53 protein-coding genes (2 of these 53 only partly in view) are annotated in these 57,379 nt (G+C 68.8%); 33 read left to right on the forward strand and 20 right to left on the reverse strand.

Annotation, left to right across the window (positions count from 1 at the left end):
- From uvrC to whiA, 4 genes are all read left to right on the forward strand, one after another.
- Positions 1-983 carry the end of an excinuclease ABC subunit UvrC gene (uvrC, locus tag AB0H42_RS21850; RefSeq protein ID WP_357058433.1) on the forward strand. It extends 1,075 nt beyond the left edge of the window, so the window shows 983 of its 2,058 coding nt (coding positions 1,076-2,058); the start codon falls outside the window, past its left edge; its stop codon occupies positions 981-983.
- A gap of 225 nt (positions 984-1,208) precedes the next feature.
- Positions 1,209-2,084, forward strand: coding sequence for an RNase adapter RapZ (rapZ, locus tag AB0H42_RS21855; RefSeq protein WP_051714600.1), 876 nt, complete (start codon positions 1,209-1,211; stop codon positions 2,082-2,084).
- The gene (gene yvcK / locus AB0H42_RS21860) at positions 2,081-3,145 is read left to right on the forward strand and encodes a uridine diphosphate-N-acetylglucosamine-binding protein YvcK (protein WP_357058434.1); all 1,065 of its coding nucleotides are present in this window, start codon (positions 2,081-2,083) and stop codon (positions 3,143-3,145) included. The genes rapZ and yvcK overlap by 4 nt, the downstream gene beginning before the upstream one ends.
- Positions 3,142-4,119, forward strand: a complete 978-nt coding sequence (whiA, locus tag AB0H42_RS21865; protein WP_174372421.1) for a DNA-binding protein WhiA — start codon at positions 3,142-3,144, stop codon at positions 4,117-4,119. The genes yvcK and whiA overlap by 4 nt, the downstream gene beginning before the upstream one ends.
- Before the next feature lie 80 nt (positions 4,120-4,199).
- Here the strand turns inward: whiA and AB0H42_RS21870 are convergent, their stop codons facing one another.
- Positions 4,200-4,364, reverse strand: coding sequence for a hypothetical protein (locus tag AB0H42_RS21870; protein WP_357058436.1), 165 nt, complete (start codon positions 4,362-4,364; stop codon positions 4,200-4,202).
- Positions 4,361-4,693: a hypothetical protein gene (locus AB0H42_RS21875; RefSeq protein ID WP_357058438.1), complete on the reverse strand. Its 333-nt coding sequence runs from the start codon at positions 4,691-4,693 to the stop codon at positions 4,361-4,363. Before AB0H42_RS21875 ends, AB0H42_RS21870 begins: the two co-directional genes overlap by 4 nt.
- 269 nt (positions 4,694-4,962) lie before the next feature.
- Between AB0H42_RS21875 and gap the strand changes: the two genes are divergently transcribed.
- From gap to tpiA, 3 genes are read left to right on the forward strand one after another with little or no spacing between them, the layout of a single operon-like run.
- Positions 4,963-5,982: a type I glyceraldehyde-3-phosphate dehydrogenase gene (gene gap, locus AB0H42_RS21880; protein WP_063038914.1), complete on the forward strand. Its 1,020-nt coding sequence runs from the start codon at positions 4,963-4,965 to the stop codon at positions 5,980-5,982.
- Positions 5,983-5,990: 8 nt separating this feature from the next.
- Positions 5,991-7,214: a phosphoglycerate kinase gene (locus AB0H42_RS21885; protein WP_357058440.1), complete on the forward strand. Its 1,224-nt coding sequence runs from the start codon at positions 5,991-5,993 to the stop codon at positions 7,212-7,214.
- Complete coding sequence (gene tpiA / locus AB0H42_RS21890; protein WP_357058442.1) at positions 7,215-8,000, forward strand: triose-phosphate isomerase; 786 nt, start codon at positions 7,215-7,217, stop codon at positions 7,998-8,000.
- A 152-nt stretch (positions 8,001-8,152) separates the two neighbouring features.
- On the opposite strand, the gene AB0H42_RS21895 is transcribed toward tpiA, so the two are convergent.
- Complete coding sequence (locus AB0H42_RS21895) at positions 8,153-8,947, reverse strand: META domain-containing protein (protein ID WP_357058444.1); 795 nt, start codon at positions 8,945-8,947, stop codon at positions 8,153-8,155.
- Between the two features lie 145 nt (positions 8,948-9,092).
- On the opposite strand from AB0H42_RS21895, the gene AB0H42_RS21900 reads away from it, so the two are divergent.
- From AB0H42_RS21900 to secG, 3 genes are all read left to right on the forward strand, one after another.
- Positions 9,093-10,442, forward strand: coding sequence for an MFS transporter (locus tag AB0H42_RS21900; protein ID WP_357058446.1), 1,350 nt, complete (start codon positions 9,093-9,095; stop codon positions 10,440-10,442).
- Between the two features lie 149 nt (positions 10,443-10,591).
- Entirely contained in the window at positions 10,592-12,199 is a 1,608-nt protein-coding gene (locus AB0H42_RS21905; RefSeq protein WP_357058448.1) for an MFS transporter, read from the forward strand.
- A gap of 253 nt (positions 12,200-12,452) precedes the next feature.
- Positions 12,453-12,686: a preprotein translocase subunit SecG gene (gene secG / locus AB0H42_RS21910; protein WP_030521441.1), complete on the forward strand. Its 234-nt coding sequence runs from the start codon at positions 12,453-12,455 to the stop codon at positions 12,684-12,686.
- A gap of 8 nt (positions 12,687-12,694) precedes the next feature.
- On the opposite strand, the gene AB0H42_RS21915 is transcribed toward secG, so the two are convergent.
- Positions 12,695-13,543, reverse strand: coding sequence for an SDR family NAD(P)-dependent oxidoreductase (locus tag AB0H42_RS21915; RefSeq protein ID WP_357058450.1), 849 nt, complete (start codon positions 13,541-13,543; stop codon positions 12,695-12,697).
- Positions 13,544-13,597: 54 nt separating this feature from the next.
- On the opposite strand from AB0H42_RS21915, the gene AB0H42_RS21920 reads away from it, so the two are divergent.
- On the forward strand, positions 13,598-14,569 hold the full coding sequence (locus AB0H42_RS21920; protein ID WP_357058452.1) for an alpha/beta hydrolase: 972 nt from the start codon (positions 13,598-13,600) through the stop codon (positions 14,567-14,569).
- A 679-nt stretch (positions 14,570-15,248) separates the two neighbouring features.
- Positions 15,249-15,875: a hypothetical protein gene (locus AB0H42_RS21925; protein WP_357058454.1), complete on the forward strand. Its 627-nt coding sequence runs from the start codon at positions 15,249-15,251 to the stop codon at positions 15,873-15,875.
- A gap of 30 nt (positions 15,876-15,905) precedes the next feature.
- On the opposite strand, the gene AB0H42_RS21930 is transcribed toward AB0H42_RS21925, so the two are convergent.
- The gene (locus tag AB0H42_RS21930) at positions 15,906-16,775 is read right to left on the reverse strand and encodes an alpha/beta fold hydrolase (protein ID WP_357058456.1); all 870 of its coding nucleotides are present in this window, start codon (positions 16,773-16,775) and stop codon (positions 15,906-15,908) included.
- Between the two features lie 161 nt (positions 16,776-16,936).
- On the opposite strand from AB0H42_RS21930, the gene AB0H42_RS21935 reads away from it, so the two are divergent.
- Complete coding sequence (locus AB0H42_RS21935) at positions 16,937-17,773, forward strand: SMP-30/gluconolactonase/LRE family protein (RefSeq protein ID WP_357058458.1); 837 nt, start codon at positions 16,937-16,939, stop codon at positions 17,771-17,773.
- Positions 17,774-17,838: 65 nt separating this feature from the next.
- Here the strand turns inward: AB0H42_RS21935 and AB0H42_RS21940 are convergent, their stop codons facing one another.
- Both AB0H42_RS21940 and AB0H42_RS21945 read right to left on the reverse strand, forming a co-directional pair.
- Positions 17,839-18,228: a hypothetical protein gene (locus tag AB0H42_RS21940; protein WP_357058460.1), complete on the reverse strand. Its 390-nt coding sequence runs from the start codon at positions 18,226-18,228 to the stop codon at positions 17,839-17,841.
- Positions 18,229-18,430: 202 nt separating this feature from the next.
- Positions 18,431-18,670 (reverse strand): hypothetical protein, encoded by a 240-nt coding sequence (locus AB0H42_RS21945; RefSeq protein ID WP_357058462.1) that lies wholly within the window; start codon positions 18,668-18,670, stop codon positions 18,431-18,433.
- A 324-nt stretch (positions 18,671-18,994) separates the two neighbouring features.
- On the opposite strand from AB0H42_RS21945, the gene AB0H42_RS21950 reads away from it, so the two are divergent.
- Positions 18,995-21,073 carry a glycosyltransferase family 39 protein gene (locus tag AB0H42_RS21950; protein WP_357058543.1) on the forward strand — a complete coding sequence of 693 codons (2,079 nt, stop codon included), beginning with the start codon at positions 18,995-18,997 and terminating at the stop codon, positions 21,071-21,073.
- A 110-nt stretch (positions 21,074-21,183) separates the two neighbouring features.
- Here the strand turns inward: AB0H42_RS21950 and AB0H42_RS21955 are convergent, their stop codons facing one another.
- A complete protein-coding gene (locus AB0H42_RS21955; RefSeq protein ID WP_357058463.1) occupies positions 21,184-23,439 on the reverse strand; it encodes a thiamine pyrophosphate-dependent enzyme in 2,256 nt (751 codons plus the stop codon).
- Between the two features lie 294 nt (positions 23,440-23,733).
- Positions 23,734-24,048, reverse strand: coding sequence for a DUF1330 domain-containing protein (locus tag AB0H42_RS21960; RefSeq protein ID WP_357058465.1), 315 nt, complete (start codon positions 24,046-24,048; stop codon positions 23,734-23,736).
- A gap of 75 nt (positions 24,049-24,123) precedes the next feature.
- Between AB0H42_RS21960 and AB0H42_RS21965 the strand changes: the two genes are divergently transcribed.
- Positions 24,124-24,846 (forward strand): TetR/AcrR family transcriptional regulator, encoded by a 723-nt coding sequence (locus tag AB0H42_RS21965; protein ID WP_357058467.1) that lies wholly within the window; start codon positions 24,124-24,126, stop codon positions 24,844-24,846.
- 236 nt (positions 24,847-25,082) lie between these two features.
- Here the strand turns inward: AB0H42_RS21965 and pgl are convergent, their stop codons facing one another.
- The 5 genes from pgl to tkt are packed head-to-tail and all read right to left on the reverse strand — an operon-like array spanning position 25,083 to position 31,660.
- Positions 25,083-25,826: a 6-phosphogluconolactonase gene (pgl, locus tag AB0H42_RS21970; protein ID WP_357058469.1), complete on the reverse strand. Its 744-nt coding sequence runs from the start codon at positions 25,824-25,826 to the stop codon at positions 25,083-25,085.
- Positions 25,816-26,727, reverse strand: a complete 912-nt coding sequence (opcA, locus tag AB0H42_RS21975) for a glucose-6-phosphate dehydrogenase assembly protein OpcA (protein WP_174561181.1) — start codon at positions 26,725-26,727, stop codon at positions 25,816-25,818. The genes pgl and opcA overlap by 11 nt, the downstream gene beginning before the upstream one ends.
- Complete coding sequence (zwf, locus tag AB0H42_RS21980; RefSeq protein WP_357058471.1) at positions 26,724-28,298, reverse strand: glucose-6-phosphate dehydrogenase; 1,575 nt, start codon at positions 28,296-28,298, stop codon at positions 26,724-26,726. The genes opcA and zwf overlap by 4 nt, the downstream gene beginning before the upstream one ends.
- A 5-nt stretch (positions 28,299-28,303) precedes the next feature.
- The gene (gene tal, locus AB0H42_RS21985; protein WP_357058472.1) at positions 28,304-29,512 is read right to left on the reverse strand and encodes a transaldolase; all 1,209 of its coding nucleotides are present in this window, start codon (positions 29,510-29,512) and stop codon (positions 28,304-28,306) included.
- Between the two features lie 6 nt (positions 29,513-29,518).
- Positions 29,519-31,660, reverse strand: a complete 2,142-nt coding sequence (gene tkt / locus AB0H42_RS21990; protein WP_357058474.1) for a transketolase — start codon at positions 31,658-31,660, stop codon at positions 29,519-29,521.
- Positions 31,661-32,008: 348 nt separating this feature from the next.
- On the opposite strand from tkt, the gene AB0H42_RS21995 reads away from it, so the two are divergent.
- Positions 32,009-32,998, forward strand: coding sequence for a heme o synthase (locus AB0H42_RS21995; RefSeq protein WP_357058476.1), 990 nt, complete (start codon positions 32,009-32,011; stop codon positions 32,996-32,998).
- An 11-nt stretch (positions 32,999-33,009) separates the two neighbouring features.
- On the opposite strand, the gene AB0H42_RS22000 is transcribed toward AB0H42_RS21995, so the two are convergent.
- Positions 33,010-34,437 (reverse strand): FAD-dependent monooxygenase, encoded by a 1,428-nt coding sequence (locus AB0H42_RS22000; RefSeq protein ID WP_357058478.1) that lies wholly within the window; start codon positions 34,435-34,437, stop codon positions 33,010-33,012.
- Positions 34,438-34,533: 96 nt separating this feature from the next.
- Between AB0H42_RS22000 and AB0H42_RS22005 the strand changes: the two genes are divergently transcribed.
- Positions 34,534-35,136 carry a TetR/AcrR family transcriptional regulator gene (locus tag AB0H42_RS22005; protein WP_357058480.1) on the forward strand — a complete coding sequence of 201 codons (603 nt, stop codon included), beginning with the start codon at positions 34,534-34,536 and terminating at the stop codon, positions 35,134-35,136.
- 21 nt (positions 35,137-35,157) lie between these two features.
- On the opposite strand, the gene AB0H42_RS22010 is transcribed toward AB0H42_RS22005, so the two are convergent.
- A complete protein-coding gene (locus AB0H42_RS22010; protein ID WP_357058482.1) occupies positions 35,158-36,123 on the reverse strand; it encodes a quinone oxidoreductase in 966 nt (321 codons plus the stop codon).
- Positions 36,124-36,259: 136 nt separating this feature from the next.
- Here AB0H42_RS22010 and AB0H42_RS22015 point away from each other — a divergent pair, with 136 nt between their 5' ends.
- Together AB0H42_RS22015 and AB0H42_RS22020 are read left to right on the forward strand one after the other, a co-directional pair.
- Positions 36,260-36,604, forward strand: coding sequence for a hypothetical protein (locus tag AB0H42_RS22015; protein ID WP_357058484.1), 345 nt, complete (start codon positions 36,260-36,262; stop codon positions 36,602-36,604).
- Positions 36,605-36,742: 138 nt separating this feature from the next.
- Positions 36,743-37,975, forward strand: a complete 1,233-nt coding sequence (locus tag AB0H42_RS22020) for a helix-turn-helix domain-containing protein (protein ID WP_357058486.1) — start codon at positions 36,743-36,745, stop codon at positions 37,973-37,975.
- Positions 37,976-38,156: 181 nt separating this feature from the next.
- On the opposite strand, the gene AB0H42_RS22025 is transcribed toward AB0H42_RS22020, so the two are convergent.
- The 4 genes from AB0H42_RS22025 to mptB form a co-directional block, all read right to left on the reverse strand.
- Positions 38,157-39,131: a heme A synthase gene (locus AB0H42_RS22025; protein WP_357058488.1), complete on the reverse strand. Its 975-nt coding sequence runs from the start codon at positions 39,129-39,131 to the stop codon at positions 38,157-38,159.
- A 65-nt stretch (positions 39,132-39,196) separates the two neighbouring features.
- Positions 39,197-39,988 (reverse strand): ABC transporter permease, encoded by a 792-nt coding sequence (locus AB0H42_RS22030; protein ID WP_357058490.1) that lies wholly within the window; start codon positions 39,986-39,988, stop codon positions 39,197-39,199.
- 256 nt (positions 39,989-40,244) lie between these two features.
- The gene (locus AB0H42_RS22035) at positions 40,245-41,177 is read right to left on the reverse strand and encodes an ABC transporter ATP-binding protein (protein ID WP_357058492.1); all 933 of its coding nucleotides are present in this window, start codon (positions 41,175-41,177) and stop codon (positions 40,245-40,247) included.
- The gene (gene mptB / locus AB0H42_RS22040; protein WP_357058545.1) at positions 41,174-42,865 is read right to left on the reverse strand and encodes a polyprenol phosphomannose-dependent alpha 1,6 mannosyltransferase MptB; all 1,692 of its coding nucleotides are present in this window, start codon (positions 42,863-42,865) and stop codon (positions 41,174-41,176) included. Before mptB ends, AB0H42_RS22035 begins: the two co-directional genes overlap by 4 nt.
- Before the next feature lie 506 nt (positions 42,866-43,371).
- Between mptB and AB0H42_RS22045 the strand changes: the two genes are divergently transcribed.
- From AB0H42_RS22045 to AB0H42_RS22110, 14 genes are all read left to right on the forward strand, one after another.
- The gene (locus AB0H42_RS22045; RefSeq protein ID WP_357058547.1) at positions 43,372-44,226 is read left to right on the forward strand and encodes a metalloregulator ArsR/SmtB family transcription factor; all 855 of its coding nucleotides are present in this window, start codon (positions 43,372-43,374) and stop codon (positions 44,224-44,226) included.
- Positions 44,223-45,659, forward strand: a complete 1,437-nt coding sequence (sufB, locus tag AB0H42_RS22050; RefSeq protein ID WP_265804785.1) for a Fe-S cluster assembly protein SufB — start codon at positions 44,223-44,225, stop codon at positions 45,657-45,659. The genes AB0H42_RS22045 and sufB overlap by 4 nt, the downstream gene beginning before the upstream one ends.
- The gene (gene sufD / locus AB0H42_RS22055; RefSeq protein ID WP_357058494.1) at positions 45,659-46,837 is read left to right on the forward strand and encodes a Fe-S cluster assembly protein SufD; all 1,179 of its coding nucleotides are present in this window, start codon (positions 45,659-45,661) and stop codon (positions 46,835-46,837) included. The genes sufB and sufD overlap by 1 nt, the downstream gene beginning before the upstream one ends.
- A gap of 43 nt (positions 46,838-46,880) precedes the next feature.
- Positions 46,881-47,693: a Fe-S cluster assembly ATPase SufC gene (sufC, locus tag AB0H42_RS22060; RefSeq protein ID WP_357058496.1), complete on the forward strand. Its 813-nt coding sequence runs from the start codon at positions 46,881-46,883 to the stop codon at positions 47,691-47,693.
- Position 47,694: 1 nt separating this feature from the next.
- A complete protein-coding gene (locus AB0H42_RS22065; protein WP_357058498.1) occupies positions 47,695-48,948 on the forward strand; it encodes a cysteine desulfurase in 1,254 nt (417 codons plus the stop codon).
- A gap of 3 nt (positions 48,949-48,951) precedes the next feature.
- Positions 48,952-49,455, forward strand: coding sequence for a Fe-S cluster assembly sulfur transfer protein SufU (gene sufU / locus AB0H42_RS22070; RefSeq protein WP_357058500.1), 504 nt, complete (start codon positions 48,952-48,954; stop codon positions 49,453-49,455).
- Positions 49,452-49,841: a metal-sulfur cluster assembly factor gene (locus AB0H42_RS22075; protein WP_357058502.1), complete on the forward strand. Its 390-nt coding sequence runs from the start codon at positions 49,452-49,454 to the stop codon at positions 49,839-49,841. The genes sufU and AB0H42_RS22075 overlap by 4 nt, the downstream gene beginning before the upstream one ends.
- Before the next feature lie 824 nt (positions 49,842-50,665).
- Positions 50,666-52,246 (forward strand): sensor histidine kinase, encoded by a 1,581-nt coding sequence (locus AB0H42_RS22080; RefSeq protein ID WP_357058504.1) that lies wholly within the window; start codon positions 50,666-50,668, stop codon positions 52,244-52,246.
- Positions 52,246-52,680, forward strand: coding sequence for a roadblock/LC7 domain-containing protein (locus AB0H42_RS22085; RefSeq protein ID WP_030521402.1), 435 nt, complete (start codon positions 52,246-52,248; stop codon positions 52,678-52,680). Before AB0H42_RS22080 ends, AB0H42_RS22085 begins: the two co-directional genes overlap by 1 nt.
- The gene (locus tag AB0H42_RS22090; RefSeq protein ID WP_030521401.1) at positions 52,677-53,024 is read left to right on the forward strand and encodes a DUF742 domain-containing protein; all 348 of its coding nucleotides are present in this window, start codon (positions 52,677-52,679) and stop codon (positions 53,022-53,024) included. The genes AB0H42_RS22085 and AB0H42_RS22090 overlap by 4 nt, the downstream gene beginning before the upstream one ends.
- The gene (locus tag AB0H42_RS22095; RefSeq protein ID WP_357058506.1) at positions 52,999-53,622 is read left to right on the forward strand and encodes an ATP/GTP-binding protein; all 624 of its coding nucleotides are present in this window, start codon (positions 52,999-53,001) and stop codon (positions 53,620-53,622) included. Before AB0H42_RS22090 ends, AB0H42_RS22095 begins: the two co-directional genes overlap by 26 nt.
- Positions 53,619-54,890 (forward strand): cytochrome P450, encoded by a 1,272-nt coding sequence (locus AB0H42_RS22100; protein ID WP_357058508.1) that lies wholly within the window; start codon positions 53,619-53,621, stop codon positions 54,888-54,890. The genes AB0H42_RS22095 and AB0H42_RS22100 overlap by 4 nt, the downstream gene beginning before the upstream one ends.
- 11 nt (positions 54,891-54,901) lie before the next feature.
- Positions 54,902-56,119: a cytochrome P450 gene (locus tag AB0H42_RS22105; protein WP_357058510.1), complete on the forward strand. Its 1,218-nt coding sequence runs from the start codon at positions 54,902-54,904 to the stop codon at positions 56,117-56,119.
- A gap of 145 nt (positions 56,120-56,264) precedes the next feature.
- On the forward strand, positions 56,265-57,379 hold the 5' portion of the coding sequence (locus AB0H42_RS22110; protein ID WP_357058512.1) for a cytochrome P450. The gene runs 154 nt beyond the window's last position; only the first 1,115 of its 1,269 coding nucleotides appear in the window; it begins with the start codon at positions 56,265-56,267; the stop codon falls past the right edge of the window.

Consider the following 57,379-nt stretch of genomic DNA (forward strand, 5'->3'; position numbering starts at 1 on the left):
TGCGCGGCGCATCGGTGCGGTTGCGGGTACCGCAGCGCGGCGACAAGAAGGCCCTGGCCGAGACGGTGGCGCGTAACGCGAAGGAGGCGCTGGCCCAGCACAAACTCCGCCGCGCCGGCGACCTGACCTCGCGCTCGGTGGCGTTACAGGACATCCAGGACGCCCTCGACCTCGATACCGCGCCGCTGCGTATCGAATGTGTGGACATCAGCCATGTGCAGGGCACCGATGTGGTGGCCTCGCTGGTGGTTTTCGAGGACGGGCTGCCCAAGAAGTCCGACTATCGCCATTACGCGATCCGGGAGGCCGCCGGCGAGGGGCGCTCGGATGATGTGGCCAGTATCGCCGAGGTGACCCGGCGCCGGTTCGCCCGGCTGCGCCGGGAGCGCGATGCCACCGAACAGGCCGATCTCGCGGGGTCGGCGCAGGTGCCCGAATTCGGTACGCCGGCGGACGACGGCTCCGGCCCGGTCGGTGCGGAAGCCGACGCGGAGATCGTGACCCGGCCCGGTATCGACCCGCAGACCGGACGGCCGCGCAAGTTCGCCTATCCGCCCAACCTCTACGTCGTCGACGGCGGCGCGCCGCAGGTGGCGGCCGCGGCGGAGGTGCTCGAGGAGTTCGGCATCACCGATATCGCGGTGGTGGGCCTGGCCAAACGGCTGGAAGAGGTCTGGGTTCCCGGCGAACTCGACCCGGTGGTGTTGCCGCGTACCAGCGAGGCCCTCTACCTGCTGCAGCGGGTGCGTGACGAAGCCCACCGGTTCGCCATCACCTTCCATCGCAGCAAACGGTCACGGCGGATGACGGCATCGGCACTGGACACGGTCCGCGGGCTCGGGGAGACCCGGCGGACCGCGCTGGTGACCCATTTCGGTTCGGTCGCGCGACTCAAAGAGGCCACCGTCGAGGAGATCATCGAGGTACCGGGTATCGGCCGCGCCACCGCGGAGGCGGTACTGGCGGCCCTGCACGAGCGATAGCCTCCGGCGCGGCGGCCGCGGCAACTGCACGGCGACCGGCGCCGGTCACGTACGTTTGTTCCTGCGTCCCGCGACAGTTTCCGGGGGCGCCGACCTACAGCTGGGTGACCGAAACGCAATTCCCGAACAAGATCCGGGTGGTACATGACTCGCGTCGAATCGAACAACAGTACGACAGTGGTGCCGGGTACCGATTCCGGCTCGGGCACCCCGGTCGAAGTCGTGATGGTGACCGGCCTGTCCGGTGCGGGGCGGGGCACGGCCGCGCGGGTACTCGAGGACCTGGGCTGGTATGTCACCGACAATCTGCCGCCGGAGCTGATCGGCCGCATGGTGGAACTGGGTTCCTCGGCCGATCCGCCCATCCTGCGGCTGGCGATCGTCATGGACGTGCGCAGCCGGTTCTTCACCGGGGACCTGTCCGCCGTCACCGAACAACTCCGCGCCCGCGGCGTCCCCACGCGCATCCTGTTCCTGGAGGCCTCCGACGATGTGCTGATCCGCCGGTTCGGTTTCGCCCGGCGCCGCCATCCACTGCAGAACGACAGCGCCGAGGGGACCCTGTCGGCCGGCATCGCCGCCGAACGGGTCCGGCTCGCGGGAGTGAAGGCCGCCGCCGATGTGGTCATCGACACCACCGAACTGTCCATCCATCAGTTGCACCGGAAACTGGAGGAGGTCTACGGCGGCGGCACGCCCGCTGCGCTGCAGTTGACCGTTCAATCCTTCGGATTCAAGTACGGTGTCCCGCTGGACGCGGACATGGTGCTGGATGTGCGTTTCCTGCCGAACCCGCACTGGGTACCAGAACTTCGGCAGCACAGTGGTCAGGAAACGGTGGTCAGCGACTATGTGCTGTCGCGTCCGGGCGCCGACGACTACCTGCGGACCTGTGATCACCTGATCGAGCTGACCACCCAGGGTTATCGCCAAGAGGGGAAGCGTTACATGACGGTCGCAGTGGGCTGCACCGGCGGTAGACATCGCAGCGTCGCGATCGCCGAGGCCCTCGGCAAGATCACCGGGAGCCGGATCGACGCGGGCGCGGACGGGCCGGTGGACGCGGTACGGGTACTGCACCGGGATCTGGGGCGCGAATGAGTCGCGCGGACAACGGAGCCGCCGATCCGTCCGGCCCCGCGGTCGCCGCGCTCGGCGGTGGCCACGGGCTGTACGCGACACTCACGGCGGTCCGGCGCATCACGCGCCGGATCAGTGCGGTGGTGACGGTTGCCGACGACGGCGGTTCCTCCGGCCGGCTGCGCGCCGAACTCGGGGTGCCGCCGCCCGGTGACCTGCGGATGGCGCTGGCCGCGCTGGCCGCCGACGCCGACGGGGTACTCACCCGGACCGTGCAGCACCGGTTCGGCGGCACCGGCGCCCTGGCCGGGCATTCGGTGGGCAACCTGCTGCTGGCCGGGCTCACCGAGGTGCTCGGGGACCCGGTGGCCGCCCTCGACCAGGTGGGTGAGCTGCTCGGTATCAGCGGGCGGGTCCTGCCCATGTCGAATATTCCACTGGATATCGAGGCCGACGTATCCGGGCTGGAAGCCGATCCGCGGGTGAGCCGCTGCATCCGCGGCCAGGTCGCGGTCGCCACGACGCCGGGCAAGGTGCGGCGGGTACGGCTGCTGCCCGCCGATCCACCGTCCTGTGCGGAGGCCACCGCCGCCATCGAAGGCGCGGACGCGGTGATCCTGGGGCCGGGCTCCTGGTTCACCAGTGTCATACCGCATCTGCTCGTACCCGGGCTCCGTGACGCACTGGTCCACACCCGGGCGCGTAAAGTGCTGATTCTGAACCTCGCCGCGCAGCCCGGTGAGACCGCGGGGTTCTCCGCCGAACGACATCTGCATGTATTGTCCCAGCACGCACCGGATTTCGCGGTCGACGAGGTTCTGGTCGACTCCGGGTGCGTGCCGGAAGGGCGGGAGCGTGAGCATGTGGCCAGGGCTGCCGGTCAATTACGGGCGCGAGTAATCTTTTCCGATGTCGCCGACGCGGGAACCGACCGGCACGACCCCGGAAAGCTCGCCGCCGCACTGGATCAACTGATCCACGGGCCTCGGCCACAGTTGCCGGGGCTTCGAGTCGAGGGACGGCACATGGGTCAGGATGTGCGGTCCGGGTTGGGTGGAAAGGAGCACGTCTCGTGGCGATGACAGCCGAAGTGAAAGACGAGCTGAGCCGGCTCGCCGTAACACAGGTGAGTGCGCGCAAAGCCGAACTGTCCGCCCTGCTGCGTTTCGCCGGCGGCCTCCATATCGTCGGCGGGCGGGTGATAGTCGAAGCCGAAGTCGATATGGGCTCCATCGCCCGGCGGCTCCGGCGGGAGATCTTCGAACTCTACGGATACGGGTCGGATGTGCATGTGCTCAGCGCCGGCGGCCTGCGCAAATCCTCCCGCTATGTGGTCCGGGTCGCGAAAGAGGGCGAGGCCCTGGCCCGGCAGACCGGCCTGCTCGACGTCCGTGGCCGGCCCGTGCGCGGACTACCCGCCCAGGTCGTCGGCGGTAGCGTCGCGGATGCGGAAGCCGCGTGGCGCGGCGCCTTCCTGGCGCACGGCTCGCTCACCGAGCCCGGCCGTTCCTCGGCTCTCGAAGTGAGCTGCCCCGGACCCGAAGCCGCGCTGGCACTGGTCGGTGCTGCCCGGCGGCTCGGGATCTCCGCCAAGGCCCGCGAAGTGCGCGGCACCGATCGGGTCGTGGTCCGCGACGGTGAGGCCATCGGCGCCCTGCTCACCCGGATGGGTGCCCAGGACACCCGGCTCACCTGGGAAGAGCGGCGGATGCGCCGTGAGGTCCGGGCCACCGCCAATCGGCTCGCCAACTTCGACGACGCGAACCTGCGCCGTTCCGCCCGGGCCGCGGTGGCCGCGGCCGCCCGGGTGGAACGTGCCCTGGAACTGCTCGGCGAGGATGTGCCGGACCATTTGGCCGCGGCGGGGAAGCTGCGGGTGGAACACCGGCAGGCTTCGCTCGAGGAGCTCGGTCAGCTCGCCGACCCTCCCATGACCAAGGACGCGGTGGCGGGCCGTATTCGACGATTGCTGTCGATGGCCGACCGGCGGGCGAAGGAGCTCGGGGTGCCGGATACGGAATCGGCGGTCACCGCGGAGCTTCTCGACGACGCCTGAGGCGTGCGGCCGGACGGCCTGCGCCGGGTCCGGCCGGCCGGCGGCCGGCGGCCGGCGGCCGGCGGTGCACAGCCGGGGGCTCAGCGCAGCATGCACCAGATGCGGGGACCGCTGTCCGGGATCTCCACCTCCGCGCTGACCCGGAATCCGAGATGTTCGTAGAACCGGACATCGGCCGCCGTCGACGTCTTCAGGAAGGCGGAGACTCTGTCGCTTTCCGCTGCGGCCGGGCCCGGTTCGATCACCGCGCGGCCCAGGCCGTACCCCGGCGTGCGGGGCCGACGCCGACGGTACCCAGGAACCGGACGGGCCCGGCCGGGCGGTGCGGCGCCAGGGCCGCTTCCGCCGCGCTGTGCGCCGCCGCGCGATCCCCGGCCAGTTCGGTGAAGCGTGGCGCGAGTTCGGTGAACACCGCCTCGGTGGCGGTGACCGGGGTGGTCCGGACGGCTACCGCATCCCCGTCGTCGGCGACCCACACCCTGCCGTGCGGTAGGCCGATCCGGATGAGGAAGAGCTCCTGAAAGGTGGCCGGACGCCGCTCGTGATCGTCGGCGGCGAGGTGTGCCGGGTCCATGGATAGTCGGCGAAGGCCCGGGTGAGGGTCCTGATGGCGCGGGACGTGCCGGCGGCGGTGGCGGGGCGGATGTGCGGAGTCGCGGGAGCGGGTTCGTTCGGCATCTCCGCCATCATCCCGGACAGCCGGTGGAACTGCCGGAGTGTTCCGGCCGGGTGCCCGGATACCCGGTGCTCACGAACACCAGGTGCCTGTCGGGGAGGTTGCCGCGAGGCATTAGGGTTGACAGGGCATCGGAACGATCCGCTTGACAGCTGAGGAGCGATAACGTGACTGTCCGGGTAGGTATCAACGGCTTCGGTCGTATCGGACGCAACTTCTTCCGGGCGGTGGAGGCGCAGAAGGCGCTCGGCACCACCGATATCGAGATCGTCGCGGTCAACGACCTCACCGACAACGCGACCCTCGCCACGCTGCTGAAGTACGACTCGATCCTGGGCCGGCTGCCCCAGGACGTGTCGCTCGACGGTGAGGACACCATCGTGGTGGGCGATCAGCGCATCAAGGCGCTGGCCATCAAGGAGGGCCCGGCGGCGCTGCCGTGGGGTGATCTGGGCGTGGACGTCGTGGTCGAGTCCACCGGTATCTTCACCGACGCCACCAAGGCCAAGGGGCATCTGGCCGCGGGCGCGAAGAAGGTCATCATCTCCGCCCCGGCCAAGGGTGAGGACATCACCATCGTGATGGGCGTCAACGACGACAAATACGACGGCAGCCAGAACATCATCTCCAACGCCTCCTGCACCACCAACTGCCTGGGCCCGCTGGCCAAGGTGCTGAACGACGAGTTCGGCATCGTCAAGGGCCTGATGACCACCATCCACGCCTACACCCAGGACCAGAACCTGCAGGACGGCCCGCACAAGGATCTGCGCCGGGCCCGTGCCGCCGCGGTGAATATCGTGCCGACGAGCACCGGTGCGGCCAAGGCCATCGGCCTGGTGCTGCCCGAACTCAACGGCAAGCTCGACGGTTACTCGCTGCGGGTGCCGATCCCCACCGGCTCGATCACCGACCTGACGGCCGATCTCGCCAAGAAGGCCACAGTCGACGAGATCAACGCGGCGTTCAAGGCGGCCGCCGAGGGGCCGCTGAAGGGCATCCTGAAGTACAGCGTCGACCCGATCGTGTCCAGCGATATCGTCACCGACCCGCACTCGTCGATCTACGACGCGCCGCTCACCAAGGTGATCGACGACCAGGTGAAGGTCTACTCCTGGTACGACAACGAGTGGGGCTACTCCAACCGCCTCGCCGACCTCATCGGCCTCGTCGGCAAATCCCTCTGAGGAACGGCGTGACTGTCAAAACTTTGGAAGACCTCCTCGCCGAGGGCGTCGAGGGGCGCGGGGTGCTCGTGCGCTCCGACCTCAATGTTCCGCTGGACAACGGGCAGATCACCGATCCGGGCCGCATCGTGGCCTCGGTGCCGACCATCCGCGCGCTGGTGGAAGCCGGTGCGAAAGTGGTCGTCACCGCGCACCTCGGTCGTCCGAAGGGCGCCCCCGACCCGGCCCTGTCGCTGGCTCCGGTGGCGACCCGGCTCGCCGCCGAACTGGGCCGCAATGTGCAGCTCGCCGGTGATGTGGTGGGTCAGGACGCGCTGGCGCGGTCCGAGGGCCTGACCGACGGCGATGTGCTGCTGCTGGAGAACATTCGCTTCGATCCGCGCGAGACCAGCAAGGACGATGCCGAGCGCGCGAAACTGGCTGCCGCGCTGGTGGAGCTGGTCGGTGACGACGGTGCGTTCGTCTCCGACGGGTTCGGTGTGGTGCACCGCAAACAGGCGTCGGTATACGACGTGGCGAAACTGTTGCCGCACTACGCGGGCACGCTCGTCGCGGCCGAAGCCGAAGTGCTCGCCAAGCTCACCGAATCCACCGATCGCCCGTACGCGGTGGTGCTCGGCGGGTCCAAGGTGTCGGACAAGCTCGCGGTGATCGAGGCGTTGGCCCCCAAGGTCGACACCCTGGTCATCGGTGGCGGTATGTGCTTCACCTTCCTTGCCGCCCAGGGTCTCTCGGTCGGTTCCTCGCTCTTGCAGGAGGAGATGATCGAGACCTGCAAGGGCCTGCTGGATCGCTACGCCGATGTCATCCATCTGCCCCGCGATATCGTTGTCGCCGATTCCTTCTCCGCCGACGCGGAGTCGAAGGTCGTACCGGCGCACGAGATCCCGGACGGCCGGCTCGGCCTGGACATCGGGCCCGAGTCGGTGCAGCGTTTCGCGGCGCTGCTCACCGAGGCGCGCACCGTGTTCTGGAACGGCCCGATGGGTGTGTTCGAGTTCGAGAAGTTCGCGGCCGGGACCCGCGGGGTCGCCGAGGCCATCGCCACGGCCACCGGTAAGGGCGCGTTCACCGTGGTCGGTGGTGGTGATTCCGCCGCGGCCGTGCGGGCGCTGGGTATCCCGGAGGGCGATTTCTCGCATATCTCGACCGGTGGCGGGGCGTCGCTGGAGTACCTGGAAGGTAAGACGCTGCCCGGTATCAGCGTGCTAGAGGAAGCGGAGGGTGCGTAGATGGCCCGGAAACCGCTGATCGCGGGCAACTGGAAGATGAACCTCAATCACCTCGAGGCCATCGCTCTGGTACAGAAGATCGCGTTCGCGCTGCCCGACAAGTACTTCGACAAGGTCGATGTCACGGTGATTCCGCCGTTCGTCGATCTCCGCAGCGTGCAGACGCTGGTCGAGGGCGACAAACTCCGTATCACCTATGGTGCGCAGGATGTGTCGGTGCACGATGCGGGCGCCTACACCGGCGAGATCAGCGCGGCGATGCTGGCGAAGCTGGGCTGCGCCTTCGCGGTGGTCGGGCATTCCGAGCGCCGCCAGTACCACAACGAGGACGACGCCACGGTGCTGGCGAAGGCCAAGCAGGCGCTGAAGCACGGCATCACGCCGATCGTCTGCATCGGTGAGGGGCTGAATGTGCGCGACGCGGGCACCCATGTCGAGTACAACCTCGAACAGTTGCGGGGTTCGCTGAAGGGCCTGTCGGCCGAGGAGATCGCGAAGGTGGTGATCGCCTACGAACCCGTGTGGGCGATCGGTACCGGCAAGGTCGCGACACCCGCCGACGCGCAGGAGGTCTGCGGCGCGATCCGCGGCGAGCTGGTGCAGCTGGCCGGCGAGCAGGTCGCCGAGATCGTCCGGGTGCTCTACGGCGGTTCGGTGAACGCGAAGAACGTCGGCGAGCTGACCAGGCAGACCGATATCGACGGGGCCCTGGTGGGTGGGGCGTCGCTCAAGGGCGACGAATTCGCCACCCTGTCCGCCATCGCGGCGGGCGGGCCGCTGCCCTGACCGATCGATAACCCGATGAGGCCCGCCGGTTCCCCACTGGCGGGCCTCATCGGTTCGCGCACCGTGTGCTGTCGCCGGCCCGGTCCGGATACCATCACGCGCGGGTCGTCGCCGCGGAAGCAGTCGGCCGGCGGGAAATCCGGTCGGCGAAGTCACCCGGCGCGCAGGATCAGCCCGTGGCCGTTGGGGTTGCGCAGGGTGAGGGTATCGGCGTCCACGGTGGCCTGTGCCGTACCGTCCAGTGCGGCCAGCACTGTCTGTTCGACTTCCATGATCTCCGGACCGCACATCATCCGGGTCGTGGCCGCGGTGAACGCTATATCGGCTCCGGCCGGTGGTCCGGTCACCACCGCCCGGCCGGTCATCCGGTTGCAGCCGGCGAATCCGGTGAGCGAATCGTCGCCGGCGATGGTGAGCGTCGGCCGGACCTGATCGACGGTCTGTGAGCTGATCCGAGCGTCGGGGGTGAGCAGGGAGGTCACCACCCATTCGGTGCCGCGGATCGGGCGGTCCGGATGCAGCACCTTCTTGTCGGTGAGGACGACGGTTGTGCTTTTCCCGGTCAGCGTCAGCCGATCCTTATCGAGCTGCCAGGTGGGGTCCGCGCGCAGCAGGTCGCCGACCCAGGTGTCGGAGCCGGCCCGGTCGCCCGGACAGCCGACCAGCGTGCTCGCGAGCTCGGAGACGTGCAGGACGTGGTCGCGGAGATCCACCGTACCGCTGTGGGTGTTGCATCCGGCCTCCGCCGAGATCCGGTCGTCGGCGAAGGTGAGGGTGAGCGGACCGCCGCCGGGGATGGGTGTGCCGGTGACCTCGGTGGATATATAGGTGTGGCCTATGGGCGTGGGTTCGGGTGCGGGCGGCGCCGGCTCGTTGTCCGAGCACGCTGTCGCGGTGAGCAGCAGCAGCGACAGAGCCGCGCCGATTCGGAGCGCTGGTCCCGGCATGACGGCGATGCTACCCGGCGCGCGGCCGGGTCCCGTGCGCTGAAACCCGCCCGCCGCTCGAATCGTGCTGATTCCAACGCTTCCTACCTGGGCCGTTGTCCTCATATCCTCGCTCGGCGATCGACGCGGGAGCGAAGGGAACACGATGTCACTACTGGAAACAGGGCCGGCCGCGACCCACCCGGACGATCGCGCCACGACGCCCGCCGCCGGGCTCGGGGCCGCCGACACCAGGAAAGCGGTGGTGGCGAGCCTGATCGGCACAACCGTCGAGTGGTACGACTTCTTCCTCTACGCCACCGCGGCGGGTCTCGTCTTCGACAAACTCTTCTTCCCGAACAGCAGCGCGTTCGTCGGAACCATGCTGTCGTTCGCGACCTTCGCTGTCGGCTTCGTGATGCGGCCGGTCGGCGGACTCGTCTTCGGTCATATCGGTGATCGGATCGGCCGCAAGAAGACACTGGCCCTGACCATGGCGATCATGGGCGGGGCCACCGCACTGATGGGTGTGCTGCCCACCGCGGCCGCGATCGGCGTCGCGGCCCCGATCCTGCTTCTGCTGCTGCGGATGCTGCAGGGTTTCGCGCTGGGTGGTGAGTGGGCCGGCGCGGTGCTGCTCGCCGTCGAGCACAGCCCGCGCCGGAAAGTCGGCCTGTTCGGCAGCTATCCGCAGGTCGGGCTGGCACTCGGGCTCGCCTTGGGGACCGGTGTGTTCGCGGTGCTGCGGACGACGCTGAGCGAAACGGCGTTCCTCGACTACGGCTGGCGGATCGCGTTCGGCGCCAGCCTGGTGCTGGTGCTGATCGGCCTGGTGGTGCGTCTCAAGATCGACGAGACACCCGCCTTCCGGGAGGTCGACCGGCTCAACCGGATCTCGAAAGTGCCCGTGGTGGAGCTGTTCCGCAATGCCCGCTCCCGGCGCAACACCGTGCTCGGATTGCTGTCGCGCTGGGGTGAGGGCGCGGCGTTCAACACCTGGGGTGTCTTCGCGATCACGTTCGCGACCGGGCATCTCGGTTTCGAGCAGGTGCCGGTGCTGGTGGCGGTCACCGTCGCCGCGGTGGTGATGGCGGCGCTCATCCCGGTGTCCGGTCTGCTCGCCGACCGCTTCGGGCCGCGCCGGGTCTACATCGCCGGCATCGCGGCCTACGGCGTGCTGGTGTACCCGGTGTTCGCGCTTTTCGAGACCAGGAACATCGTCGTCTTCACCCTCGCGATCATCGCGGTGTTCGGCGTGGCGCACGCAGTGTTCTACGGAGCGCAGGGCACCTTGTACGCGGGACTGTACCCGGCCGAGGTGCGGTACACCGGCCTGTCTTTCGTCTACCAGTTCTCCGGGATCTACGCGTCGGGCCTTACCCCGATGATCGTCACGGCGCTGATCGCGGTCGGCGGTTCGGCGCCGTGGCCGGCCTGCGGCTATCTGGCGGCGACCGCGGTGGTGAGCGTCATCGCGACCTGGTTCATCAGCGAGGACGACCGGCTCACCGCGTGAGCTCACGCCGCGCCGGATCACGGTCGCGCGCGGAGCCGGTTCGCGGGCCCGGCAGGCTCCGGCGCCGGGCCGATGCGGGCCGGACCTGTGCCCCGGCGGGATCCGATCGCGGGTCCCTTCGCCCGGCGGGCCGGTCAGAGCGCGACGCTATGCTGTCCCGAGTGACTACAGCCGCAGCGAAACCAGTTTCCACTTGGGCGCCATTGCGGTCGCGGGTCTATCGGGCGCTGTGGATCGCGCAGCTGGTATCCAATCTGGGCACCTGGATGCAGATGGTCGGGGCGCAGTGGGTGCTGGTCGACGGACCCAATGCCGCCGCGCTGGTTTCCTTCGTGCAGACCGCGACGACACTGCCGGTGATGATCCTGGCTATTCCGTCCGGGGTACTGGCCGACCTGCTGGACCGCCGCCGCCTGCTGCTCGGCGCGCAAACCACCATGGCGGTACTGGCGATCACGCTGGCGGTAACCACCGCCGCCGGGCACACCACCCCCTCGGTACTGCTCACGCTGCTGTTCCTGCTCGGCTGCGGCCAAGCGGTGGTGGGGCCCGCCTGGCAGGCGATCCAGCCCGAACTGGTGCCCCGGGATCAGATTCCCTCGGCCGCCGCGCTCGGCAGTATGAACATGAACATCGGCCGGGCGGTGGGACCGGCCATCGCCGGTGTACTGGTCGCCGTGTCGGGTCCCGCACTGGTATTCGCGCTCAACGCCGTATCGTTCGCCGCGATCGTCGCGGCGCTGCTGTTCTGGCGACGGCCGCGCGTGGCCAAGGACCTGCCCAGTGAACGGCCGCTGGCGGCCCTGCAGGCGGGGAGCCGCTTCATCAAATCCGCGCCCGCGATCCGGCGCGTTCTGCTGCGCACCGCCCTGTTCGTCGCGCCCGCCAGCGCGCTGTGGGCGCTGCTACCGGTGATCGCGCGCAACCAGCTCGGGCTCGGCTCCTCCGGGTACGGCCTCATGCTGGGCGCGCTCGGCGTGGGCGCGGTCCTCGGCGCGCTGGGCCTGGCCCGGGTGCGGGCCCTGCTGTCCCCGACCCAGCAGGTCGCGGTCGCCGCGGTGGTGTTCGGGATCGCCTGCGGCGGTACCGCGCTGCTGCGGGTGGAGGCGCTGGTGCTGCTCCTGCTCGTCTTCGCGGGCGCGTCCTGGCTGCTGACCCTATCCACCATGAACGCGACCATGCAGTTGCTGCTGCCCGGCTGGGTCCGGGCCCGGGGACTGTCGGTGTACCTGCTGGTGTTCATGGCCGGGCAGGCGATCGGCTCGGTGGTGTGGGGCCTGGCCGCCGGGGCGTACGGCGCGGTCACCGCGCTGCTGGCGGCGGCGGTGCTGCTCGGCGTGTGCGCGGTCAGCACGATCTGGCTGCCGCTGCGGCAGTTCACGCCCGGTTTCGATCTGACGCCGCACGCGTACTGGCCGGAACCGCAACTGGTGGTGGAACCGGACCCCGACGACGGCCCGGTGCTGGTGCTCAAGGACTACGACGTCCCGGCGGACAAGGTGCCGGAATTCCTGGCGGCCATGAGCTTCGTGGGGCGCTCACGGCAGCGCACCGGCGCGATGGAATGGCGGGTGTACCGCGATGTGGGCAGTACGGACCGCTATGTGGAGGCGTTCGTGGTGCGGTCCTGGTCCGAGCACATGCAGCAGCACAAGGTGCGGCTGACGGCCCAGGATCTGACGCGTGAGCGGGCGGTGTCGGAGTTCGCGCACGATGAGACGCTCACCCACCTGGTATCGGTGGAACCGCGGCCATAGGCGTACCTCCGCGTTCGCTCCGGCCGTGCGCTCCCTGCGTACCTCCGCGTTCGCTCCGGCCGTGCGCTCCCTGCGTACCTCCGCGTTCGCTGCGGCCGTGCGTTCCCTGGGTACCTCCGCGTTTGCTGCCGCCGTGCGCGTCCGTGTACCTGCGTTCCGCTTCGGCCGTGCGCTTTGCGGGCCCTGCCGTCGCGGCGGTCGTGCTCGGACGGCGAATGGGATTCGCTCCGTCGCACCCTCTAGACTGTCCGGCATGCGGATGTTCCTGGATATCCTCCTGATCGTCACCAGCCTGCTGCTGGTGCTACTGGTGCTGCTGCACCGGGCCAAGGGCGGAGGTCTGTCCAGCCTGTTCGGTGGTGGGATGCAGTCGAGCCTGTCCGGGTCGACCGTCGCCGAGAAGAACCTCAACCGCATCACCATCTTCACCGGCATGGTCTGGTTCATCGCGATCCTGGGGATCGGGCTGGAGATCAAATTCGCCTGACCTGCCGGTCAGTCGTGGCGGGGGACTCTCCCGTCCACATCGGTGAACCCGTAGTCGCCGGCCAGATCGGCGACCTTCCAGGCCTGCCCGGATCGTTTCCCGCGTTCGGGGTCGGTGGCGAGGGCCACCACCGCGCGGCCCGCGAACCGCGGGGTCTCCGCCTGGTTCAGGTCGAAACTGCCCTCTCCGGGAAGTGTCACCACCCGGTTGCCGTCCGCGTCGGCGGGCACCATCTGCAGTAGTTCGGTGTCGACGATGCCCGGCCAGATCGAGACCGCGGTCACCTCGGTGCCGGCGAGGTCGCGCGCGAAATCGGCGGTCATCCGGTCGAGTGCGGTCTTGGCGACCCCATAGACCGCGTTGTGCATATACCGCTGGGAACCCGGTGAAGAGACATTGACGATCAAGCCGGCGCCTTTCAACAGCAGCGGCGCGGCGTAGACCGCGGCCGCGTAGTGCGAGCGAACACCCACCTCGAAGGTTTCGTCCCACGCCGCGGGTGGCACCTCCCAAAATTTGCGGCCGAGCCAGCGGGCGGCGGCGGGGGAGTTGTAGACGTTGTTCACCAGGATGTCGAGCCGGTCGTGGTCGTTGCCGATTCGCTCGAAGAGCGCGGCGGTAGCCGCGTCGTCGCGGTGATCACAGACCACCGGCACGCCGATGCCGCCGAGTTCGTCGATCCGCGCGGCCGTTTCGCCCACGGTGCCCGGGAGTCCGCCCGGCCGGTCCGATCGTCCGGTGACGTAGACGGTCGCGCCGGCGGCGCCCAGTTCGAGGGCGATACCTTTGCCGATCCCACGGCTGGCGCCGGTGACCACCGCGATCCGATTCTGCAGGGGGTGTGGTGTTCCGCTCACAGTCCCGGGACGTTACCGTGAAACTGTAACGCGTTCTAGTATTCGGGAGGTTCGGTGGAGCCGACACACCGGTTCGTCGACACCGGCGGCGTGCGGATGCATGTCGCCGAACAGGGCCGGGGCCACCCGGTGATCTTCTGCCACGGATTCCCGCACACCTGGTACGTCTGGCACCGCCAGCTCGCCGCGGCCGGCGCCGCCGGATACCGGGCCCTGGCCCCCGACCTGCGCGGCGCGGGCCGGACCGGCGCGCCGGAGTCGATCGACGACTACACCAATGAGGCTGTGGTCGGTGACCTGCTCGCGTTGCTCGACGACATCGACGCCGAACAGGCGGTTTTCGTGGGCGTCGATTTCGGCGCGGCCCTGCTGTGGGAGCTCGCGCTGCGCGCGCCGGAGCGGGTGCGCGGACTGGTAATCCTGAACAACTCCTTTGCCCCGCGCGCCCCGAAACCGCCCGGGTACTACTGGGGGAAGATGGCCGAGCGACATTTCCTGCACCTGCAGTATTTTCAGGAACCCGGCGTGGCCGACGGGCATCTGGCGGAACGGCCACGCGAATTCCTTTCCCGGGTCTACTTCGCGCTGAGTGGGGATTTCCACTATCTCGACGTGTGGAAGAACCCGCCGGGAACCCGCTACATCGATGCGCTGCCCGCGGCGCCGGAACTGCCCTGGTCGTGGCTTTCGGAGGCCGAATTCGACACCTTGGCCGGAGATTTCGAGCGCACCGGGTTCACCGGCGGCCTGAACTGGTATCGGGCCATCGATCGCAACTGGGAACTGACGGCCGAGTATGCCGAGGCGGTCCCCACGGTCCCGGTGTACTTCGTCTACGGCGAGAACGACCCCGATATGGAAGGGTTCAGCGGCCGCGACCCGCTCGCCACGATGCGCGCGCTGCTTCCGGATCTGCGTGCCGTGCAATCGGTGCCGAGCGCCGGTCATCTGGTGCAATTGGAGGCGACGGACGCGGTGAACGGGTTCCTGCTGGGCGCGCTCGGGGAGCTCACCACCGGAAAGTAGCCGCCGGAGCGTCCACCGGGAAATTTCGGTGCGCGGAGGCGTTCGCGCGCATCGAGTCCGGGGGTAGATGCACTTCGTCGACGATCGGTGGCTTCCAAGAGAGCGGCCGAGTCGACACGTAGCAACTCACAGTACGGGTAGTGGCCGGCCTGCTCAGCGGCCCCTATTGTGAAACTGTGGGACTTCGTAAGGGGCGCGCGCCGGTCGGATCCGGCGCGGTGGTGCCTCCACCCGGGGTCCTCCCGTCGTTCGCGGGCTCTCTGTTTCGTCGTGGGCGGAATGCTGTGGCTCCGGCAGCGGGTGCCGACCGGTGAGAGGGTCCGGAGATGAGCTATTCCGGCGGCTTCGCAACGACTTGGTGGGGCTACTGAGCCGGCGTTCGAGCGGGCAGGCAGATTGGATCCACCTGCACGCCGAGCACGCCGGATCGGGCGCATCGGTCAGTGAAGGCGCCAGTGAGCGAGGCGAACGACTGGTTGCTGCCGCGACTCATGACCTTCCGGGTAGTACTACCGAAATGGCTCTGCGCCGTACCGATGCGGAAAGAACTGCCCGGGCATGGGATTGGCTCGACCAGCAGCTGCCGGATTGGCCTGCCCGACGGCGAGATGATATCGGGCTGACGCTGAGTGATACGACGGCGTACTCGGCTCGCTCTACCGGTGGGGACTCTCGCGTCGTGCTGGAAACCACGGGCGAACGCGGCGATCGGACGCTGCGGGTCCGGATTTTCGACCGCGGCGACAGCGCTCCGCCTGCCGAGGTGCTCGACGATCAGGTATTCGGCCGGCTCGACCACCGCCTGCTGGTGGACGACCCGGACGGGTGGACCAGGGAAATTTCGTTCGGCGTCCGGGAGACTCCTGCACTCCCGGAGTGGCTCGGCGAGGCTTTGCAATCGGCACGCCATCTGAGATTGAACGCGGGCGACGACTTGGCTATCGCGGTACGGTCCAAATTCTTGCCGCGGTTGGAAGATGCGCTGGGGCCGTTGTCCGCCGCCGGATCTCCGGTCGATGTGGCCAAAGACAATATGGACGCCGGTCTGCGTCATGCGGCGCGGATCAATCATGCGCGACTGCACGACGGCTCGACCGACCTCCAGCCGTCCTTCGTGCAGCTGCGCTCCGGTGACGAGCAAGTCGAGCTGAGCGTCTACCCGTTCTGGGACCAGGACTTCCGGGATGGACTGCGCCGCCTGGATGTGACCGACGACGGCAGCGCGGTGGTCCCGGTCGCAGACTTCGCGGGCGCCGTGATCGAGCGATTGGGCGAGCGCGCGGTCAAGCCTCCGATCGCTGACTGATCCGGCTGCCCCGCGGGGCGGTCGGCCCCCTCATGCATTTTTCGCGGCCGGGGTGGTAATAGGGTGCCGATCGCTTCGGAGTACCTCGTGCAGCCGTGCGGCGAAGGCGGCCGGATGGGTGGAGAGACTGTGTCCTCCAGGAAATTCGGTGATCTCATCGCCCATCAGCGCCGCCAGGGCCCGGGCGCAGTCGTAGTTCCAGATCTCTCGGGACCCGCACCCGGCGGCCGGCACGATGCGGACCGGCATCGTGGTCAGTGCGGCGATTCGTTCGGCGCCGACCTCCGACGAGCGGATCTCGGGAAGGTCCCGGGAGAGGAAGAAGTGCAGGTCGTCCAGCTCATCCGGCCCGCGCGGTGCGGGCGGGGCGATGCCGGCTTCCCGATCGGAGAAGTCGGCGTGGACCAACTCCGCGAGTTTCCGGAGTGCGGGTAGGGCTCCCTCACCACGGTGGATCTCGTCGAGCGCGGCGAGATCGCGTTCGGCGCGGTCGCGAGCCGGTGCCGGGAGCAAGCCGATGGTGGCCGGGTCGTGGGCGACCAGTGTGTCCACCTGTTCCGGGTGGTCGGCGGCCAGGGTGAGCGCGATGAGCGCGCCGTAGCTGGAGCCGAATATCCGGGCCGGCTCGTCGGTGAGGGCTGCCAGGAGGCGGTGGGTGTCGTCGGCGTGGGTGGCCACCGTCACCGGCGCGTCCGGGTCGTCGAGCACGCTGCCGGACAGGCCGCGGCGATCGGGGACGACCACGGTGTAGTCGGTGGCGAGTCGTCCGGCCAGGTCGGCGCCGCGGGCAGTGTTGCCGTCGCCGCCCTGTAGCAGCAGGAGCAGTGGGCCGCTGCCGCGCATCTCGTAGTGCAGGGTCGCGCCGGGGACGGGGAGGTGGCCGGTTCTGACGTCGTTCATACCGAGAACCGATCAGCGGCCACGCGCCCTGCTCGACGCCTTCGCCGCGTACGGAATCGGCTGATCGCAAGCTCGCCGCCGCGCTCCACGGCCGCGCCGAGCGATTAATTCCGGGCAGTCGCCAGGTCTGTATCACCACCGGCGAACGAAGGGAATATCACGTGGAGACACCAGAGGTAGTGCTCGAGGGAGTTGTGTTCGGTGAATCGCCGCGCTGGCACGAGGGCCGGCTGTGGTTCTCCGACTGGGGCGCGAATCAGGTGATCGCGGTGGACGGCCCGGGACATGGTGAGGTGATCGCCGCTGTGCGCTCGTTCCCGATGTGTATCGACTTCCTGCCCGACGGGCGGCTGCTGATCGTCGATTCGGGCCGGCGGCGCCTGCTGCGCCGTGACCCCGGCGGCAGCCTGGTGAGGCACGCCGATCTCGCCGGTGAAACGGATACACCGTGGAACGATATCGTCGCCGACGCCCGGGGCAATGCCTACGTCAACAGCATCGGATTCGATTTCCCCGGCGGGGAGTTCGCACCCGGATTTGTCGTGCTGGTGACTCCGGCCGGTAGCGTGCGCCGGGTCGCCGATGATCTCGCGTTCCCGAACGGTATGGCGATCACCGCGGACGGCGCCACCCTGATCGTCGCCGAATCCTATGCCGAGCGACTCACTGCCTACGACATCACACCCTCCGGTGATCTCGCCGGCCGCCGGGTCTGGGCAGCCACGCCCGGCGACCATCCCGACGGTATCTGCCTCGATACCGAAGGCGCGGCCTGGTACGCGGATGTGGGTAACCGGCACTGCGTCCGGGTGGCCGAGGGCGGCGCGGTCCTGGACACCGTGGAATTCGACCGCGGTGCGTTCGCCTGCGTGCTCGACCGTGACCCCGACCGCCCCCGGCTCTTCGTGGTCGGCCAGGAGTACGGCGCGGAGACACCCGAACCCACCGGCCGGGTGGTGGCCTTCCCCGCGCCCGCGCCGGGAGCGGGCAGGCCCTGAGGGCAGAGCGCACTACCGCTGTGCGCACCAGGACGGATGTCTCGACGTTCGCGGGCCGTATCCGGCTAGGGGACGGTGACCGTGACGAATTCGCCCAGCTCGTATCCGCCGGCGGGGCCGGTGTCGGCGCAGCCGCCGCGGGCGTTGATCGTGGTCCCCGATTCGAGACCCGTCAGCGCGGTCTCGACGGTCCGGCCCGGGCCGGCCAGCGATTCCGGTTTCGCCTCCCCGAAGAAGACATGGTTGTTCTCCGGGCCGACTCCCGCCTCCGCCCAGCACTGACCCCGGTCGTTCGGGTTGTGCAGGGTCGCGGTCACCGTTCCCGGTGCGGTACCCGCGAAGGTGACCCGGGGTGCGGTGAACGGTGCGTCCGCGACCGCGGGTGCGGTGGTGAGGGGTGCGAACGTCGCGGCGGCCAGGGCCAGCAGGGCAGCTCCATGAACTCGTCTGATCATCACACGATCAGATGGTGCCCGAAAAAGCGTTCGGGCACAGCGGAATCCGCCCAGAACGGGCCGCGGTGGCGCGGCGGCCATCGGTTTCCGGCGCGGCTCCCACCCGACGAACGCGGCCCCACGGTGGCTTCCGTGATGACAGAACTCCGCCGCGGGGCCGGGCGTCACGACCGGTCCGGTCGCGGGTGCGAACCCTCTCTGATCACCAGGGCAGCGGCACCCACCGGTCGAAGACCCAGAAGCCGTGGCCGTTGGGATGGTTCGGCCCGGGGTTGTTTTGATGCTGGTCCCAGTGCGGCTGGTTCTGCTGCGGCTGGTTCCCGTGCTGCTGGTCCGGGCCCGGTTGTGCGCTCGCCGCGCCCGCGCCCAGGCCGACCATCCCCAGTCCGACCCCGCCGACCACGGCCGCCTTCGCGAGCTTCGACTTCATCACCTTCGCCATTGCGAGATATTCCTCCTCTGCGTGCGGCCTGACCCTCAGGCCACCGGTCCGGGGGCGTTCCCCGGTCCGACAAGGGCCATCCTGGGCAACCGGCCTCGAGGCGAGCTGCCAACGGCCTGCGAATTCCCTGGCAACCGGAAGGCACCCCGCTCCCGCATCGGAACCCCGGGTGATCCGGCCGTCCGCCGGACTCCCAGGTTCTTCCCAGCCTGCCCCCAGGGGGGAAGGAGCATCGAGGGCGATCGTGGAACACATGACCGAGAATTCGAGCAGTTCCGCCGCCGTCGGCCGTCCCGTGCGGGAGGTCGCGCCGTGACCACCTCGATGACGCGCCGTCCGGCCCCCGTCCCGGTGGCGGTACCCGCCCGGCGGAACACGCCCTGGGAGAAGATCGGCCTCGCGGTGCTGCTGCTGGGTACGGCGGCGGCATATTTCTGGAATCTCACCGCCAACGGGTTCGCCAACACCTTCTACGCGGCCGCCGTGCAGTCGGGCGCGAAATCCTGGGAGGCGTTCTTCTTCGGCTCTTCTGACTGGTCCAATGCCGTCACCGTCGACAAGACTCCGGCGGCGCTGTGGCCGATGGAGTTGTCGGCGCGGCTGTTCGGCTTCGGCAGCGGGAGCATGCTGGCGCCGCAGGTACTGATGGCGGTCGCCTCGGTGGCATTGCTGTGGGCGACGGTGCGGCGCTCGTTCGGCGCCACCGCCGGGCTGGTGTCCGGCCTGGTGCTGGCGGTGACCCCGGTGGCCGCGCTGATGTTCCGGTTCAACAACCCCGACGCGCTGCTGGTCTTGCTGATGGTCGCGGCGGTCTGGGCGATGGCCCGGGCCGTCGAGGACGGACGCTGGCGCTGGCCGGTGCTGTGCGGCGCCTTCGTCGGATTCGGGTTCCTGGCCAAACAATTGCAGGTGATGCTGGTGCTGCCCGCACTGGCCGTGGTCTACCTGTTCGCCGGACCGCCACGGCTGGGCACGCGGATCACCCAATTGTGCGCGGCGGGCGCGGCGATGGTGGCCGCGGCGGGCTGGTGGATTCTGATCGCCCAGTTGTGGCCGGCGGATTCGCGGCCCTACTTCGGCGGCTCGGAACACAATTCGATCATCGAACTGACCCTGGGCTACAACGGGCTCGACCGGCTCAGTTCCGCCGGTGGCGGTCCGGGCGGCGGCTTCGGCAGCGATGCCGGGATCGCGCGCCTGTTCGGCGCCTCGATCGGCGGCCAGATCGGCTGGCTGATACCGGCGGCACTGATCCTGCTGGTCGCGGCGACGGTGGTGCGCGGCCGCGCGGTGCGAACCGATCGGCAGCGGGCGACTCTGCTGCTGTTCGGTGGGTGGGGACTGGTCACCGGTGTGGTGTTCAGCTTCATGACCGGGACGTTTCACCAGTACTACACCGTGGCACTCGCCCCGGCGGTCGCGGCGGTGACCGGCGCGGGCGGGGTCGCGCTGTGGCGGGAACGCGACCGGCTGTGGGTGCGGTCGGTCCTCGCAGGGACCGTGGCACTGACCGCGGTGACCTCGTGGGTGTTCCTGGGCCGGTCCGCGGAGTTCGTACCGTGGCTGCGCTGGGTGGTGCTCGGGGCCGGTGCACTCGCCGCGGTGGCCGTGCTGATCCGCGCACGGAAGGTATCGGTGGTCGCGGTGCTGACCGCGCTGTTCGTCGGGCTGGCCGGTCCGGTCGCCTACACCGTCGACACTCTGGCCACGCCGCATACGGGCTCCATCGTGCTGGCCGGGCCGAGCACCGGCTCGGATGGTTTCGGCGGACCCGGTGGTCCGGACAGGGGCCCCGGCGGTATGGACGGTGCTCCAGGCGGCCAGGGCGCTGCCCCTGGTGAGACCGGTGCTACCTCCGGTGACACGGGTGCCGCCCCGGGAGAACTGGGCGCCACACCCGGCGCCGCGGGTGGCGGGTCCGCGGATGCCGATGCGATGTCCGGTGGTTCCGGTGCTGCGTTCGCGGGAGCGGGAGACGACGGCCGGGGCGACGGTACGGGCGGACGGCCCGACGGGCAGCAGGATGGCGGTGCGGGCATACCGGGGCAGGGCGGCGAGAGCAGTGCGGCCGTCGCCGCGCTGCTCCGGCAGAACGCCGGGTCCTACACCTGGGCCGCGGCCACCGTGAGTTCGATGAATGCCGCGGGCTATCAGCTGGCCGCAGACGTGCCGGTGATGTCGATCGGCGGTTTCGGCGGCGGCGATCCGTCTCCCACGCTGGAACAGTTCCAGCAGTACGTGGCCGACGGCGTGATCCACTACTTCATCGCCGGTGGTCGCGGCGGCGGACCGGGGTCGGCATCGCAATCGGAGGCCTCGAAGATCGGCCGGTGGGTGCAGGACAACTTCACCGCGACCGAGATCGACGGGGTCACCGTGTACGACCTCACGGCGATCGACTGACCGCGGCCGGCCGACAGTCGCGTGCCCGCCGGGTGGTGAACCCGGCGGGCGCACAGCGGATTCGCAGGAGTCTCACGGTATCGACCGGTGACCTGTGGCGCGGCGGTGGATCACCCCCGGCCCGGGGAGAGCGAACGGTCGGCGGCGGCCTCGATATCGGCTTCGCTCAGCAGGACGGTCGCGGCGGCGGGCCCCAGCGGTACGAAACTGTCCGCGCTGGTGACCCGGGTCAGTGTGCCGGTGAAACCGGCGTCCACCAGTGCCGCGCACACGGATTCGGAGACGCCGCCGCTGCGCCGGGTCTCGTCGGCGACCAGGACCCGCCCCGTGGCCGCGGCGTGCTGGATCAGATCGGCGTACGGGAGCGGGGCGAGCCAGCGCAGATCGAGGACGCGCGCACCGATACCGCGCCGCGCGAGGCGGCGGGCCACGCGCAGGCTCATCGGCACCGTATTGGCGAAGGCGACGATCGTCAGATCCGTTCCCTCGCCGTAGACGCGGGCCCGGCCGATCGGCGCGGAGACGGTTTCCGAGCCGGTCGCCGCCCACTGCCCGTCGTCGGGTTCGTACAGGTCACGGGTGTGGTAGAGGGCGATGGGCTCCAGGAAAACACAAACCCGGCCGTCCGCGCGGGCGGCGGCGACGCAGGTGCGCAGCGCGGCCGCGGCATCGTCCGGCCGGGCCGGCGACGCCACGATCACGCCGGGTATATCGCGCAGCGCGGCAACGGAATTGTCGTTGTGGAAGTGCCCGCCGAATCCGCGCTGGTAGGCGTAGCCGGCGATACGCACCACCATCGGGTTGCGGTAGCGGCCGGCCGAGAAGAAGGACAGGGTCGCCGCCTCGCCGCGCAACTGGTCCAGCGCGTTGTGCACGTAGGCCAGGTACTGGATCTCCGGAATCGGTACGAACCCCGCGAGTCCGGCGCCCAGGGCCGTACCGAGGATGCTCTGCTCGTCGAGGAGGGTATCGAACACCCGTCGGGGACCGAACCGTCTGCGCAGCCCTCTGGTCACGCCGTAGACGCCGCCCTTGCGGGCGATATCTTCGCCGAAGACCAGGACATCGGGGTCGCGGGCGAGCAGGTCGGCGAGGGTGTGGTTGATCGCCTGCGCCAGGGTCTGCGGAGGCGTGTCCGGCGCGCTGTCCGCTTCCTCCTCGGACTCCGTTGTGCCACGAAGCTCGTCTTCTGCCGGGTGGAGCGCGGGGGTGAGCCCGGCGGTCACCGGCGGGCGGGGTCTCCGGCGTGCTGTCTCGTCGTTCGGAGGGTCCGGGGCCAGCGGTGCGAGTACCTCGTCCGCGGTGGCGAGTTTCGGTTCGCCACATACTTCGTCCGCGGTCGCGGCCACCTGCTCGGCGAGGCGGTCGTAATGGTCGAGCAGTTCGCGTGGGGTACGGATACCGGCCGTGATCAGGAGTCGCGCGGTAGCGGTGACCGGATCGCGCGCCAGGCCGGCCTCGATCGCGGCGGTGTCGCGGTAGGCGCTCTCCACATCGGATCCGGCGTGCCCGAACAGTCGCACCGTGCGCAGATGCAAAAACGCCGGACGGCGGTGGGCGCGTACCCAGTCCACTGCCGCCAGAGCGCCGGCCACCGCGTCGCGGAGATCGCAGCCGTCGGCCGCGAACCAGCGCAGGCCCGGCCGGTGCCCGTAGGCGTGCTCGATCCAATCGGGCGGAGTGGGCACACTGATCCCGATTCCGTTGTCCTCGCAGACGAACAGCACCGGGACGGGAACGCCGAGATACGCGGTGTGGACGGCGGCGTTGATCGCGCCCGCCGCGGTTGAATGATTGGCCGAGGCATCCCCGAAACCGCAGAGCACCACCGCGTCCGCCGGCCACGGACAGGCCACCCCGAGCCGGTCGGCGCGTTCGAGAGCGAACGCGAGCCCGACCGCGCGCGGCAGCTGCGAGGCGATGGTGGAGGTCTGCGGGACGATATTGGCCACCGCGCTGCCGAACACCTTGTGCCGGCCCCCGGAAATGGGGTCTGTCGCGGCGGCCACCACGCCCAGCAGGATATCGCGCACCGGGTCCGTCACCCCGGCCCGGCGGGCGCGATGGACGAAGAAGGCGCCCGAACGATAGTGCGGCAGGACCGGATCGGTGCTCCGGCTCGCCGCTGACAGCGCGACATTGCCCTCGTGTCCCGACGAACCGATGCTGTAGAAGCCCCGCCCGCTCGCACCCAGCCGCCGCGCGGCGAGATCGGCCTGCCGGCTCAGCACCTGGGCCTCGAACAACTCCACGAAGTCCTGTCCGGTGAAGCCCGGGGGCAGGGCCTGATCGGAGGGCGTCGGCGCGGGGGCGCGCAGCGCCGCGATCTCCGCGCGGAACCGCTGGTCGGGGTCCTGGATACTCACCGGGTCCTCACTGCACCAGCCTAGGGGGCGGAGTCGGTGACCGGATGGTTTACCGGACCACATCGTGTCGCACCGGCTCGGGTGCGCCGTTGCCGCGGCTGCGGACCGTTTGTGTCTCCGGGTCGCCCGGGAACAGAAGACCGCGCGGCCGCGGTGCACCCGGTGCAGGTGCTCTTGGCCGGCGCCCACGTGGTGGCTGTTTTCGGTCCCCTGGGCGCCGGGCGATGTTCGGCGCCTCCCGACCTGACGAAACCGGGCAAGATCACCCCGCCGACCGCGCAGCCGGCCGTGGACTCAGGACGGGAGTGTGAAGCCCTCGGGCGGGGTGCCCTCGGTGAACAGCAGGCGTATCCGCATCTTGCCCTCGCGGATCCGGCGGGCTTCGCGATACCCGGGGGAGTCGTACCACTCCCGGATCCGCTCCATATCGGGAAATTCGATGATCACCAGCCGGGGTAGATCCCAGGTGCCTTCGACGGTGCCGGAGGTGGGTCCGGCGACCAGATAGCGGCCACCGTATTCGAGTATCGACTGCTGGGCGACGGGAGCGTAGGCCCGGCCCGCCTCCTCGTCGAGGACCTCCACATCGGCTATCACATAGGCGGGCATACAATTCCGATCTGTTAGTACACGGCGTGTAGTAATGACACGGGTAAGAATATTGATGCTCTGTATCCTGTCAAGGTGGTCGAGACCGATACGGGCGTGCCGAGCCGCCGTGCGCGGCTGCGCGCGGAAACCACGCGGGAGATCGAATCCATCGCGTTGCGGCAGATGGCCGAGGACGGACCGGGCGCGATTTCGCTACGCGGTATCGCCCGGGAGATGGGCATGACCGCGCGTGCCATCTACAGCTACTTTCCGACCCGGGACGATTTGATCACCGCGCTGATCCGGGGTATCGGCGAATCTTTGGCGGAGTCACTGCGGGCGGCGGTCGACGCCGTGCCCGAGCACGATCCGGCGGGCAGGCTGGTGGCCTGGGGTGGTGCGCTGCGCACCTGGGCGCTGGCGAACCCGGAAGGGTTCCGGCTGTTCTACGGGCAACCCGTCCCCGGCTACCGTCCGCCGGAGAACGGTCCGGTGGATCGCACCGCGCGCCGCGTCTGCCGCGAACTCACCCGGCTGGTGGCCGCCGCCGAACCGCCACCATCCGAGAGCGGCTCCTGGGCGGAACTGCACCCCGACTATGTGGCGAAGGTTCGCGAGGACATCCCGGAGGTGACTCCGGCCGCGGCGGCGCTGGCGCTCCGGGTGTGGGGTCGTATGCACGGTCTGGTGGCCCTGGAGATCGACGGCCATATCCATCCGGTCGCGCGGGATCCCGCGGCGCTGCACCATGCGGAAATGCTGGATCTTGTGGCATCACTGGGATTGCCCCGCCCGGGAACTGCGCCGGCCGGCTGAGAAGACGATCCCGGACCGACGCCGGCATGCCGCCCGGCTCCCGCGGTCGCCCCCGGCTGCGCGGCTCGGCGGCTCCTCCATGGTCGCGGCGCCCGGCGGCGCGGAACTCGCGCCGGCGGGTGCGGTGTGCTGTCGCCGAAGCGATTCCGTTCGCGGCCGGGGCGTCGGCAGCGTCCGTGGTGGTTGTGCCGGCGTCAACGCAACTCGCTGCTGCGATATCGAAAGAGGAGCCGCGGTCAGCGCAGTCCGGCGGCGGCGTCCTCATCCAGCAGCCAGATGGTCGACTCCGCACCGTGCGCGCCCGCCGCCGGGACCTCCAAGGGCTCGGCCCCGTTCACCGCCGCCGCGACGGGCTCGGCCTTCCCGGAGCCGGAGACCACCAGGACCACATGGCGGGAGCGGCGGATCGCCGGGTAGGTCAGCGTGACCCGCACCGGCGGTGGCTTGGGGGAATCGGTGACCGCGACGGCGTATTCGTGTTCCTCGCCGATCGTGTCGGTATGACCGGGGAACAGCGAATTGATATGCCCGTCCGGGCCCATCCCGAGCAGGTGCAGGTCGAACGCTCCGTGAGCGGCGAGATGGGCACGCACGGCGGTGGCGTATTCGGCGGCGGCCTCGACGGGGTCGGGGTATTCGCCGTCGGAGGTGGCCACGGTGTGGATCCGGGCCGGGTCCACCGGGACATGGTCCAGCAGGGCCCGGTGGGCCTGGAGTTCGTTGCGCTCCGGATCGCCGGCGGGCACGAAGCGTTCGTCGCCCCAGAACACATCGAGTTTCGACCAGTCGAGAGCGCCCGGAGCGTCCCGGACCTTCTCCAGCAGGGTGATACCGGTCCCGCCGCCGGTCACCACCACCGACGCCGAACCGCGTTCGGCCTGCGCGGCCACCAGGACCTCGACGAACAGCCGGGCGGCGGCGGTGGTCAGGGCGTCACCGTCGGTATGGATCTCGACGGCGGCTGCGGAGCTAGTGGTCATAGGTAACCCCTTCGATTCCGGCCAGGGCCTCGGCATAGATCTCGTCCGCGTCCAGCCGGCGCAATTCCTCGGCCAGGCAGTCGCGGGTCTCGCGGCGCGCCAGCGCAATGCGCTGCACGGGGTCGCCGGTGCGGGTCAGGGTGGCGGTGACACCGGTCTGCGGGCGGGCGATGGCGATGGACACCGACTTCCGGCGCAACTCCACCCGCAGCTCCCCGGTCTGCCGGTACACGGGGCAGCCCAGTCGCCGGGCCAGCCAGCCCGCGAGCATGTCCAGGGCGGGCTCGTCGCGCAGACCCGAGACGGACACCGACTGGACGGGTTCGAACGGTGGTTCGTCCATCGCCGCGGCCAGCAGTGCTCGCCAGTAGGTGATCCGGCTCCACGCCAGATCGGAATCACCGGGCGCGTAGGAGCCGCGACGTTTCTTGATGGTCGCCTGCGGGTCGGGGGCGAAGGTGGCGTCGGTGATCCGCCGGGTCGCCAACCGGCCCACCGAATCCCGTGACGGGAAGTCCGGGGCGCCCCGCGGCCACCACGCCACCACCGGGGTATCGGGCAGCAGGAACGGGATCACCACACTGTTCTCGTGGTTCACCAGCTGCCCCTGCAGGCGCAGCACGATCACCTCGGCGGCGCCGGCGTCCCCGCCGACGCGGATCTGCGCGTCCAACCGGGTCGGTGCCGACCGGTCGCCGCGTGCGAGAACCACCACCCGGCAGGGGTGTTCGCGGCTGGCGTCGTTGGCGGCGTCGATGGCCTCCTCGGCCTCGGAACTGTCCAGGGTGCACACCACCAGGGTCAGCACCCGGCCCATGGTGATCACGCCGTTGCTCTCGCGCAGCTGCACCAGGCGTTTGGTGACCGCGCCGGTCGTGGTGTCGGGGATATCGATGATCACGGTCGCCGCCATTCCCGGCCGGTGCGGGCCAGCATGGCGTCGGCGGAATCCGGGCCCCAGGTCCCGGCCTCGTACTGTTCGGGTTTCCCGTCGGCGGCCCAGTGGGCCAGTACCGGATCCAGGATGCGCCAGGACAATTCGACCTCCGCGTTGACCGGGAACAGGGAGGGCTCACCGAGCAGCACGTCCAGGATCAGCCGCTCGTAGGCCTCCGGAGACGATTCGGTGAACGCCTCGCCGTAACTGAAGTCCATGTTCACATCGCGCACTTCCATCGACGACCCGGGGACCTTCGATCCGAACCGCATGGTGATGCCCTCGTCCGGCTGCACCCGGATGACGAGCGCGTTCTCGCCGAGCTCCGCGGTCATGGTCTGATCGAAGGGCAGATGCGGGGCGCGTTTGAACACCACCGCGATCTCGGTGACCCGGCGTCCGAGGCGTTTCCCGGTGCGCAGATAGAACGGCACCCCCGCCCAGCGCCGGGTATCGACCTCGAGGGTCAGCGCGGCGTAGGTCTCGGTGCGCGACTGCGGATCGAAACCCTCCTCGTCCAGCAGGCCCACCACTTCCTGGCCGCCCTGCCAGCCGGCCGCGTATTGGCCGCGGGCGGTGGTCTCGTCGAGCGGTTCCACGAGTTTGGTGGCCGAGAGGACCTTGATCTTCTCGTTCTGCAACTGACGGGGTTCGAAGCTGATCGGCTCCTCCATGGCGGTGAGGGCGAGCAACTGCAGCAGATGGTTCTGGATCACGTCGCGGGCGGCGCCGATACCGTCGTAGTACCCGGCCCGGCCGCCCAGACCGATATCCTCGGCCATGGTGATCTGGACGTGGTCGACGTAGTTGGCGTTCCAGATCGGATCGAACAGCTGGTTGGCGAAACGCAGCGCCAGGATGTTCTGCACCGTCTCCTTGCCGAGATAGTGGTCGATCCGGAAGACCGTCTCCTCGGGGAACACCCGGTTCACCAGGGCGTTCAACTCGTGCGCGCTGTCGAGATCGTGCCCGAACGGTTTCTCGATCACGACCCGCCGCCACGGCGCGCGGCCGAGCGCGGCTGCCGAACCGGTCAGCCGGTGGCGGTGCAACTGGTCCAGCACCACCGGGAAGGCGTTCGGCGGAATCGACAGGTAGAAGGCGTGGTTACCGCCGGTGCCGCGCTCGTCGTCGAGCCGGGCGAGGGTTTCGGCGAGGCGGCCGAACGCCTCGCCGTCCTCGAAGGTGCCCTGTACGAACCGGAATCCCTCGGCCAGATGGTCCCAGACCTCTTGACGGAACGGGGTGCGCGCGTGTTGACGGACGGCCTCGTGCACGATCTCGCCGAAATCCCGGTCCGACATCTCCCGGCGGGCGAATCCGACCAGCGCGAAACCCGGGGGCAGCAGCCCCCGGTTCGCCAGATCGTAGATGGCCGGCATGAGTTTGCGCCGGGACAGATCTCCGGTGACCCCGAAGATCACCATGCTGCACGGGCCCGCGATCCGCGGAATCCGTTTGTCCCGGCCGTCCCGCAGCGGGTTACGCCACGGTGTGCCGGATGCCGTCTGTGTGCTCTCCGGAGCGCCGGCCATCTGAGTCAGTTACCTCCCGCGTCCGCAGCGTCGGGCCCGGAAGAGGTAGCCTGCGTGGCCACGGAGGGACCCGCGGAGGACGCCGTCGATACAGCAGACCGGAGTTCGGCCGCGGTGGCCTCCAGCAGTTCCTCCCAGGACTTCTCGAACTTGTCCACGCCCTCGCGTTCGAGCACGGCGAAGACGTCGTCGAGATCGATACCGGCCGCCCGCAGCTGATCGAAGACCTCGGCGGCCTCGGCGGCCGTGCCGGAGACGGTATCCCCGCGGACCTCGCCGTGATCGGCGACGGCCTCGAGCGTCTTCTCCGGCAGCGTGTTCACCGTGTTCGCCGCGACCAGTTCGGTCACGTAGAGGGTGTCCGGGTAATCGGGGTTCTTCACGCCGGTCGACGCCCACAGCGGCCGCTGCCGATTGGCGCCGGCCGAGGCCAGGTGATCGTAGGTGGAGACGTGGTTCCCGCCGGGAGCGAAAACGTCCTCGTACTCGGCGTAGGCGAGGCGGGCGTTGGCCACGCCGGCCTTACCGCGCAAGGCCAGGGCCTCCGGGGTGCCGATCGCCTCGAGGCGTTTGTCGATCTCGCTGTCCACCCGCGAGACGAAGAACGACGCCACCGAATGGATCTTGGCCAGATCGTGCCCGGCGACCCGCGCCTTGCGCAGCCCGTCGAGGTAGGCGCCCATGACCGCGCGGTAGCGCTGCACCGAGAAGATCAGCGTGACGTTCACGCTGATGCCCTCCTCGAGCACCGCGGTGATGGCGGGCAGGCCCGCCTCGGTGGCCGGGATCTTGATGAACAGGTTCGGCCGGTCGACGATTTTCCACAGTTCCACCGCCTGGGCGGCGGTCTTGTCGGCGTCGAAGGCCATCCGCGGATCCACCTCGATGGAGACCCGGCCGTCCACTCCGCCGGTCCGTTCGAACACCGGGGCCAGCACATCGCAGGCCGCGCGGACGTCATCGGTGGTGATGGTGCGGATCGCCGCGTCGACATCGGCGCCGCGGGCGGCCAGCTCACGGACCTGTTCGTCGTAGGCGTGGCCCTTACTGAGGGCGCCCTGGAAAATCGTGGGGTTGGTGGTGACTCCGACGACCCCGCGGGTAGCGATCAGTTCGGCGAGGTTGCCGGAATTGATCCGATCGCGGGATAGATCGTCCAGCCACACCGATACTCCGGCCGCGGCCAGGGCGGCGATGTTCTCGTTCTGTGCCATGGGCCCTTATCCCTTCACATTGTCGAGCGTGCGCTGCGCAGCGGCGACGACAGCCTCCGGCGTGAAGCCGAACTCGCGGAACAGGGTCTTGTAATCGGCCGAGGCGCCGAAATGCTCGATCGAAACGATCTCGCCCGCGTCGCCGGTGAACCGGTACCACGGCATCGCGATCCCGGCCTCGACGACGACGCGCGCGGCGACCGCCGGGGGCAGCACCTCGTCGCGATACGCCTTGTCCTGCGCGTCGAACCACTCCACGCACGGCATCGAGACCACCCGGGTACCGATGCCCTGCTCCTCCAGCGTAGTGCGGGCGGCGACGGCGAGCTGGAGCTCGGAGCCCGTACCGATCAGGATCACCTGCGGTACGCCGGTGGAGGCCTCGGCCAGGATGTAGCCGCCCTTGGCGACGCCCTCGAGGCTGGTGCCCTCCTGGACCGGCAGGTCCTGGCGGGTCAGGGCCAGTGCGGCCGGGCCGCCGGTGCCCACGGCGTCGCTGGAGACGAACGGGGAATTGTGCTTACCGCTGTGCTTCTCGATCACGGTGCGCCAGGCGTACGCGGTTTCGTTGGCGTCGCCGGGACGTACCACCGAAAGGCCTGGGATGGCGCGCAGCGCGGCCAGATGCTCGATGGGCTGGTGGGTCGGGCCGTCCTCGCCGAGACCGATCGAATCGTGAGTCCAGACATAGGTGACCGGCACCCGCATCAGCGCGGCCAGGCGGACGGCCGGGCGCATGTAATCGCTGAACACCAGGAAGGTGCCACCGTAGGGCCGGGTGGGACCGTGCAGGGCGATGCCGTTGAGGATGGAGCCCATGGCGTGCTCACGGACGCCGAAGTGCAGGGTCCGGCCGTAGGGGCTCGCCTTCCACATACCGGTCGAGATGGCCTCGGGGCCGAAGCTGAGCGAATCCGGGATGGTGGTGTTGTTCGATTCGGCGAGGTCGGCCGACCCGCCCCACAGCTCCGGCAGCACCGGGCCCAGGGCGCCCAGCACCTTGGCCGAAGCCTTACGGGTGGCCAGGCCCTTCGCGTCGGGCTCCCAGGTGGGCAGGCCCTTGTCCCAGCCCTCGGGCAGCTGTCCGTTGAACAGCCGGTCGAACAGCGTCTTGGCCTCGGGTGCGCGCTGGGCCCAGGCGTCGAACTCGACGGTCCAGTCCGCATGCGCCCGCGCGCCGCGTTCGGCGGCCTTGCGGGTGTGCGCGATGACCTCGTCGGCGACCTGGAAGCTCTGCTCGGGATCGAAACCGAGGGCGCGCTTGGTGCCGGCCACCTCGTCGGGTCCGAGCGCGGCGCCGTGCGCGGCACCGGTGTTCATCTTGTTCGGGGCCGGATAGCCGATGATGGTGCGCAGCAGGATCAGCGACGGCTTACCGATCTCGGCCTTGGCCGCCGCCAGCGCCGCCTCGATCGCGACGACGTCCTCGCCGCCCTCCACCACCTGCACATGCCAGCCGTAGGCCGCGTACCGGGCCGCCACGTCCTCGGTGAAAGCGATGGTGGTGTCGTCCTCGATGGAGATCTTGTTGTCGTCGTAGATCAGCACCAGGTTGCCCAGCTGCTGGGTACCCGCCAGGGAGGAGGCCTCGGAGGTGACGCCCTCTTCCATATCGCCGTCGGAGGCGACCACGTAGATGTGGTGATCGAACGGGCTGGTACCGGCTTCGGCTTCCGGGTCGAACAGGCCGCGCTCGCGGCGAGCGGCCATGGCCATACCCACCGCCGAGGCCAGGCCCTGGCCCAGCGGGCCGGTGGTGATCTCCACACCCTTGGTGTGCCGGTACTCCGGGTGGCCCGGTGTCAGCGAGCCCCATGTGCGCAGGTTGCGCAGATCGTCGAGTTCCAGGCCGAAACCGGCCAGGTACAGCTGGATGTAGAGGGTCAGGCTGGAGTGTCCGCAGGACAGGACGAACCGGTCGCGGCCCACCCACTCGGGGTCCGCGGGGTCGTGCCGCATGGTCCGCTGGAACAGTGTGTAGGCCAGCGGAGCCAGACTCATGGCGGTACCGGGGTGGCCGTTGCCCGCGGCCTGCACCGCGTCGGCGGCCAGGACCCGGACGGTGTCGACAGCTTTGGTGTCCAGATCCGTCCAGTCGTCCGGAAGGTTCGGCTGGGTGAGGGCGCGGATGTCGTCTGTCACTGACACGACCGTGTTTCTCCTGACATTTCGAGGCGTCGAAATTGGCGGCGGGCGGGGTGGCGAACCGGTGCGGCGCGGTGACTGTGGCGCCGCATACACCCCCTACCCTAATTGCGACCGGCCGCCCCCGTGCACGCCCCCCGGCCAGTCGCGCGAGCCGGTCGTTCCCCGGATGGCCGCCGTGTCCGGCCGCGCCGGTTCGCACCATGGAACGCGGCGCCCGGGTGAGCGCACAGGGGCGAGCGGCGGCGGGTACCGGGCGTGGGTCTACCATCGTGTGTAGTAGTAGCCGCGTCGCAGCCGCGCGCTGCTCCTTCCAAACCGGATGCGAAGCACAGCGTGCGAGGAGAGATAGTGCGGATCGGTCATGACACGGGGGTCGGCGGCGCCCACGATTCCGCTCCGGCACCCGCGGACCGCGTCCTCGGCAGTGAGAAGCTCGCCCGCGTCGCCCGCCGCCCGCTCGCCTATATCGCGCTCACCAAACCGCGCGTCATCGAACTCTTGCTGGTGGCCACCATTCCCACGATGTTGCTGGCCGACCGCGGCGCGGTCGATATCCGGCTCATCCTGGCGACCCTGTTCGGCGGCTGGATGGGCGCGGCCAGCGCCAATACACTCAACTGCGTCGCCGACGCCGATATCGACAAGGTGATGAAGCGGACCGCCAAACGGCCGCTGGCCCGGGACGCGGTCCCGACCTCACACGCGTTCGTCTTCGGGGTCGTCCTGGGTATCGGCTCGTTCGCCTGGCTGTGGTGGCAGGCCAATCTGCTCAGCGGTGTGCTCGTCGTCGCGACCATCCTGTTCTACGTTTTCGTCTACACCCTCGGCCTCAAACGGCGCACCTCGCAGAACGTGGTCTGGGGCGGCGCGGCCGGATGTATGCCCGCGCTCGTCGGCTGGTCGGCGGTCACCGGCACCATCGGCTGGCCCGCCCTGGCGCTGTTCGGCGTGATCTTCTTCTGGACGCCGCCGCACACCTGGGCGCTGGCCATGCGCTACAAAGAGGACTACCGCGCGGCCGGGGTGCCGATGCTGCCGGTGGTCGCCACCGAACAGACCGTCACCAAACAGATCGTCGTCTACACCTGGCTGACCGTGCTCACCACGCTGGCACTGGTCCCGGCCACCGGGGTGATCTACGCGGCGGTGGCCCTGGTCGCCGGCGCCTGGTTCCTGCTGATGGCCCACCAGCTCTACGCCGGGGTACGCCGGGGCGAATCGGTCAAGCCGCTGCGGCTGTTCCTCCAGTCCAACAACTACCTCGCGGTGGTGTTCTGCGGCCTGGCCGTCGATTCGGTACTCGGCTGGACCACGCTCGGCGGCGTCTTCTTCGGCTGAATCCGCCGCCGTCAGTCGACCTGCCCGATATATCCGTCCGGGCGGATCAGGATCCGAGTCCCCGGGCCGGCGTGGTAGGCAGCGCGGGCGTGGCCCTCGATGTCGATCACCGCGGGGCCGGCGACCGGGGTACCCGGCTCGACCACCGCGTAACTCCGGGTGCCGGGCAACGCGGGCAGCTCGCCCGTGGCGCCGAAGCAGAGCAGTGTCGCGTGCGGTCCGCGAAAGAGATCGAACAGCCGCAGCTTCCGGCCGTCGGCACCCTTCAGTGGTGCGTCGGGGGCGCGGTCGCCGGCCGCGACGGGCCGGGTGTCGGCCGGGTCGCGATAGCTGATGTCGAGCTGGCGGGTCTCCTCGCCGCGTTCCATGGCGTCTTCCGCCCCGTCGACGAGCTTGCCGAGCAGCGCGGAGCTGATACCGAGTACCCGGGCCGCGACCGCACGTCGTTCCGGTTCGTAGGTCGACAGCGGCCCTTCGTCGCCGGCCAGCGCGGCCGCGAGTTTCCAGCCCAGGTTGTAGGCGTCCTGGACGCCGGTGTTCATACCCTGCCCACCGGTAGGCGGGTGCACATGTGCGGCGTCGCCCGCGAGCAGCGCGCGCCCGGCCCGGAACCGCTCGGCGAGCCGGATATTGGGCCGCCAGACCGTTGTCCAGATCAGATCGGTCAGGATGATATCGGTGCGCCCCGACCAGCGATCCATGGCTGTCTGCAATGTCTTCAGGGTGGGTTCGGTGCCGTCGGCGAAGGGCGCGACGAACTGGAAATGACGCCCGCCCGGTAGCGGTGACAGCGCGACGCCCCGGGTCGGTTCGGCGGCGGCGGCGAACCAGTAGCCGTAGTCATGGTCGAGGGCGTCGGCCTGGACATCGCCGAGCAGCATGCGCAGCGATTCGTCGGTGGTTCCCTCGAACGCGATCCCTGCCTGTTTACGGACGGTACTGCCGCCGCCGTCGGCGCCGACCAGGTAGGCGACCCGCGCTGTTTCCGTGCCCCGGTCGCTCGACAGGTGCGCCGTGATGCTCGATTCGTCCTGAATGAACGACAGGAGCGTCGTGCCGAGTTCTACCCGCACACCGAACTCTGCCAGCCGGGTCCGCAGGATTGCCTCGGTCTGCGCCTGCCCGAGAAACCAGCTGTTGGGGTAGGGGACCGCCGGGGTGGGATCGACGGGCTCGGCCATCCGGTGCTCGCCGACCGGCTGCCCGTCGAAATAGGCCCGCATGACCGGCGCCGGGGCGCCCGCTGCCCGCACGGCTTCGAGCACCCCCAGGTCGTCGAACACTTCGAGCGACCGCGGCTGGATGCCGTCACCGCGCGATCCGGGGCAGAACTCGACGGCCTTGTCGACGATGCGCACGGCGATGTTCCGGCGGGCCAGGTCCAGGGCGAGGGTGAGGCCGGTGGGGCCGGCGCCGGCGATGAGGACGGAAGACGACATAAGAGCTCCGGATCGAAAAGTTGGCTGAATAAATATTCAGTGAATATCTATTCAGTATCGAGGTTGGTAGGTTGCCGTGTCAAGGAGGTGAGGTCGGTGGGATCGAGCCGTCGCGAACGGGCGGAAGAAACAGAGCTGGCGCTCAAGGCAGCCGCACGGCGGGTCTTCGCGGAGCGCGGCTATCTGAACACCAAGATCACCGACATCACGGCGGCGGCAGGCCGGTCGGCGGGGTCGTTCTACAACCATTTCGCGAGCAAAGAGGAACTGCTCCGCGCGCTGCTCGCCGATCTGGGGGAGGCCGGGGACGAACAGGCCGGGCAGGCCGAGCACAATCCGGATTTCAGTGACCCCGACGCCGTTCGGTTCCATATCGCCGGCTTCTGGCATTTCGCCCGCGAGCACGCCGTGGTCATGCGGGCGGTGGGACAGGCTGCCCTGGTCAACGAGGAGTTTGCCCGCGAGATGGCGCAATTCGGCGCGGAACAGCGCCGGGATATCGCCGACCACCTGGACGGTCTGGCGGCGCAGGGTATGACGCTGCCCGGCACGGTCGACACCAGCTTGGCGATGATGTTCTATCTCGTCCAGGCCATCGCGGCCGGGGTCGAGGACGGCGCGGTGCAGATCTCGGACGACGAAGCCGTGGCAAGCCTGACGCGCTTCGTCTACCGCGGCTTGACCGGGCGCGACTGCTGAGACCGCGTCCGGTCGAACGGATCAGGGCAACAGCACGATCGAGCCAGTGGTCTTACGGCTCTCCAGATCGCGATGTGCCTGATCGGCCTCGGCCAGCGGATAGGTGGCGCCGACCCGGACGGTGAGCGAGCCGTCGGCGACGGCCTCGAAGATATCGCCGGCCCGCCAGTCCAGTTCGGCGCGGTCGCGGGTGTAGTGGGCGATATTGGGCCGGGTCACGAACACCGACCCGGCCGCGTTGAGCCGTTGCAGGTCCACCGGCGGCACCGGGCCGCTGGCCGCGCCGAACAATGCCAGCGTGCCGCGGACCCGCAGCGCGGCGAGGCTGGCGTCGAAGGTGGCCGCGCCCACGCCGTCGTAGGCCGCCGCGACCCCCTCGCCGCCGGTCAGCTCACGGACCCGCTCGGCGAGGTCGTCGCCGTAGCGCAGCACCTCCTGGGCGCCGGCGCCGCGCGACAGGGCTTCCTTCTCGTCGGTGGACACTGTGGTGATCACCCGGATATCGCGCGCGGCGGCCAGCTGGGTGAGCAGCAGCCCGACCCCGCCCGCACCCGCGTGGACCAGGATCGTCTCGCCCGGCTCGGGGCGGTAGACCGATTCGATCAAATAGTGTGCCGTCATGCCCTGCAGCAGGGCCGAGGCCGCCACCGCGGGGTCGATATCGCCGGGCACCGCCACGGCGACCGCCTCGTCCACCACCGCGCGCGGGGCGTAGCTGTTCGGCCCCGCCGCCCAGGCCACCCGGTCGCCGACCGCGAATTCGGTGACCTCGGCGCCGATTTCGGCCACCACTCCGGTGCCCTCGGAGCCCGGAATGTAGGGCACCGGGCGCGGATAGGTACCGGTGCGAAAATAGGTGTCGATGAAATTGACGCCGACGGCATCGATATCGACCAGTAGCTGATTCGGTCCGGGCTCCGGATCGGGAACCTCGGCGAGGGTCAGTACTTCCGGACCGCCGTGCCGGTCTACCTGGATCGCGCGCATGGGTCCAGTTCTACACCGGTGCCCGCACCCGGTACGCGGGGGTCCGCCGCAGCGGTGCCGAGTGCCGCCGCCGTGGCGACCGCGTGGTTCGGACCGGACCCGGGGCGCCGGCCTACTCGCCGGTAAACTTCTCGGCATGAGTGCTGATTCCGCCACCGCCGCCGCTCCCCGGGAGATCGTCGAGTCGGTGCGCAAGTTCGTCACCGCGCACGGAGGTTCGGCCGAGGCCGTGCCGCAGCCGGTGGGCCGCCGGGGCGTACGGCTCACCCTGGTCGGTTCCGACGGTGTCCTCGGGGATCGGATGGTCGCCGATACCGCCACCGCGCAGGCCGTGATCGACGCGGTGGACGGGCTCACCGCCGCCGAAGGCTGGGAACGCGATCTAGTGGCCAGGACCACCCCGCGGACGGGGCACTGGGCGAAGATGGCGGGCTGGGTCGCCGATCAGAGGCGATTTCCGAAGGCACGCAACGAGAACTGACACCTGTGGGTGCTCACAGGTCGCGCGCCCGGGCTGCAGGTAGCTCGAACAGTTTCCCGACCAAAAACTACTGACGAGTAACCGGTTCGCGCTACCGTTAGTGCCTCGAGCGTCAGCCCCGGGGTAGAAGGAGCCGATATGACGGTCAGCAGTCCGACCCGTTCCAGACTCACGGTGTCCGGCCGTCCGATCTCGAACCACCTGCGAGACGTATCGACCCTGTCGCGTCAGATGGTCGGTCATTTCGTCGAACACGTGGCGCCCTGCGGGACGCTTCCGGGGGACGCGCTCCAGGGCGATGTCACCGCGGTCACCCGGCTCTGCCTGGAGCTCACGCTGAGCCGGCTCGACGGCCGCGAATTACCGGAAAAGATCGAACAGGTCCGGGAAGCCGCCGCCGAATGGGCTCGCGAGGGCATCCCGATCGACACGATCAACCATGCCATCCACGAGGGTTTCAAACTCGGATTCGATCGCATCATGGTCACCGCGGGGCCGGCCGATTCGGCGACCCTGGTCGACACCGCCCGCCGGATGCTGGAGATTCTGGACACGATCACCTCGGAGGTGGCGCTGGCCTACGTCGGCGAATACCGGGGGGTGGTCTCCGAACACCACACCGCGGTGCACACGCTGACCTCGGCGCTGCTCGGCGGGCACAGTACCGCCACCATGGCCCGGGAGTGCGGGATCGAGATCGCCGAGGCGTACCAGGTGCTGGCGCTGGCGCTGGCGCCGCATCCGGACGAATCCGCGCCGCAGGTCGACGGCCGGATCGTCGCCCGGCGCAAATTGCGCCGGGTCCAGGCCGAGCTCGCCCGCAGCTGCGGTGAGAAGGCGTTATCGCTGCTCAGTATCGACGGCGGCACGGTGCTGCTCCCCGCGGACGCTTTTTCCGAGGACACCTTGGACGAGTTGATCGCGCGTCTGGCGCAGGCGGCGCAGGTGCCCGTGACGGGCACCGTGGTCACCGCGGCCACCGCCGAGATTCCCGATGCCACCGACCGGGCTCACGAACTCCTCGACACCGTGCAGCGCATCACCGACGGCGGCGGCCTGCACCGGTTCACCGATCTCGCCCTGGAATTCCAAATCACCCGGCCGGGCCCGGCCCGCGAGCATTTGAGCGCCATCCTCGATCCGCTCGACGAACATCCCGAACTGCTGGAAACGCTGCGCCAGCACATCGCCAACAATTTCAATCGCCAGCGCACCGCCCGGCTGATGCATATGCACACCAATACGCTCGACTACCGGCTAAAACGGGTCCGGATGCTCACGGGGTTCGATCCGGCGATCCCCACGGGTCTGTGGTACCTGACCTCGGCGCTGGTGGCGCGCAGCTACCAGAACGGGCCGAGCGCGACCTGAGGCGGCGCCGGCGGCGATGCTCGTCCGGGTGGCCTCGCGAGCCGGGTGGCCGACTGTTCGGTGACCACGCATCCTGCCACCCGCAGTGGCTCGGCGGGGTCGGTGAATCCGCGCGGCCGGAAGACGCGACCGGCGCCCGAGCCGAGGTGAGTGGTCCGGCCGGCCTTCCGGTGCGGTGGCCTCAGGCCGGCTGGACGCTCGTTTCCACGACCGGGGCGGGCAACGGTTCCCGGGTACGCAGGGACGCCCACAGCGCGGCGGTGGCGGCGGTGCACAGCGCCGCGCCACCGACATGGATCGCAACCAGCGCCGCCGGGACATCGGTGAAGTACTGGACGATGCCGACCAGCGACTGCGCGAGCACCAGCCCGAGCAGAACGAACAGGCGGTCGCGCACCGGTTTTGTGATACCGGTGGCGAAGAGGCCGAAGGCGAGACCGATCAGCAGGGCGAGGTAGCCGGTCAGCAGCTGCGAATGCAGATGCACCAGCGTCACGATCTCCACCTCGAGCCGGGCCACCGGGCGTTCGATGCTCTTGTCGCCGGCATGCGGGCCGGCGCCGGTCACCAGTGTGCCCGCGATCAGCACCCCGGCCAGGGCGACTCCGCTCAGTGCGGTCAACCAGCGCAGGGGCGCGGGCGCGCGGACGGTGTCGACACCGTCGTCGGGGGAGGCGACCTTCGCGTACATCACCGCGGCCACCCACACCATGAGCATGGATGCGAGCAGGTGCAGCGCGACGGTCCACCACAGCAGCCCGGACAGCACCGTGATACCGCCGATGATCGCCTGCAGGACGGTGCCGGCGGGCATGAGCCAGGCGTAGACGAGAACTTCCCGCCGCCGCCGGGCCCGGGTGACCGCGAGAACGATGAGTGCCGCGCACAGCGTCACCACGAAGGTGAGCATGCGGTTGCCGAACTCCACCGCTTGATGGAGCACGGCCACTTCGGAGACCCCGATCGGGGTGAAACTGCCCGGGAAACACTGCGGCCAGGTGGGGCAGCCCAGACCGGACGCGGTGACGCGGACGATCGCGCCGGTCACGGCGATCCCGGCCTGGGAGGCGATCACCGCCAGCGCGATCAGCAGCTGGGTGCGCCGCGAGGGAAGCGGCAGCCGGTCGACGAGTCGCAGGAATGCGCGATACAGCACGTCCCGATGGTAGCGGGCGGCCACCGCCGGTCCGCACCCGGACTACTACAATGTGTCGTGGAAGATCATTCGAAGCGGAACCAGCGGGCCGCGAGCAGGCCCGCGCCGGTTCCCCAGACGATCAGCGCGCCCACTCCCAGCCAGTCGACGCCGCCGCTCAGCGCGTGTTCCAGCGCGACCGCCAGCGCACCCGAGGGGACCAGTCGCACCAGGGTGTGGACCGCGGCGGGCAGTTCGTCGGAGGCGAAGACCACGCTGGCGATACCGAGCATGACGAACCAGAGGATATTGGCCAGCGCCAGCACCACTTCGGCCTTGAGCGTGCCGCCGAGCAGCAGGCCCATCGCCGCGAACGTGGCGGTGCCCAGCGCGATCAGCACCGCGCCCAGCAGCAACCCCAGCGGGGTGGGCCGCCAGCCCAGCGCCACCCCGATCAGGCCCAGCAGCACCGCCTGCAGGATCACCACCAGCAGGACCGCCCCGCTCTTACCCGCGATGATCCCCCAGCGCGGCAGGGGCGTGGCGCCCAGTCGCTTGAGCGCGCCGTAGCGGCGGTCGAAACCGATGGCGATGGCCTGGCCGGTGAACGCGGTCGACATCACCGCCACCATCATCACGGCGGGCACGATCTTGTCGATCTTGTCCGGGCCCATGTCGCCGAAGGGCAACAAGGCCAGCCCGATCAGCAGGGTCACCGGAATGAACATGGTGAGCAGCAGTTGTTCGCCGTTGCGCAGCAGCAGCACCAGATCGAGCCGGGTCTGCGCGAGCAACATGGCCACCCGCGGCGCGGGCCGGGGCGCGGGCGCGAAAGTACCCGGCTCGAACCGATTGGCCGTCAGCTCGGGCTTGGTCACAGAGCCTCCCTCGAAGCCGATGGATGCAGTCCGCTGAGACCACAGTGTCGGCCGAAGTATCGCCTCACAATGCCTCCTTCGAAGCTGACGGATGCGGTCTGCGGAGAAGGAGATATGGCATCACTGGGCCTCTCCGAAGCCGGCAGATGCGGTCGGCGGAGGTCGTAGCGTAGGTGGAGGTATCCGCCTGACGAGGTCTCGTTCGGGGCTGTCGGATGCGGTCGGCGGAGGCCGTGGCGAAGGCGGAGGTATCGCCTCATGCCCGCAGGTCCCGTCCGGTCAGTTCCAGGAAGACGTCCTCGAGCCGGCGCTGGTCGATCCGGATATCGGTCGCGAGCACGTTCACCCGGGCGCACCAGGCGGTCACCGTGGCCAGCACCTGCGGGTTGATCTCGCCCTCCACCAGATACGAGCCGGGGCTGGTCTCCTTCGGCGCGAAACCCTCCGGCAGCGCCGACTGCAGCAGGCCCAGGTCCAGATGCGGTGGCGCGGCGAAACGCAACTGTCCGGCCGCACCGTGCGCGGTGACCTCGGCCGGCGTACCGGAGGCGACGATGCGCCCGTGGTCGATGATCACCAGGTGATCGGCCAGTTCCTCGGCCTCGTCCATGAGATGGGTGGTGAGCAGGACGCTGACACCGTCGCGCCGCAGCGCGTCGATCAACTCCCACACCAGGATCCGGGCCTGTGCGTCCATCCCCGCGGTGGGTTCGTCGAGGAAGACGATCTCCGGGCGGCCGACCAGCGCGCACGCCAGCGAGAGCCGCTGCTGCTGGCCACCGGAGAGCCGGCGATAGGGGGTGCGGCGGTGGTCGGCCAGGCCCAGCATGCCGAGCAGCCACGCGGGGTCCAGCGGGTTCGCCGAATAGGAGGCGACCAGATCCAGCATCTCCCCGGCACGTGCGCCCGGATAGGCGCCACCGCCCTGCAGCATCACTCCGATCCGTGGGCGCAACCGCTCGGAGTCGGCGATCGGGTCCAGGCCGAGGACCCGCACCCGCCCCGAATCGGGGCGGACGAAGCCCTCGCACATCTCGACGGTGGTGGTTTTTCCAGCGCCGTTCGGGCCGAGCAGGGCGAAAACCTGTGCGGGTTCGATGGCGAAACCGATACCGTCCACCGCGATCGTCTCGCCGTAGCGTTTGGCGACGTGGTCCACCTGTACGGCGGGCACCCGGGAAGCGGTCACGAGGTCCCACCGTAGGCCCCGGCCGGCTGTGACGGGGCCGACACCCCCTGCTGCGCCCGCCAGGGCAGTGAGTTCCGGGTGACCACGATGAACAGCAGCGACACGATTACGGTGGCCACCGCCGACCCCACGATCTGGAACACCTCGAGGTCGGCGCCGCGCGGCATGAGGATCACACTGACCACCGCGGAGATGCCGATCGCCGGGCCGCGGAACGCGGGCCGGGTGGCCCAGGCCGCCATCGGCACGATGGCCCACAGCAGATACCAGGGTTGGACGACCGGGAACAGCAGCACGATCGCGCCCAGCGAGACCCCGAGCGCGCCGACCGGGTGCAGGCGTCCGGTCCAGGTGGCGACCAGCATTCGCACGGTGATGAAACCCGCTACCACGGCGGCGATGGGCCGGGTGATGCTGAGCAGTGCGGTGGTGTGGTCGCCGAGGCCGAGCAGGACGCCGCCGAATCCGGTGACGATGCCCAGGGCGGTGGGCAGCGACATCCAGCTGCGTACCGCGTTCGCCGTGTTCAGGGTGTAGAGCCAGCCGAAACCGAGACCGCTCGCTGTGCTGATCACCACGGTGACCAGCACCGCGATCAGGCCGAGCAGTCCGGCCGCGGCCAGGATCGGCCGCAGCCCCGGCCCCCAGCGGCGGGCCAGGGCCATTCCCGCGAAGCCCAGCGCGATGATCGAGGTGACCTTCACCGAAGACGACAGGCTGATCACGACCGCGCCGCCCACCAGCAGGGTCCAGCCGCGGCTGTCCAGCGGGGGTGGCCCGCCGTCCCCGGGGACCCCGTGGATCGCGCGCAGCATGAACTCCAGGCCGGCCAGCATCAGGCCGAGCATGAGCGCGTCGTTGTGCACCCCGCCGACCAGGTGGAACAGCACCAGTGGGTTCGCGACACCCAGCCACAGCGCGCTCACCGGCGCCACCCCGCAGCGCACGGACAGTCGTGGCAGCGCCCAGACGATCAGCGCCACCCCGGCCAGGGCCAGCAGCCGGTGCACCCAGACCCCGGCCAGGATGTTCTCCCCGGTGAGCTCGGCGATCCCGTGACCTATCCACAGGAACAGCGGTCCGTAGGGCGCGGGCGTCTCGCGCCAGATGTTGGGGACATTGTTGGTGAGCACATTGTCGATACCGAGCCCGGCGACGGGGCCCTCCTGGTACGGGTCGATCCCGCGGGCGGCGATCTCGCTCTGCGCCAGATAGGAGTAGACGTCGTTGCTGAACATCGGCGGGGCCACGCACAGCGGGATGATCCACAGCAGTAGTGTCCGGTCGAACTGGCGCCGGGTCAGCCGGTGCCGCGGCGAACCGCCGATCCCGCCGACGGCGAACCGCCCCAGCAGGAGCCATGCCAGCACCACGGTCACCGTGCCGACCATGCACATGGCCAGTGATCCGGTGTGCGCCCGCGCGAAAATACCGAGTACCCGCATGCCCGAGGTCGGATTCTGGTGCACCGGCTGCGCGCCGATACCGAGGGCGCTGATCGCCATGAGCACGGTGCCGGTGGCACCCATCAGCCGGATCCGGTCCAGTTGTGCCCGCTCCCGGCGGTCGAGCCCCGGGACCTCGGATTCGTCGCTGTGCAGAATCGCGATGGTGTGATCCGAGGGCGGGACATCGAGCCCGAGGGCGCGCCGCACCAGTTTCAGTGCGCGCTGCCCGCGCGACGCCACTGCGCCCGGGGCGCCTGCCTGTCCTGCCACGGTCACCGAGACTAGTTCGCCGGGGGCGCTGCCGGTGCCCGGGCCGCGGCAGCGCGCGGCGGGCCGGACGCGCACCGACCGGTTGCCGAGGCGCCGGCTCCGGGCCGGACATCTTCTGGCTACCGTGGGTGTCCGATGCCCGGCGCATGGTGTCCGACGCCGGTGGTTCCGCGAAGGGCTTCCGGTCGCGCGGTCCGGGGAGCCCGGCGGCTCGTCCGGGCGGCGGAGCGCGGGGCGCGGGTGCAGCCGGGCAGCAAATTTTCCGGCGCGGGGTGGCGTGAGCCGCCCGGACCTCCGGGGCAGTGAAGCACATCACTGCACTGATCCGGCAGGAGCGGCACGAGCGGCACTTTCTCGCCCGAACAGGCGGTTTCGGCGTATCCGGCCGGACGTGGCCGGATCGGGCGACCCGCCTGCTCAGGGCACCCTTATTAGATTTCGGGAACGAATTCCGCCACACTGATGTTGTGAAAACTATGGGTTTGCCGAATGTGGACGAAAGGGCTGGTCACCGGGCCGGTACCGGGTCCGTCGGCGTGCCCGCGACCGGCGGCGAAGGCCATACCCGCGCCGCTATCGTCCGGCTGCTGCTGGAGGAGGGACCGATCACCGCGACCGCGATAGGCAGTGCCCTGGGCCTGGCGCCGGCCGGGGTGCGCCGGCATCTGGACGCGCTCATCGAATCGGGTCAGGCCCGCGCCGGGCGGTCGGCGCCCTGGCAGCAGAAGGGTCGCGGACGACCGGCCAAGCAGTACCAGCTCACCGCGGCGGGGCGCGGCATGCTCGGTCACGCCTACGACGATCTCGCCGGTGCGGCCATCCGGCAGTTGCGCGAGATCGGCGGCGAGGAAGCGGTTACCGCTTTCGCCCGTAAACGCGCACGCACCCTGGTCGACGGTATCGAACCGCTCCCCGGCCACCGCGCGGAGCCGACGGCGGAAGAGTCCGCCACCGCGGACGATTCCATGCGAACGGGTACGGCGGCCAAGGCCGAGGAGATCGCCACGGCGCTGTCGGACGCGGGGTTCGCCGCGAGTACCCGTCGCGTCGGCGCGGGTGTACAGATCTGCCAGCACCACTGCCCGGTCGCCCATGTGGCCGAGGAATTCCCCGAATTGTGCGAGGCCGAACTCGCGGCCTTCCGGGAGGTTCTCGGTACCCATGTGCAGCGCTTGGCCACCATCGCCAACGGGGACTGCGCCTGCACCACCCACGTACCACTGACAGTGCTGCCCACGGCGGCCGCCGATCGACCGAAGCACGCTTCACCTGCAACTGTTGCGCAGCCCGCAACGGACGCACCGAACGACTCCGGAAGGAGCGCCGAATGACGACCACCACCGACCAGGTGCCACCGCTCACCCAGGAGGAGGCCATTGCCTCGCTGGGTAAATACGGTTACGGCTGGGCCGACTCGGATGCGGCCGGAGCCAGCGCGCAGCGTGGTCTCTCCGAGGAGGTCGTTCGCGATATCTCGGCCAAGAAGGACGAGCAGGCCTGGATGCTGGAGAACCGGCTCAAGGCGCTGCGCATCTTCGACCGCAAGCCCATGCCGAACTGGGGCTCCAACCTCGACGGTATCGACTTCGACAACATCAAGTACTTCGTGCGCTCGACCGAGAAGCAGGCCGAGAGCTGGGAGGACCTGCCCGAGGACATCCGCAATACCTACGACAAGCTGGGTATCCCGGAGGCGGAGAAACAGCGGCTGGTCTCCGGTGTCGCCGCCCAGTACGAGAGTGAAGTCGTGTACCACCAGATCCGCGAGGACCTGGAACAGCAGGGCGTCATCTTCCTCGACACCGATACCGCGTTGAAGGAACACCCGGAGATCTTCCGCGAGTACTTCGGCACGGTCATCCCGGCCGGGGACAACAAGTTCTCCGCCTTGAACACCGCGGTGTGGTCGGGTGGCTCTTTCATCTATGTGCCGCCCGGTGTGCACGTGGATATCCCGCTGCAGGCCTACTTCCGGATCAACACCGAGAACATGGGCCAGTTCGAGCGGACCCTGATCATCGTCGACGAGGGCGCCTACGTGCACTACGTCGAGGGTTGCACCGCGCCGATCTACAAATCCGATTCGCTGCACTCGGCGGTCGTCGAGATCATCGTGAAGAAGGGCGGCCGCTGCCGCTACACGACCATCCAGAACTGGTCGAACAACGTCTACAACCTGGTCACCAAGCGGGCCAAGGCCGAAGCGGGCGCCACCATGGAGTGGATCGACGGCAATATCGGTTCCAAGGTCACCATGAAGTACCCGGCCGTGTGGATGCTCGGTGAGCACGCCAAGGGCGAGGTGCTCTCGGTCGCCTTCGCCGGCGAGGGACAGCACCAGGACACCGGCGCCAAAATGGTGCACCTGGCCCCGCACACCTCCTCGACCATCGTGTCGAAGTCGGTGGCCCGCGGTGGTGGCCGTGCCTCCTACCGCGGCCTGGTGCAGGTCAACAAGGGCGCGTACGGGTCCAAGTCGACGGTGAAATGCGATGCGCTGCTGGTCGACACGATCAGCCGCTCCGATACCTACCCCTACGTCGACATCCGCGAGGACGACGTGACCATGGGTCACGAGGCGACCGTGTCCAAGGTGTCGGAGGAGCAGCTGTTCTACCTCATGAGCCGCGGTATGACCGAGGACGAGGCGATGGCGATGGTGGTGCGCGGCTTTGTCGAGCCCATCGCCAAGGAACTCCCGATGGAGTACGCGCTGGAACTCAACCGCCTGATCGAACTGCAGATGGAAGGAGCCGTCGGCTGATGGCATTGGACAATGTTGCCGAGGCCGCCGAAGCTCGTACTCCGGCGATCAACAAGGGTGAGGTGTTCACCTCTTACGACGTGAACGCCTTCGAGATCCCCTCCGGTAAGGACGAGGCGTGGCGGTTCACCCCGCTGCGCCGCCTGCGCGGCCTGCACAACGGCACCGCGACCGCCGACGGGCGGGCCGGGGTCGAGGTCGGGCAGGTCACCGGGGTCACTGTGGAAACGGTGGGCCGCGACGATGCCCGGCTCGGGCAGGGCGGCACCCCGTCCGATCGGGTCGCCGCCCAGGCGTACTCCGGTTTCGAGCAGGCGACGATCCTCTCGGTGGGCAAGGAGACCGAGGTCGCCGAGCCTGTCGTCGTGCGGATCACCGGACCTGGCGAGGGGAAGACCGCCTACGGTCATCTGCAGGTACGGCTGGCGGAATTCGCCGTCGCCACCGTGGTGATCGACCAGCGCGGCAGCGGAACCTACGCCGAGAACATCGAATTCGTGCTCGGCGACAGCGCCAAGCTGACGGTGGTGGCGGTCCAGGACTGGGCCGACGACGTCGTGCACGCCACCGCGCATCACGCCCTGGTGGGGCGCGACGCGGTGCTGCGGCACACCGCGGTCACCCTCGGCGGTGACCTGGTCCGGCTCACCGGCAATGTTCGCTACGCGGGCCCGGGCGGTGACGCCGAACTGCTCGGTCTCTACTTCGCCGACGCCGGCCAGCATTTCGAACAGCGCCTGCTGGTCGATCACGCGGTGCCGCACTGCAAATCGAACGTGCTGTACAAGGGCGCGCTGCAGGGCGATCCCCATTCACACAAGGGCGATGCCCGCACGGTCTGGGTCGGCGATGTGCTGATCCGAGCCGCGGCCGAGGGCACCGACACATTCGAGATCAACCGCAACCTGGTGCTCACCGACGGCGCCCGTGCCGATTCGGTGCCGAACCTGGAGATCGAGACCGGTGAGATCGTCGGCGCGGGCCATGCCTCGGCGACCGGCCGGTTCGACGACGAGCAGCTGTTCTATCTGCGTGCCCGCGGTATTCCGGAAGACGCAGCTCGCCGCTTGGTGGTGCGCGGTTTCTTCCACGAGATCATCCAGAAGATCGGAGTCGGTGAGGTCGCCGAGCGGCTCGAGGCGGCCATCGAAGCCGAACTCGCCGCGATCGGCGCCTGACCGACCATCCGGCCCCCAGACCACCGAAGGAATTCGACACCCTATGACCACCCTGGAAATCAAGGATCTGCACGCCGAGGTCGCCACCCCCGACGGGGACACCGTCAAGATTCTCAACGGTGTGAACCTCACCGTGAAATCCGACGAGACGCACGCCATCATGGGCCCCAACGGCTCCGGTAAGTCGACGCTGTCCTACGCCATCGCCGGGCATCCCAAGTACACCGTCACCTCGGGTTCTATCACCCTCGACGGTGAAGATGTGCTGGAGATGTCGGTGGACGAGCGGGCGCGCGCGGGACTGTTCCTGGCCATGCAGTATCCGGTGGAGGTCCCCGGCGTCTCGATGTCGAACTTCCTGCGTACGGCGGCGACCGCGGTCCGCGGTGAGGCGCCGAAGCTGCGGCACTGGGTCAAGGAGGTGAAGGAGTCGATGAACGAGCTCGATATCGACGCCGCCTTCGCCGATCGCAGCGTGAACGAGGGCTTCTCCGGTGGTGAGAAGAAGCGGCACGAGATTTTGCAGCTGGGCCTGCTCAAGCCGAAGATCGCCATCCTCGACGAAACCGACTCCGGCCTGGACGTGGACGCGCTGCGTATCGTCTCCGAGGGCGTGAACCGCTACCGGGAGCGGGAGAACGGCGGGGTCCTGCTGATCACCCACTACACCCGGATCCTGCGCTATATCCAGCCGCAGTTCGTGCACGTCTTCGTGGGCGGGCGCATCGTCGCCGAGGGCGGTCCGGAGCTGGCCGAGGAACTCGACGCCAACGGCTATGTGAAGTTTACCCAGAGCTCACCCACCCCGTCGGCTTCGCCGACTGCCGTCCCCCGTCCCGCCGGAGCCGGAGCCTGAGATGACCGCGACCCTTCCCGCCTTCGACGTCGCCCGGATCCGGGCCGACTTCCCGATCCTGAACCGTACGGTCCGGGACGGGAAGCCGCTGGTGTACCTGGATTCCGGGGCTACCGCGCAGCGGCCGCTGGCGGTACTGGACGCCGAACGTGACTTTCTGCTGGCGAGCAATTCCGCCGTCCACCGCGGCGCGCATCAGCTGTCGGAGGAGGCCACCGACGCCTACGAGGACGCCCGCGCGCAGATCGCACGCTTCGTCGGCGCCGCCGCCGACGAGCTCGTGTTCACCAAGAACGCGACCGAATCGCTCAATCTGGTGACCTACGCGTTCTCCGACGACCGATTCCCGTACCACGTGGGCCCGGGCGACGAGATCGTGATCACCGAACTGGAGCATCACGCGAATCTGGTGCCCTGGCAGGAACTCGCGCGCCGGACCGGTGCCACGCTGCGCTGGTACGGGGTCACCGACGACGGCCGTATCGATCTGGACTCGCTCGACCTGTCCCCGGCCACCAAGGTCGTGGCCTTCAGTCACCAGTCGAATGTCACCGGTGCGGTGGCGCCGGTCGCCGAATTGGTGCGCCGGGCCCGCGCCGTGGGCGCGCTGGTGGTACTCGACGCCTGCCAGTCGGTACCGCACGCCCCGGTCGACTTCCACGCCCTGGATGTCGACTACGCGGCCTTCTCCGGACACAAGATGCTCGGCCCCTCCGGGGTCGGTGTGCTGTACGGGAAACGAGCGCTGCTCGAGGAGACCCCGCCCTTCATCACCGGCGGTTCCATGATCGAGACCGTCACCATGGAGCAGACCACCTACGCACCGCCGCCGCAGCGTTTCGAGGCCGGGGTGCCGATGACCTCGCAGGTCATCGGGCTGGGCGCCGCTGTGCGCTATCTGGAGGAGATCGGGATGGACGCGGTGGCCGCGCACGAGCACACCCTCGTCGACGCCGCGCTCGCCGGGCTGGGCGCGGTACCGGGTGTGCGGATCATCGGCCCGACCGAGAACGTCGACCGCGGTGGCGCGGTCGCTTTCCTCACCGACGGGATCCATGCGCACGACCTGGGTCAGATCCTGGACGACGAGGGCGTGGCGATCCGCGTGGGTCACCACTGCGCCTGGCCGCTGCACCGGCGTTTCGGCGTCGCCGCGACCGCCCGCGCCTCGTTCGCGCTGTACAACACGGTGGACGAGGTGGACAAGATGGTCGCCGCCGTGCGGAAGGCCCAGAGCTTCTTCGGGGTTGCCTAGAACATGCGCATGGAGCAGATGTACCAGGAAGTGATCCTGGATCACTACAAGCATCCGCACAACCGCGGCCTGCGGGAACCGTTCGGCGCCGAGGTGCACCACGTCAACCCCACCTGCGGTGACGAGGTGACGCTGCGGGTGCGGCTCGGCGACAACGGCGAGGTCGAGGATGTGTCCTACGACGGCCAGGGCTGCTCGATCAGCCAGGCCTCGGTATCGGTGCTGACCGATCAGGTGATCGGACTGCCGGTTCTGGAGGCGCTGGGTGTGGTCGACTCGTTCAACGAGATGATCGGCAGCCGGGGCACCATCGAGGGCGACGAGGACATAATCGGCGACGGAATCGCTTTCGCCGGTGTCGCCAAATATCCGGCCCGGGTGAAATGCGCACTGCTGGGCTGGATGGCATTCAAGGACGCGGTGCTGCGGGTCGACGGCGCGGCCGATTTCGCCGCGGGACCCGGCGCGTCCGCTACCGACCGCTCACGGAACGGGGAAACAGCATGACCGAAACTTCTGCCACCGAGGCCACCGCGCCGGAGCCGGCGGCCGGCCCCGGCGCCGAACTCTCGGCCGAGGACCTGGCGCAGCTCGCCGATCTCGAGGAGGCCATGCGCGATGTGGTCGATCCCGAACTCGGTATCAATGTCGTGGATCTCGGCCTGGTCTACGGAATGCGGGTCGAGGAGACCACCGCGGTGCTGGATATGACGCTGACCTCGGCCGCCTGTCCACTCACCGATGTGATCGAGGATCAGTCCCGCAATGCCCTGGTCCGCAGCGGGCTGGTCGACGATCTGAAGATCAACTGGGTCTGGATGCCGCCGTGGGGTCCGGACAAGATCACCGAGGACGGCCGGGAACAGTTGCGGGCGCTCGGCTTCACGGTCTGAGGCCCGCGCACCCACCGCGCGTGGCACTTCGCGACGGCGACCGATACGGTCGCCGTCGCGTTCTGGTCTGTACCCGAATTGGTGCGGAGGGAAGACCGGGAAGCGGGCCGCGGTACGGGCCGGTCGGCCCTCCCGGAGCCTCGGTCGCATTTCGGCCGGTAATGCCGGGGCTTTACTGGAATACGGCTATTCCACGTCTCCGCGGTGACCGTCGTGCCGCCTGCCGGGAGGCGCGCATTGGGCATTTCGGCCCGGGCCGGGCGCCCGATTCGAGTGGGCGCGGACAGTATTAAACCTGTCTTGATATCAATTTTCCGGGCCCGCCGCCAATTGCCGACCGTTCGGTCTTCTTTCGGTGCTCCGTCCCTGGTGATGGGGGATGCGATCGCGGTGTGCCTCGGAGCACCCCCGGCTGCACGTGCAGTCCCCGCGGCGTCCCGCGGTCGTGATCTTCACGGTCGCAATACCTTTCCGCATTCTGCGAGGTCGCGGCCCTATCACGGAAAGGTGACAATCGATTATCGGCCGTTATTGAGAGAGTTCACCACAATGCTGCTACTGTGAGCGGGTCGTCGGGTTCCGGGCCATCGGAGGATGTGCTCCGATGGTCATCGATCGGCCGAATGACTTGTCCCTTAGTTACTTTCGGGTAGTCGAAAGTAACTAAGGGATATGTCACCGACCGTTACCGCGGTGCCCGGCACGGACCCTCATCCGGCCAGGGGCGAAAATGGTCGGCGTCGCGAGGTAGGCGAGACGAAGCGCCGTGGCATGCCACGGCACCGCGTGGCGCACCTCGAGCCCCGTCAACGACGAGAAAGCTGATGAATCTGAATACCGCCGTGCTGCTTCCCTGGATACTCGCCCCCATATTGGTGCTCGGCGTGGCGTGGTACGCCGTTCGGGCCGTGCGAGATCAACAGAAACGACTCGATGTGCTCGAGCGGGAACTGGCCGTACGCGAGGATGCGCTCGAGCATCTCGCGGCCAGCACGTTGCCCGCCCTCTCGGAGTCCACCCGCCGGTTCGACCAGACCGCCGTGGCACCCGAAGTGCCCCCCGGACTGGAGAACTCGCGCTTCGCTCAATGCCTGCGCTGGATCGTCGACCGGGTCACCGAGGATCTGCGGGCCGTCCAGAGCGAAACCCGCGAAGCCGTCACCCGGGAGATGGAGGAGCAGGTCCGTACCGCCGTCTCGGCCGCCGAGCGGAACGTACGTACCGAGGCCGACGCCGGCCGCGAACGCTCGGAAAACCTTGCCCGTGAGGCGACCAGCGCCGCGGTCCGTTCGTTCGGCACCTCCGTGGTGAGCCTGGGAGCCGACGTCTCCCAGGTTGTGAGCTCCGCGCTCCGCGAACACCGCGACGACCGCGTCTACGAGACCCTCATCCGTATCGACCACACCGTGCAGCAGATGATCCGCCAGGCGCAGTCCTACGTGATCGTCTGTGGTGGTCTGCCCGGCCGCCGTTGGCCCGCCCAGTCGCTCACCGACGTCGTCGGTGGCGCGACCGGTCGTGTCCGTGACTACCTGCGGGTGCGCCCGTCCCAGCTCGACCGCATCGTCATCAGTCGTGCGGTGGAACCGCTGGTGCACACGCTGGCCTCGCTCATCGACAACGCGCTGCGCTACTCGCCGCCGACCTCCTTCGTGGATGTGACCTTCCAGGAAGGTCATCACGGTGTGACCGTGATCGTCGACGACGCCGGCGTCCGGATGAACGCCGAGCAGATGGAAGAGGCCCGCCAGGTCCTGGCCAACGAACGCTCGATCGACATCCATCAGCTCGGCCCGGCCCCCAAGGTCGGTTTCCCCGGTATCGCCGCGCTCGCCCGCCGCTACGGGTTCACCGTCTACATCGACGGACCCAACGCCTACGGCGGTATGCGCGCCATGGTCTACATCCCGGAGGCACTGCTGGTCGCACCGAAGGCCAACCAGGACAACGACGCCGCGCTGCCGGCCGGCGCCCCGGCGCCGCGGGAACTCGCCGCGGTCCCCGGCGGCCAGGTCTCGTCGGTATCGGGAAGCTCCGGTAACGCTCTGGTCGGTAACGCCGTATCGTCCGGTATCGGAGCGCATTCGGCGACGAGCACCGGCGCGCACGCCGCGATCCCGGTCGTGTCCGAGAGCTCCCGGCCTGTCGAGCGGATTTCGGCGGCAGGTGGCATCGACGAGACCGAGAGCGAGCAGCGTACGACAGTCCACGACATCACCAGCGGCGGTCTGCCCCGGCGCCGGCGCCGTGCCGCGGCCGTCCCTGATGACATCAACGATCGCGTGTCCGGACAGGACAGGACCGAACCGGGGCAGCCCCGCCCCGATATCGCCGCTGCCTGGCAGAGCGGCTCCAAGAGCGGCCGTGCCGCCGCATCCGAACACACCGAAGGGATGACATCCTGATGGGTTCACCGAGGACAGTGGTATCCGACAGCACCAACAAACTGGGCTGGTTACTGGACGATCTCGAGGTTCCCGGCGTCCGATTCGCCGTCCTGTTGTCCGAGGACGGGCTGCGTATCGCCCATTCGGCGGGTATCGCGAAAGACGATGCCGAGCGGTTCGCCGCCGCCGCCTCCGGCCTGCGTTCGCTCGGTAAGGCGCTCGGCGAGTTCTGTGGTAGCAACGGAAACGATGTGCGGCAGAACATGACCGAATACGACCAGGGCATGATCATGATCACCGCGGCGGGCGAGGGCGCGCTCCTGGGTGTGGCGACCATGACCGATATCGATGTGGGCCTGATCGCCCACCGGATGAACGAGCTCGCCGGCCGGGTCGGCCACGAGCTCGGGAGTGAACCTCGCAGAGGCGCACACGGCGGCGATCTGCAATGAGCCGGTCGCGGCGTGATCCAGATCTGGTCCGCGCGTATGTGCGGACCGGCGGACGCTCCCGTCCGACCCGTGAGCTCGGCCTGGTCACCCTGGTCGTTGCCGTCGGAGATCCAGCGCCGGGCTCCACACCGGATGCGCGTCGGGTGGTCGATGTCTGCGCCCGCGGCGCCCTGTCGATCGCGGAGGTCGCCGCCTATCTCGACCTCCCGCCGTCGGTGGTGACGATCGTCGTGTCCGACCTGCTGGACAGCGGACATCTCAATATCCCGACCCCGGCGGAAATAATGCCGGAGATCGCCCTGCTCGAGGAGGTACTCAATGGGCTCCGTGCTCTCCCGGCCTGATCGGTCCGCGGAATACGGCCGCGCGGTCGACTATGTGCCGGAGACGGTGACCCGCTCGGTGAAATTGCTGGTGGCCGGTAATTTCGGCGTCGGCAAGACCACCTTCGTGAGCAGTATTTCCGAGATAAAACCGTTGCGTACCGAGGAGACCATCACCGAGGCCAGCGTCGGTATCGACGATCTGGGCGGGCTGGGATCGAAGACGCAGACCACGGTCGCGATGGACTTCGGCCGTATCACGCTCAACCCCGAACTGGCCCTGTACCTCTTCGGTACGCCGGGCCAGCAACGGTTCATTCCGCTGTGGGAGGAACTGGCCAAGGGCGCACTCGGCGCCCTGGTCCTGGTGGACACCCGGCGTATCGAGAAGGCCGACGAGGTACTGGCCGTACTCGAGGAGCGCGGTGTGCCGTATGCGGTCGGGGTGAACGAGTTCGAGGGTTCGAGCCGCTTCCCGCTGTCGGAAGTGCGCGAGGCACTCGACCTGACCGAAGACACTCCGCTCATCGCCCTCGACGCGCGTGATCGGCGCACCTGCCTGCAGTCGCTGATCACGCTCGTCGAATTTCTGTTCCGCCGATTGGAGTCTCGTCTTTGACCACGCAGTTCTCTCCGGTTCCGCAACAACAACCTCCGTTCACCGGCTGCCCGGTCGTTCACGGAGACCCCACCGGAGGCGTCGGCGATCGCTTCAGCCTTTTTTCCGAAGAATTCGCCGGTGATCCGCATCGCGCCTATGCCGCGATGCGGAGCCGGTACGGTTCGCTGGTTCCCATCGATCTGGCCCCGGATGTGCCCGCCACCCTGGTGATCGGCTATGACGCGGCCGTGCGGATCCTCAACGATCCCGACCGGTTCCCGGCCGATCCACGGGCCTGGCAGACGAGTATCCCGCCCGATTCGCCGGTCAAGCCGATGATGGAGTGGTACCCGAACGCCTTGCGCAACAGCGGTGAGTCGCATCAGCGCTACCGCCAGGTGTATGTGCACGCGATCGACGGCATCGACCTGCACGAACTGCACCAGACCGTGGAGCGGATCGCCGTTCCGCTGATCAACTCCTTCTGCGAGGCGGGCAAGGCCGACCTGGTCACCCAGTATGCGTTTCCGCTGGTGTTCGAGGTGATCAACCAGATGGTCGGTTGCTCACTGGAACTGGGCGAGCGCGTCGCCAACGGGATGGCCGCGCTGTTCGACACGGTCAACGCCGAATGGGGGATGACCCATCTCAGCGAAGCGCTGATGGAGCTCGTCTTCATGAAGCGTTCCGATCCGGCCGACGATGTGACCTCCCGGCTGGTGCACCATCCGGCGAAACTCGACGACGAGGAGCTGCTGTCCAATCTGATCAGCTTCTACGGCGCCGGGGTGGAGCCGCAGCAGAACCTGATCAACAACACGCTGCTGCTGATGATGACCGACGAGCGGTTCGGCGGAAACATGCTCGGCGGTGCGCTGTCCACCCGCGACGCGCTGGATGAGGTGCTGTTCAACGACCCGCCGATGGCCAACTTCTGCACCACCTATCCGCGGCAGCCGATTCTCGTCGAGAACACCTGGCTGCCCGCCCACCAGCCGGTAGTGATCAGCCTTTCGGCGTGCAACAACGATCCGGCTATCCGGGGTGCCGACCACACGGGCAACCGCTCACATCTGGCCTGGAGTATCGGACCGCACGCATGCCCCGCGCAGTCGCCGGCGTTCGTGGTGGTCCAGGGGGCGATCGACCTGCTGCTCGACGCGCTGCCCGAACTGGAACTCGCCGTGGCACCCGAGGAACTCGTCTGGCGTCCGGGGCCGTTCCACCGGGCCCTGGCCGCCCTGCCGGTCGTTTTCCCGCCTTCTCCTCCGTTGCACCTCGTATAAGGAGTCAGTCGTTGGATCGCCAGCCCATCGTTCTGGATATGGCCGGTGCCGATACCCAAGGGGAAGCGGCGAGGTTGCGCGCCCAGGGTCCCGCCGCGCTGATCGAGTTGCCGGGTAACGTGCCCGCCTGGTCGGTCACCGACGCGACGGTCCTGAAGAGCCTGCTGGCCGATCCGCGGGTGTCCAAGGACCCGCGACAGCACTGGACGGCGTTCGTGAACGGTGAGATCACCGAGGACTGGCCGCTGCTGCCGTGGATCGCGGTGGAGAACATGTTCACGACCTACGGGGCCGACCATCGCCGGCTGCGCCGCCTGGTGTCCCCGGCGTTCACCCATCGGCGGACCGTGACGCTGCGCCCGCGCGTGGAAGCACTCGTCACCGACCTGCTCGACCGCTTGGCCGCGGTGCCCGCGGGTCAGGTGGTCGACCTGCGCGAAGGCTACGCCTATCCGGTGCCGATCCAGGTGATCACCGAACTGCTGGGTGTCCCGGTATCCCTCGGCGCGGGCCTGCGGGTGTGCGTGGACCGGTATTTCGACACCACCATCGATCAGGCGGGGGCGCAGGCCAACTTCGTCGAGATGTACGGTCTGGTGACCGAACTGGTCGCCTATCGGCGCGACAATCCCGGTGACGACATCACCAGCGTGATGATCGGCAGTCGCGACGAGGACGGTTCGCAGCTCACCGAGAAGCAGATCGTCGAAACCCTGATGCTGGTCATCAATGCCGGTCACGAGACCACGGTCAACCTGCTCGATCAGGCCATCGTCGCGCTGCTCACCCATCCGGCGCAGCGCGCGGCGGCCCTGGCGGGGGAGGTGAGCTGGTCGGAGGTGGTGGAGGAGACCCTGCGCTACCAGGCCCCGGTGGCGCATCTGCCGCTGCGGTACGCCGTGGAGGACATCGAGATCGAGGGCTTGCGGATCGGCAAGGGCGAGGCCATCCTGGCCTCCTACGCCGCGGCCGGCCGCGACCCGAAGATCCACGGCGCCACCGCCGATCTCTTCGACGCGACCCGGACGGTCAAGGATCATGTGTCCTTCGGCCACGGAGCGCATCACTGCATCGGTGCGCCGCTGGCCCGGATGGAGGGTGAGCTCGCACTGCCCGCGCTGTTCCGGCGGTTCCCGGACATCCGGCTGGCCGTCGAGGTGAGCGAACTGAAACCGGTGGTGAGCTTTGTTTCCAACGGTCATCAGGAATTGCCTGTGTACCTGGGCTGAAGCCGGTAGCGTAAAAGGTTCCGGTTACTACAACTTCATGCTGATGGCTCGTCGCGGACGTCGCTGAGCGGGATGTATGGGTCGGCGGATAGGTCTGCGAGAACGCACTATTCGCCGATTCATACGAACCTCGGAGTGTGATGTCATGACCACAGCACAACATGATCAGTACCGCGTTTCCGATCCACGCTTCGTAATCCAGGGCTCCCCGGTGGATCCCATCGGTCCGTACGTTCCCCTGTACTCGGAGGAGTTCGCCGCCGATCCGCACAAGATGTACCGGGAGATGCGGCAGCGTTTCGGGTCGCTGGCTCCGGTGGAGTTGGCCCCGGGAGTCCCGGCCACCCTGGTGATCGGCTATCACACCGCCCTGCGAATCCTCAACGACCACGACCATTTTCCCGCCGACCCGCGGGTATGGCAGCGCGGCGTACCCGAGGACTGCCCGGTACTGCCCATGATGGAGTACCGGCCCAATCCGCTGCGCACCGTCGGCCAGGAGCGGATCCGCTACCGGTCGGCCGCGGTCTCGGCCATCGGCGAGATCGATATGCACGCATTGCGTCCCACCATCGAGCAAATCGCGGTCACGCTGATCAACTCGTTTTGTACCGACGGTTACTGCGATGTGGTGGGGCAGTACGCCTCCCCGCTGATCTTCGCCACCCTCAACGCCATGCTCGGGTGCCCGCCCGAACTCGGGCACCGCGCGGCCCGCGGCCTGGCGGCCATGTTCGATACGGTGGACGCGGCCGAGGGCAACGCCACCCAGGCCGACGCGCTGCTGGAGCTGGCCCGGCTCAAACGGGTTCAGCCCGGGGACGACGTCACCACCCGGCTGGTCCGGCATCCGGTGCAGTTGAGCGACGAGGAGACCCGGCAGCAGCTGGCGCTACTGTACGGCGCGGGTACCGAACCGCCGCAGAATCTGATCGCGAACACGCTGCTGCTGATGCTGACCGATGAGCGCTTCGCGGCCAATGTGCTGGACGGCAGTCTCTCCACCCGGGATGCCCTCGACGAGGTGCTGTTCAACGATCCGCCGCTGTCCAACTACTGCATCAGCTATCCGCGGCAGCCGATGCTGATCGACGGTATCTGGCTGCCGGCACACCAGCCGGTGCTGATCAGTATGACCGCCTGCAACAACGATCCCGCCATCAAAGCCGATGGGCCGACCATCAACCGGTCGCATCTGGCCTTCAGCGCGGGCCAGCACAGCTGCCCGGCCCGTTCGGTGGCGCTGTTGATCGTCCAGGA

Source organism: Nocardia sp. NPDC050799, from assembly GCF_040654015.1.
GTDB lineage: Bacteria > Actinomycetota > Actinomycetes > Mycobacteriales > Mycobacteriaceae > Nocardia.

What these genes read in the sequence shown, in the direction of transcription:
- AB0H42_RS21945 (WP_357058462.1), bottom strand. Translation starts at nt 18,670, where the DNA reads ATGGCGAAGGTGATGAAGTCGAAGCTCGCGAAGGCGGCCGTGGTCGGC.
- zwf (WP_357058471.1), bottom strand. Translation starts at nt 28,298, where the DNA reads ATGGCCGGCGCTCCGGAGAGCACACAGACGGCATCCGGCACACCGTGG.
- tpiA (WP_357058442.1), top strand. Translation starts at nt 7,215, where the DNA reads ATGGCCCGGAAACCGCTGATCGCGGGCAACTGGAAGATGAACCTCAAT.
- AB0H42_RS21895 (WP_357058444.1), bottom strand. Translation starts at nt 8,947, where the DNA reads ATGCCGGGACCAGCGCTCCGAATCGGCGCGGCTCTGTCGCTGCTGCTG.
- AB0H42_RS21905 (WP_357058448.1), top strand. Translation starts at nt 10,592, where the DNA reads ATGCTGTCCCGAGTGACTACAGCCGCAGCGAAACCAGTTTCCACTTGG.
- rapZ (WP_051714600.1), top strand. Translation starts at nt 1,209, where the DNA reads ATGGTGACCGGCCTGTCCGGTGCGGGGCGGGGCACGGCCGCGCGGGTA.
- AB0H42_RS21900 (WP_357058446.1), top strand. Translation starts at nt 9,093, where the DNA reads ATGTCACTACTGGAAACAGGGCCGGCCGCGACCCACCCGGACGATCGC.
- AB0H42_RS22075 (WP_357058502.1), top strand. Translation starts at nt 49,452, where the DNA reads ATGACCGAAACTTCTGCCACCGAGGCCACCGCGCCGGAGCCGGCGGCC.
- AB0H42_RS22015 (WP_357058484.1), top strand. Translation starts at nt 36,260, where the DNA reads ATGAGTGCTGATTCCGCCACCGCCGCCGCTCCCCGGGAGATCGTCGAG.
- AB0H42_RS21930 (WP_357058456.1), bottom strand. Translation starts at nt 16,775, where the DNA reads ATGAACGACGTCAGAACCGGCCACCTCCCCGTCCCCGGCGCGACCCTG.
- AB0H42_RS22080 (WP_357058504.1), top strand. Translation starts at nt 50,666, where the DNA reads ATGAATCTGAATACCGCCGTGCTGCTTCCCTGGATACTCGCCCCCATA.
- AB0H42_RS22010 (WP_357058482.1), bottom strand. Translation starts at nt 36,123, where the DNA reads ATGCGCGCGATCCAGGTAGACCGGCACGGCGGTCCGGAAGTACTGACC.
- whiA (WP_174372421.1), top strand. Translation starts at nt 3,142, where the DNA reads ATGACAGCCGAAGTGAAAGACGAGCTGAGCCGGCTCGCCGTAACACAG.
- AB0H42_RS22090 (WP_030521401.1), top strand. Translation starts at nt 52,677, where the DNA reads ATGAGCCGGTCGCGGCGTGATCCAGATCTGGTCCGCGCGTATGTGCGG.
- secG (WP_030521441.1), top strand. Translation starts at nt 12,453, where the DNA reads ATGCGGATGTTCCTGGATATCCTCCTGATCGTCACCAGCCTGCTGCTG.
- AB0H42_RS22085 (WP_030521402.1), top strand. Translation starts at nt 52,246, where the DNA reads ATGGGTTCACCGAGGACAGTGGTATCCGACAGCACCAACAAACTGGGC.
- AB0H42_RS22020 (WP_357058486.1), top strand. Translation starts at nt 36,743, where the DNA reads ATGACGGTCAGCAGTCCGACCCGTTCCAGACTCACGGTGTCCGGCCGT.
- AB0H42_RS22000 (WP_357058478.1), bottom strand. Translation starts at nt 34,437, where the DNA reads ATGTCGTCTTCCGTCCTCATCGCCGGCGCCGGCCCCACCGGCCTCACC.
- sufB (WP_265804785.1), top strand. Translation starts at nt 44,223, where the DNA reads ATGACGACCACCACCGACCAGGTGCCACCGCTCACCCAGGAGGAGGCC.
- AB0H42_RS22065 (WP_357058498.1), top strand. Translation starts at nt 47,695, where the DNA reads ATGACCGCGACCCTTCCCGCCTTCGACGTCGCCCGGATCCGGGCCGAC.
- sufC (WP_357058496.1), top strand. Translation starts at nt 46,881, where the DNA reads ATGACCACCCTGGAAATCAAGGATCTGCACGCCGAGGTCGCCACCCCC.
- AB0H42_RS21950 (WP_357058543.1), top strand. Translation starts at nt 18,995, where the DNA reads ATGACGCGCCGTCCGGCCCCCGTCCCGGTGGCGGTACCCGCCCGGCGG.
- AB0H42_RS21940 (WP_357058460.1), bottom strand. Translation starts at nt 18,228, where the DNA reads ATGATCAGACGAGTTCATGGAGCTGCCCTGCTGGCCCTGGCCGCCGCG.
- AB0H42_RS22045 (WP_357058547.1), top strand. Translation starts at nt 43,372, where the DNA reads ATGGGTTTGCCGAATGTGGACGAAAGGGCTGGTCACCGGGCCGGTACC.
- AB0H42_RS22095 (WP_357058506.1), top strand. Translation starts at nt 52,999, where the DNA reads ATGGGCTCCGTGCTCTCCCGGCCTGATCGGTCCGCGGAATACGGCCGC.
- pgl (WP_357058469.1), bottom strand. Translation starts at nt 25,826, where the DNA reads ATGACCACTAGCTCCGCAGCCGCCGTCGAGATCCATACCGACGGTGAC.
- AB0H42_RS21875 (WP_357058438.1), bottom strand. Translation starts at nt 4,693, where the DNA reads ATGGACCCGGCACACCTCGCCGCCGACGATCACGAGCGGCGTCCGGCC.
- sufU (WP_357058500.1), top strand. Translation starts at nt 48,952, where the DNA reads ATGCGCATGGAGCAGATGTACCAGGAAGTGATCCTGGATCACTACAAG.
- yvcK (WP_357058434.1), top strand. Translation starts at nt 2,081, where the DNA reads ATGAGTCGCGCGGACAACGGAGCCGCCGATCCGTCCGGCCCCGCGGTC.
- tal (WP_357058472.1), bottom strand. Translation starts at nt 29,512, where the DNA reads ATGGCACAGAACGAGAACATCGCCGCCCTGGCCGCGGCCGGAGTATCG.
- AB0H42_RS21960 (WP_357058465.1), bottom strand. Translation starts at nt 24,048, where the DNA reads ATGCCCGCCTATGTGATAGCCGATGTGGAGGTCCTCGACGAGGAGGCG.
- sufD (WP_357058494.1), top strand. Translation starts at nt 45,659, where the DNA reads ATGGCATTGGACAATGTTGCCGAGGCCGCCGAAGCTCGTACTCCGGCG.